Raw genomic sequence first — 57,671 nt, forward strand, 5'->3', positions numbered from 1 at the left:
AAAATATCACCTTTTTTAATGCCTAAATTTTCAAAAGCTTTTATTAAATCAAAATTTGAGTATTTTTTATTATTGTGCTCTAAAAAGTATTTCATATTATAAGTCCATTTTCTTTTAATTTTTCTATTAATTCTTTTATTTCATAAGCTTGTAAATTTAATTTATCAGCTATATCTAAAACATCATTTTTTCCATCACAATAAGCTAAAAAATTACAAGATAATGGTATATCATTTGTAGAATTAGTGTTTATGGTATGATACAACCCTCTTTTTCCTAAATTGGGTTCGCAAATTGTTGTATTTTTATAAGTTGCGTTTATTTCTAAATTCATTATGATTTCTTGCATAGCTTTTAAACCGCCTTGTAAGCCTTTTTCGCTTATGAAATTTAAATCATCTTTACTAGTGTGATATTCTTTATAATCACCAAATCTAGTTCTACATATGCAAACTACTGGTAAATTTACCAAAGGTGAGCAATATTGTCTTTCATCTGATCCTCTATCTACAAAGGAAAAGCTTTTAAAATTTTCTTTATTTTTTAAAGTATAAAGTGCTACTTTATCAGCTAGAGTATTTTCGCTTGGAGAGTGGATCAAAGAATAAGCATTATCATCACCTATGCAAGATAATACAAATCCAGCTTTAATATATTTTTGCAAATGATTTAAATTTTTATTTATATATACTATGGAGCCTATGGTTTCAGGAATTATCACAAAACGATAATTATATTTTCTTTCTTTTTGTTTTAAAAGCCATTTTGCTAAAAATGTAGCTACTATAGGTCCGCTTAATTCATTATTTGCCATTGAAGGATGACAAAGATAAGTAGAGATTAAAATTTCTTCTTTATTATTTTGTGTGCTAGGTATTATAAAATCAGCATAATTTAAAATTCCATCAAAATGTTTTGCATCTATAAAAACTTTGTATTTTCCGTTTTTGAGTTTTGCTCTTTTTTCATGTTCTATGCAAAACCCCCATCTTTTTTTATAATAGCTTGTTGCATAAGGTATAGCATCTGGATAATCTTCTATAGAGTATAAATACTCTTGTAACTCATCTAGTGAAATTTCATCATTTATACCTTCGCTATAATTTAATACATATAAATTATTTTTTTTAAAATCGCAAATTTTTTCTCCATCTGGAGTTATGATGTAAGCATCATTTATTTGCCATTCTTGTGGCACTACCCAATCATATACTTTAGTTCCGCTTTTTATGGAGTGAATTTTTAAAATACCCCCCCCATAGCATCATCAAGTATTTTTAAACTAGCTCTAAAACCAACTCCTGTGATACTTCTACAAATTGGAAAAAGTTTTTTAGCTAGTTCGTACATGCCACACCCCAATTTTTACTAAATTTCATCATTTTAACAATCCTTTTTAGAATCTTCTAAAATTTTAAATAAATTTTCTTTTATAAAATTTGCATCTTGTAAGCTCATTTCTTGATGGCATGGTATGCTAAGTTCAGCTTTATAAAAATTATCAGCATTTTTTAAAAAGATATTTTTGTATAAATTTTTATAAAAACTAAATTCATAAGTAGGTTTATAATGCACTTGCACACCTATACCCAAATCTAATAATTTTTGAAAAATTATTTCTTTTTGGCAATAAAACTCAGGATAAAGTAATATAGGATATAAATGTCTTGAACTTTTTTTGTAATCTTTAATTTTTATAGTAGAAAAATATGGATTTTTTGCAAATTCTTTATCGTAAAAATTTGCTATTTGCTCTCTTTTTTCTAGAATTTGATCGAGTTTTTTGAGTTGATTTATACCTAAAGCACAAGCTACATCGCTTAAACGATAGTTATATCCTAACTCGCACATATCACTATCCCATAGTCTTTTTTTATAAATTCCATGAGATCTTAGTAATTTTATTTTTTCTATCAAATTTTTATTATTACTAACTACAGCACCACCTTCAAAAGTAGTGATGGGTTTTACAGGATGAAAAGAAAAAATGCTTAAATCAGCCTTGCTTCCTACTTTTTCATTTTTATAAATACTTCCTAAAGCATGGCTTGCATCATCTATTAAAGCCATGTTGTATTTTTGACAAAGACTTAAAATTTCATCCATTTCTACGCTGTTGCCAGCATAATCAACAACGCAAATTGCACCTATATTTTTACTATCTTGTTTTAATCTTTGTTCTAATTTTTTTTCATCTATATTTCCATCGCTTTTTACATCTATAAATTCTATTTTTGCACCAGCCATTAAAGCAGCATTTGCAGTAGCAGCAAAAGTTATAGGAGTGGTTAAAACAATTTTTTCTTTAACATCTAAACTTAAATATGCAAGATGTAAAGCTGAAGTGGCTGAATTTAAAACACAAGCGTATTTTACTCCCACATATTCACAAAGTGCTTGTTCGAATTCTTCTGTCTTTTTTCCACCTGTTAAAATTTCATCTTTTAAAGCATTTATAACAGCTTCTATATCGCTTTGATCTATGTTTTGATGAGAGTAGGTTATCATTTTTCAAGCTCTGTGTGATTGATTATATCTAAAAGTTTTTCTTTGCTAACCCATTTTGTGTTATTATCAGAGCTATATGAAAAACCATCTTGGACTTTTTGACCTTTTTCATTTTTTGCATTCATACTAAAATCAATATCTATAGAATTAAATTGAATACTTGGACTAATTGCATAATAATCTTTAAATTCATAAGTTAAATGACTATCATCACTTGAAATCATTATTTCGTGAAGTTTTTCACCTGCTCTTATGCCTATAATTTTATGTTTTAAATTTGGAGCCATAGTTTTAGCTAAATCAACAATTTTCATAGATGGGATTTTAGGCACAAAAACTTCTCCTCCATGCATAATTTCAAAATTATTTAATACAAAATTCACCCCATCTTCTAAAGATATCCAAAATCTAGTCATTCTTTCATCTGTTATAGGAAGCTCTTTTACTCCATTTTCTATCAGCTTTTTAAAAAATGGCACCACTGAACCCCTTGAGCCTACTACATTTCCATATCTTGCTACGCTAAATTTAGTATGAGATGATCCTGTTAAATTATTTGCTGCAACAAATAATTTATCACTTGCTAATTTTGTAGCTCCATACAAATTTATAGGATTGCATGCTTTATCAGTTGAAAGAGCGATACATTTTTGGACATTATTTTCTAAACATGTATCGATTACATTTTGAGCACCATTTATATTGGTTTTTATACATTCCATGGGATTATATTCAGCTATAGGAACATGTTTCATGGCTGCTGCGTGGATTACAAAATCCACATCTTTCATAGCTACACTTAATCTTTCTTTATCTCTAACATCACCTATAAAATAACGCATACAAGAATCGCTATACTCTCTAGCCATTTCAAATTGTTTTAACTCATCTCTTGAATAAATGATGATTTTCTTAGGTTTGTATTTTTTAAGAAGTGTTTTTGTATAAGTTTTTCCAAAACTTCCAGTTCCACCTGTGATTAAAATACTTTTTCCATTAAACATATTTAAAATCCTACATTATTAATTTAATTTATATCGTCAAAAAACATTTATTTTAAAATTCTTGGTAAGGTTATACCTGTTTGATTTTGATATTTTCCTTTTTTGTCAGCATAAGTGATATCGCAAGATTCATCGCCTTGTAAAAATAAAACTTGAGCTATACCTTCATTTGCATAAATTTTTGCAGGAAGTGGAGTGGTGTTTGAAATTTCTATAGTAATATGTCCTTCAAAACCTGGCTCAAAAGGAGTTACATTGACTATAATACCACATCTTGCATAAGTGCTTTTTCCAAGACAAATAGCTAAAACATCTTTTGGCATTTTAAAATACTCTATGGTTCTTGCTAGGGCAAAAGAATTTGCAGGAACTATACAGACATCACCTTCAAAATCCACTACATTTTCTTCTACGAAATTTTTAGGATCTATCACGGTTGAATTTACATTGGTAAAAATTTTAAATTCTCTTCCTACTCTTATATCATAACCATAGCTTGAAAGCCCATAACTAACCATACCTTTACCTATATTTGCTTCGCAAAATGGTTCTATCATTTTGTGTTCTAATGCCATTTTTTTGATCCAATTATCTGCTTTTAAGCCCATGTTTTTCCTTTGAAAAAATTAAAGTAAATTTTTAAATTATATCTTAAAAATATGGTTAAAAATAAATAATTGAAGTTATTTTTAATATTTTTTTATATAATTATAAATTAAGTCTTATAAATCAAGGAGAATATATGACCAAAGAAGAGATAAAAGAGCTTATGGAGCTTTTTGCAAAAGCAAATGTAAGTAAAATTAAAATAAAAGAACAAGATGGATTTGAAATAGAACTTGAAAAAGATTTGTGCTGTGAATTACCAGCTCCAGCCCCAGTAGTTCCAGCACCACAACCAATTAATGTAAATGTTGTAAATGAAACAAAAACTGCTCCATCATCTAATAAACCTACTATAAATAGCCCTATGGTAGGAACATTTTATCAAGCGCCAAGTCCAGGTGCAGCTCCTTTTGCTAAAGTGGGACAAACTATTAAAAAAGGAAGCACTATAGCTATTATTGAAGCAATGAAAATTATGAATGAAATTGAAGCTGAATATGATTGTAGGATAGTTGAAGTGTTAGTAGCTGATGGACAACCTGTAGAATTTGGTATGCCATTGTTTGTGGTGGAGAAATTATAAAATGGAAATTAAAAAAATTTTAATTGCAAATCGTGGAGAGATTGCATTAAGAGCCTTAAGAACCGTCAAAGAGATGGGAAAAAAGGCAATTTGTGTGTATTCAACTGCAGATAAAGATGCCTTGTATTTAAAATATGCTGATGCTAGTATTTGCATAGGAAGCGCAAGAAGCTCAGAAAGTTATTTAAATATACCAGCTATTATAAGCGCGGCGGAGATAAGTGAGGCTGATGCGATTTTTCCAGGGTATGGATTTTTAAGTGAAAATCAAAATTTTGTAGAAATTTGTGCTAAGCATAATATCAAATTTATAGGTCCTTCTGTGGCTGCTATGGCTCTAATGAGCGATAAAAGTAAAGCAAAGCAAGTTATGCAAAGAGCAGGTGTGCCTGTGATACCAGGAAGTGATGGAGCTTTAAATGGAGTTGAAGGAGCTAAAAAACTAGCTAAAGAAATAGGCTATCCTGTGATTTTAAAAGCTGCAGCAGGGGGTGGTGGCCGTGGTATGCGTGTAGTAGAAAAAGAAAGCGATCTTGAAAAAGCATATTGGTCAGCTGAAAGTGAAGCTATGAGTGCATTTGGAGATGGAACTATGTATATGGAAAAATATATACAAAATCCACGTCATATAGAAGTGCAAGTCATAGGAGATAGCTTTGGTAATGTGATTCATATTGGAGAAAGAGATTGCTCTATGCAAAGAAGACATCAAAAACTTATAGAAGAATCTCCTGCAATTTTATTAGATGAAAAAACAAGAACAAGACTTCATGAAACTGCAGTGAAAGCTGCTAAGGCGATTGGCTATGAAGGTGCGGGTACTTTTGAATTTTTAGTAGATAAAAATTTAGATTTTTATTTTATAGAAATGAATACGCGTTTGCAAGTTGAGCATTGTGTAAGTGAAATGGTAAGTGGTATAGATATAATTGAGCTTATGATTAAAGTAGCTGAGGGTTATCCTTTGCCAAAACAAGAAGAGATTAAACTTAAAGGTCATTCTATAGAATGCAGAATTACTGCAGAAGATTCTAAAACTTTTCTACCATGCCCAGGCAAAATTACAAAATATGTAGCCCCAGCAGGAGCTAATGTAAGAATGGAAAGTCATTGTTATCAAGATTATAGTGTGCCTCCTTATTATGATTCTATGATAGGAAAATTAGTTGTATGGGGTAAAGATAGAAATGCAGCAATTGCAAAAATGAAAATAGCCTTACACGAACTTATAGTAGGTGGAATTAAAACTACTAAAGATTTTCATTTAGCGATGATGGATAATGCAGATTTTATAAATAATAACTATGATACAAATTATCTTTCAAGACATTAATTATGCTAAGATAGTTTGTCTATCTTAGCTCTTCTATATGGGCATTAGCTCTAATTTTATCAAGATGATTTTTTAAGGCCTGTTCTTTTTGATGTATAGTGTATGCATTTGTGATTTGATCTTTGATTAAATCAAATTCTATAGGATTTTTACCATATTTTTCTTTGATAAAATAAATAATATAAGTATTTTCTCCATTTAATATAGGAGTGAAATTTCCAACCTTAGTGTTGTTGAGTAAAGCGAGTAATCTTGGATCAATATTAGATGCATTTAAACTGATAGCTTTAGATTTAATTTGTGAGTTTTTATACATTGGATTGTTTAAAAGTTTTTGTAAAAGCTCAGGATTAGTAGAATTATAAACCACTAAATCAACATTAGAAAAAGTACTAAATTTATCAATATTGGTTTCATAAAAATGTTTTAATGTTTCCTCGTCGGTGTTGATTTTTGCATTTTGCATAATGTTTTGGTAAAGTTTTTCTTTTTGAAGATCTTTTCTAACTTGTTTTTTAAAATTTTCAAAATCGAACCCATCTTTTTCTATTTTTACTTGTAAGCCATTTATGTCAGTGTTGTTACTTCTTGCTATTTGATCTAGTTTTTTCTTAAGTTCAAAATTACTCACTTGAATTCCAAATTTTTTTGCTTCACTTGTTTGAATTCTATCATCTACTAAAAAAGTTATAGCTTTTTGTTTATCTTTGGTATTGAGTTGTTTCATAGCTTGATTTATGTCATATATTGTAATAGGTTCATTTTCTACTATCATAGCTATTCCGCCTATATTTTGAGCATATAAAATACTTACAGCGAAAGAGCATGATATTAAAAATTTTTTCATTTTAAAACCTTTATTTAAGTGTAAATATAGCATTATAACAATAAAAATTTAAAAAAGGTAAAAATATGCAAGAAATTTCTACGCGTTTTGCTCCTTCTCCTACTGGATATTTGCACATTGGAGGATTAAGAACAGCTTTGTATAATTATCTTTATGCAAGAAAAAATAATGGTAAATTTTTATTACGCATTGAAGATACTGATTTAAAAAGAAATTCACAAGAAGCAACGCAAGCTATCATAGAAGCATTTAAATGGTGCGGGCTTGATTATGATGGCAAGATAGAATACCAATCTCAAAGATTTGAGATTTATAAAAAATATATTCAAAAATTATTAGATGAGGGTAAGGCTTATTATTGTTATATGAGCAAAGAAGAACTTAATGAATTAAGAGCTAAGCAAGAAGCAAATAAGCAAAGACCAAAATATGATGGAAGATATAGAGATTTTAAAGGAATACCACCAAGTGGTATAGAGCCAGTGGTTCGTATAAAAGCTCCTCAAAGCGGAGAAATCAAATTTATAGATGGCATTAAAGGAGAAGTGAGTTTTCAGGCTGAAGATATTTTGGATGATTTTGTAATTGCAAGAAGTGATGGAAGTCCAATTTATAATTTAACAGTTGTAATTGATGATGCATTAATGGGAGTTAGTGATGTCATAAGAGGTGATGATCATTTATCTAATACTCCAAAACAAATTGTACTTTATGAAGCACTTGGTTTTAAAATTCCAAAATTTTATCATGTTGCTATGATACATGGTGAAGATGGTAAAAAACTTTCTAAGCGTCATGGAGCAACGGATGTGATGGAATATAAAAATATGGGTATTTTACCTCAAGCTTTGTTAAATTTTTTGGTAAGACTTGGTTGGAGTCATGGGGATGATGAAATTTTTGATCTTGAGCAAATGAAAGAATTTTTTGATCCAAACCATATCAATAAAAGTGCATCTTGCTATAATTTTAAAAAGTTAGAATGGCTTAATGCTCATTATATTAAAACTTTATCTTTTGAAGAAATGAATCAACAACTAAAAGATTTAAATTTTGATTTAAGTCAATATGAAAAAGCAGGATTTTTACTTGATATGTTAAGAGAAAGGGCTAAAACTTTACATGATGTTATTAATGGGGCTAAAGTGTTACTAAATGACCCAAAAGAATACGATCAAAAAGCCATAGATAAATTTCTTAATGAAACAAATTTAACTTATTTGGAAAAATACGCTAATGTTTTGGAAAATCAAAAAAAAGCTCATGAATTTGAAGAATTTACCAATAAATTTTTAGAAGAAAATGGGTTGAAATTAAAAGATTTGGCTCAAGCTATACGCATTGCATTAACTGGAAGTTCTGTAAGTCCTAGTATATTTGAAGTATTAGAATTTTTAGGAGTGCAAAAATGTAAGTTTAGGGTTGAAAATTTATTACGATATATGAAGGAAAAACGATGAATTTAAAAGAAGAAGCCTTAAAATACCACATAGGTGGTAAAATTGATGTAATAGCTCGCAAACCTATGGATAGTGCTCATGATTTATCATTAGCTTATTCTCCAGGGGTTGCGCAACCATGCTTAGAGATAGCAAAAGACAAAGAATTGGTTTATCAATATACCAATAAAGCAAACTTGGTAGCTGTGGTAAGTGATGGAAGTGCGGTTTTAGGTCTTGGCGATATAGGTGCAAGTGCTAGTAAGCCTGTCATGGAAGGAAAGGCGTGTTTATTTAAAAAATTTGCTAATGTAAATGCTTATGATTTAGAAATAGATGCACACAGCGTAGATGAAATTGTTACTTTTTGTAAAGCTATAGCTCCTACTTTTGGGGGGATAAATTTAGAAGATATTTCAGCACCAAAATGTTTTGAAATAGAAGCAGCTTTGCAAGATCTTGGAATTCCTGTGATGCACGATGATCAACATGGAACTGCTATTATTTCTACAGCAGGGCTTATAAATGCTATGGAAATTAGTGGTAAAAAATTTGAAGATATTAAGGTTGTAGTTAGTGGAGCAGGTGCAGCAGGTATTGCAAGCGCTAGAATGTATAGAAATTTAGGCGTAAAAAATATTATTCTAGTAGATAGTAAAGGTGTTGTTAATACCCAAAGAGATGATTTAAATAAATATAAATTAGAATTTATTAGTGATACTAAAGTGATGACTTTGAAAGAAGCATTAAAAGATGCAGATGTATTTTTAGGGCTTAGTGCTCCAAAAATTTTAAATGATGAGATGATTTTATCTATGGCAAAAGATCCTGTGATTTTTGCACTAGCTAATCCTATCCCTGAAGTTATGCCTGAAGATGTAAAAAGAGTAAGAGGTGATGCTATAGTAGGAACTGGTAGGAGTGATTATCCAAATCAAATCAACAATGTTTTAGGCTTTCCTTTTATTTTTAGAGGGGCTTTGGATGTTAGAGCTACAAAAATTACAGAAAATATGAAAGTAGCAGCTGCAAAAGCTTTGGCAGATTTGGCTAAGCTTGAAGTTACTGATGAGGTAAAACAAGCTTATAATGTAGAAGAATTAAAATTTGGTAGAGATTATGTTATACCAAAACCTTTTGATACAAGAGTAAAAGCCTTAGTTAGCACAGCGGTTGCTGCTGCTGCATTTAAAGATGGTGTTACAAAAATAAAAGAATTTGATGAGAAAAAGTATTTTGAAAGTTTAAAAAATGAATAATATAAATTTAGTTTCACATCCTTTAATAGAGCATAAATTAGCTATATTAAGGGATAAAAATACTAAACCTTTTCATTTTAGAATGTTAATAGATGAGATAACTTCTTATTTGTTGTATGAATCTACAAAGGATTTAACTTTAAAAGAAGTTAATATCAACACTCCTATAGTTAAAACCAAAGCAAGAAAAATAAATCAAAAAATAATGATTTGTCCTATATTAAGAGCAGCTTTAGGAATGCTTGATAGTGTATTTAAACTTATACCTGATGCTAGTGTAGGTTTTTTAGGTTTTGCTAGAGATGAACAAACTTTAGAAAGTAAGCTTTATTTTCAAAAATTACCAAAAAATGCTAGTTCAAGAGTCGCTATAATCATAGATCCTATGTTTGCAACAGGCTCTACAGCTATAAATGCTTGTGATCTTTTGAAAAAATATGGAGTTAAAGATATAAAATTTATAAGCTTAGTAGCCTCTCCAATAGGACTTGAAAATTTTAATAAGTTTCATAAAGATGTCAAAATTTATGTAGCTAGCATAGATGAGTGTTTAAATGAAAATGGATACATAGTTCCAGGTCTTGGTGATGCTGGTGATAGGGTATTTAATACTTTATGATTTTTGGGAAGATTGATTACTTAAATTTACTTCCTTTGCATATTTATCTTAAAAGAATGCCTTTGCCTACTTATGTAAAAAAAACTACAGAATATAAAAAAGGCGTTCCTGCTAAACTTAATAAATGTTTATATTATAGACACATTGACGCTGCAATTATCTCAAGTATTGAAAGTCGTTTAAAAAAATATAAAACTTTAAATATAGGAATTTGTGCAAATAAAAAGGTTGAAAGTGTTTTGGTAAAAAAAAATACTCAACATAAAGATGATGCAAGTTCAGCCACTTCTAATGCTCTAGCAAAAGTTTTAAGACAAAATGGTGAAGTGATTATCGGAGATAGGGCTTTAAGGCTTTTTTTGCAAAATCCAAATGATTATATTGATTTGTGTAAATTATGGCATGAAAAAACAAATTTACCTTTTGTATTTGCTAGATTTTCTTGTGTGAAAAATTTTTCAAGTTATAAAAAAATAATGAATCAATTTGTTAAAAGTAAAATTTTTATACCCCAATATATTTTGATTCATTATTCTCACTCAAGAAAGCTTTCTCAAAGCGATATTAAGGATTATTTGCGGTTAATTTATTATAAAATTGATACTAAAGAGCAATTAGCGTTGAAGAAATTTTTATTTAGTGTTAAAAATAAAAAAAGCTTATAATTTGCTCGATAATTTTATCTTCTAAGGCTTGTTTAACATCGTTTAAATTTCCAAGATGGGTAGTTCTGGCTAAAAGTGAAGTTTTTTGAGATAAATTATGTGAATTAATTTGTAAATTTACTTGCATAATATAGTAGTTTTCTACTTCCATTTCAAACACATCATCAATTCTATCAAAATTATTAAAAAAGAATTTAGTATTAGAAGAACGCAATCTTTGAGCATAAGAATATTTTTTAAAATCAACTATATTGATAAAAATATCATAATCAGCATTTTTATCTTTTAAATTAAAATTTAAATCTTTGAATTTCTCAATTAGTTTATTTTCCAAATTAGTAGGAATTTTTGAGGGATTGTGAATGTGTAAATTGATACTTTGATTTTTCTTTGCTTGTATAAAAATACCCTCATTATTAGTTTGAATGAGGGCTTTAGTTTTAAATGAACAAGCGTTTAAAAAAAGCGCAAAAAATATGATAAATATACTATTTTTGAGCATCAATTATAGTAGGAACTGCACGAAGACCAAGTTTAGAGTATTTTTCAAAATTATCTCTTACAGCTTTTACTTCAGCTTGACTTGGTTTTGTATAATCTTTAATGTCTTTATCGTAGTATTTTCTCATTATGGCGATTTTTTGTGCATCATCTTTAGCATCTTTGCTTTCTTTATAAATTAAAGCTGATTTTTCAAATGCGCTAGTATCGTGGATTGGAGTAAGTATAAATTTCACTTGATGGGTTTTTAAAGTATCTTCGATTTTAGCTAAATGAATTCTACAATATGGGCACTCTGGATCGCTAAATATATAAAGTAAAGGTTTGTTTTTATCGCCTATCGAGACAAACATATTTTCTTTTTTTAGCTCCACTAAAGCTTTTTTTGAAAATTCAGCTTGTTGTTTTTCCATAAGTTTTGCTTGAAACACTTGAGAATAAAATTCCCCTTTTTTAATATCTACCAATTCAGTGGTAATAAAATTTCCTTGAGTAAAGACTATTTCTTGAAGATTTTTACCTGCAATCTCAAAATTTACAATTACTGCTTCAAAATCACTATTTTGAATTTTTTCTCTTTCTACTATGGTTATTTTTGCATCATTTAAATTTGGATTTTTCTTAAAAAAATTAATTATTTCATCGTTATTTGCTGCAAACAAAGAGCTAGTTAATGCTAATAAAGCTAAAGATTTTTTCATTATTTTCCTTTATTTAAATTTTTATAATTATAAAGAGTTAAATTTAATGTTTAAGCATTCTTTTTTCATCTATTTTTGTTACTTGTTTGAAATTTTTATCTAAATATTCTAAATAAGCAATGGCATATTTTCTTGAAATGTTAAAATGATTTTTTACAAAATTAACATCTAAATTTTGTGTTTTTAAAAGCACTAAAAATTCATCCATTAAAGAATCTAAAGATTCTTTTTCTATGAAGATATTATGAGCTAATCTGATGATTTTATTTTCTTTGCTGAGTTTTTTAAATATCAAATCTCCACTCTTTCTATCTAAACCCAATCTTTCATAAAGATTATAAGGAGCCGTAGGTCTAATGCCTTCTGTTTTTATAATCTCATAAATTTCACAATAATTTGTTTCTTTTAATTTTTCAAAATTTTGCCCTTTTAAAAAATACACTCCTTCTTTAAAATCTAAAATTTCATCCATCTGTTTTAAGATAAATGCGCAAAAATTTTCACTTGCCCAAGTTAATCTTAAAGATATAGAATGAGCTGATATTAAAGCATTGGGATTTTTAGAAAATATAAATTGTATAAATTGTTTGATTTCTTGCTTAGAGTTTAGATTATAAACATTTAAAGCTTGCTCATCTACAAAAACATCACTCAAATTTTTAGCTAATTTTAAAGCTTGTTGGTGAGATACTTTAAAGCGTTGATAGCTTGATAATAAGCCAAAGCCAAATTTGTGAATATCTTTTAAAAATTCAAATACTTGTATGATTTTTTGCTGTTCTAAAAGATGTAAAAATTTAATCTTCATTTCTTTTTTTAAAGGTTCGCTTACAGGATTTAACACTACTCCGCCACTTTTTACACGCCCATTTTGAAGTAAAATAAATTTGTCATTAAAACACAAAGCCAAAGCTTTTTCAAATTCCAAACTAGCATAAATTTTATCTTCAAATTCTTTAATGATATAAATCTTAGCATTGATCTTTTTACTTCCTGTGCAAAATTCTAATTCGCTTTTGTGTTTGATTGATTTAGAAAAAATTACCACATCAATATTTGTAAAACTTTTAAAAAATCCTTTTTTGGTTAAAATATAACCTTTTTTTAATTCATGATGGTTTAAATTTAAACTCAAAGCCACGCGGTTATAAGCACTAATTTCATCTACACTTTCATCATGAATTTGTATGTTTTTGACTATGATGTCTTTTTGCGTTTCAAGACAATGTATTTTTTCGTTTTTGCTAATTTTACCTTCATTTAAGCTGCCAGTTACTATAGTGCCTATACCTTTTAAAGAAAAAATTCTATCGATAAAATATCTAAAGATACAATCTTCATCACTTTTTTTAGGAGTTAAGTTTAAAAGATAAGTTTTTAAAGTATCAATACTTGCTTGTTTATAAATGCTAGTTGAAAAAATTTTTAAAATATTGATTTTGTATTTTTTTAACTCATCTAGGAGTATTTGTTGGTTTTGATTGATATTTTCACATAAATCAATTTTAGTTAAAACAAGTATAAGATCTTTTACTCCTAAAAATTCTAAAATTTTTAAATGCTCTATGCTTTGAGCTTTTAAGCCTTCATTGATATCGACTACAAACATGCATATTCTAAAACCAAAAGCACCGCTAATCATAGTTTTAATCAAATTTTCATGACCAGGAACATCTATAAAAGAAATATTTATGTTATTATTTTTTAAATTTGAAAAACTAAGATTAATTGTTATCTTTTTTTCTTGTTCTTCTTTTAAATTATCTCCATCAAAACCATTTAAAGCTTTAATGAGCGAGGTTTTACCATGATCAATATGTCCAGCAGTTCCTACGATGATACTATGCATGAAAAACCTTTTTTATAATATCAATTAGTTTGTTTAAATCCTTATCTAAAATAGTTCGAAAATCTAAAACAAATTCATCTTTTTCGATGCGTCCAATCACGCCATTTTTTCTAAAATTTTCTTGCAAATTTAAAGCTTTTCCTTTGAAGCTTAAAACCATGCTTTCTAAAGTCTTATCAGGCATAGATCCGCCACCTACTAAGCTTTTTGATTTTTTAAGTTCGCAAGGTATGTGGATATTTTCTTTTACAAATAATGCTTTTTTTTCTATGGTTTTTATATCATCATTTAAAAGTTTTAAGGTAGGAATTTTTTCATATTCTTTTTGCAAATAAGCTTTTGTAGTTTGATTTAACAAAGCTAGGGTAATTTTATCAACTCTTAGCATTCTTAAAAGTTGGTTTTTTTTGAGTTTTTGTATGTATTTTTTCTTTCCAAGGATGATACCAGCTTGGGTTGATCCAAAAAGTTTATCACCGCTAAAACTTAAAATATCACAATGTTTTAGTAAATCTTTCACACAAGGCTCATTTTTAACTAAAGTTTTGTTTAAATTTTCACACCAACCAGAGCCTAAATCATAATAAGAGACTATCTTTTTCTTTTTTGCTAATGTATAAATTTGTTCTAAGCAAACTTCTTCAAAAAAGCCTTTAAAGGCAAAATTAGAACGATGTGTCTTTAAGATGATTTTAGTATTGGTTGAAATAGCATTTTCATAATCTTTCAAGTGGGTTTTATTTGTAGTGCCAACTTCTTTGAGTAAAACTCCTGCTGCATTGATTACTTCAGGTATTCTAAAACTTCCTCCAATCTCTACTAATTCACTTCTTGAAGTGATCACTTCATAATCTTTTGCTAGGGTATTTAAAATCAAAAATACCGCTGAAGCATTATTATTTACCACTAAGCAATCTTCACAAGAAAATAGTATTTTTAAATTTGCACTAATTGCATCATATCTTGAACCTCTTTTTCCATTTTTAAGATTAAATTCTAAATTAGAATAAGAACAAATGATGTTTTTTATCTCATCAAAAGCACTTTCATCTATAATACTGCGTCCTAAATTTGTATGTATGATTACCCCTGTTGCATTGATTAGACCTTTTGGTTGAGAAATCAAAAATTCATCTATTGTTTCTTTAATCTTTAAAATAAGAGTTTCAAAAGAAATTTCTAAATCAGGATCTTTTAATAATTGCTTTTTACAATTTGAAACAACTAATTTGGCAAAATAATTTTTTAAATATAAAGGATATGAATTTAAGTTTTTATCATTAATCAAAGCATTAATTGGAGGGAAATTTATAAATTTGTGCATCTTAAACCTTAAGAAAAAATTGTAAAATTATAACTTTTTTATAATGAGATTTATATAATTATTGAAAAATTTATAGAAAGAAAGTTTGATGAAAGATTTTGTATTTTTAGAAAATGAAGATTTAATTCCTTTAAGTGATTGTATTAGTATAGTTGATGAGTCTTTTCAAGAAGAAGTTTTTATAGGGAATTCTTTGCTTTTAAAACCACAAATTTATGCACCAGAAATTAATTTTTATTTAAAAAATTCTAAAGATAGTGTCTTGCAAAAGGCTAAAACCATAGAAGCTTTATACAAAATACGATCTAAAGTCTATGATATGGGACTTGATTTAGAATACTCTAAAGAAGTGGGTAAAAATGTCATTATTGTTAGTGATGATAATGAAAATAGTTTGATAGAAAATTTAAAAGAAAATGAATATAAAGTTTTAAAACTTTCTAATGATCAGTGTGTAGCGGTATTAGGATCTATAGGTGAGCTTTGTGTAATAGCTTTAAAAGATCAAGAGCAAGTAGAAATAGAGTGCGATTTTTTCTTATACAAAGTAAAAAAAGATAGTTTTGATAAGCAAAGTGGGTGCTATGATATTTCTAATTTTAATTCCAAAGATATTTTAGAGCTTTTAAATTCTAATTCTCCAAAACATAAATTTAAAAATTATATTAGCTATGATGATAGCATTTGTCAATATCATCACAGAAGAAGTCTTCATTGTGGAAAATGTGATGAGATATGTCCAAGCGTTGCGATTTTAAAAGATGATGAAATAAAACAATTAGAATTTTCTCATGTTGATTGTGTTGATTGTGGGGAGTGTGTGAATATTTGTCCAAGTGGAGCGCTTGATTATGCTCCTATGCCTAAAAATTGTTTTTATGAAATTTTAAAATTTTATGAAGATAAAATTATTTTAGTTATTTCAGAAAATGTCAAAATAGAAAATTTAGACATACAACTTAATGAAAACATCATGCCTTTTATGGTAAAAACTAGCCATTTTTTAGACCAAAGACATCTTTTAGCTATGCTTGAAACTAGTGGCGCTAGTATGATTATTTATGACGAAAAATCCAATAATAAAGAAGTTATTGATCTTATCAATGAAATTTTTGAGAGAAAATTTAAACAGCAAGGAGTGTTTTTAACTCATTCTAAAAAAGATCTTGAGCAAGCTTTAAATCAAGTTAGTTTCATACCTAATTTAAAATTTATGGTTGATAATTCTTCTTTATTAAAAAGAGAAGATTTTGCAGTGAGATTAAGAGAATTAATTAAGGATGAAAATTTAGGAAATATTCCAAGCAAAGAATGGATACGCTATGGAAAAATTTCTATTAATACAGATACTTGCACTTTGTGCTTAGCTTGTGTGGGCTCTTGTAATGTGGGAGCGTTGGTGGCTGATACTAAGGATAATTCTTTAAAATTTAATGCAAGTTTGTGCACAACCTGTGGGTATTGTGAAGTAAGCTGTGCCGAAAAAGATACTTTAGTACTTCAAAGGAGTGGCATTGATTTAGAAAAAGATTATTTTTCTTTTGTAATTTTAGCTCAAGATGAGCTTTTTGCCTGTATAGAGTGTGGCAAGGAATTTGCCACTAAAAAAGCTATTGAAAAAATAGCTAGCATTATGAAGCCAAAATTTTTAGGTGATGATGCTAAGATAAAAACTTTATATTGCTGTGCTGAATGTAAAGCTAAAGTGATGATGCAAAGTATGAATGTGCTTTAAGCTAAAGATTTTAAGGTTTTTTATGTTTTGATTAAATTTAACCCGAAAGCTTTTTGACTTATAATTACTTCATCATTTTCTTTTAAATTTTGAGTTTCTAATGGACTAAGAGCAACTTGAGTGATTTGACTTCCTATGCTAAGTGTAGCAACTATAATGCTATCTTGTGATTGGAGTTTTAAAACTCTTGCTTTGATTGCAAATTTTTGCGAGCCTTGAGTTTGTAAAAAAACTTCATTTGGGCTTCCTTGCTTGATGATTTGACCTTGATCTAAAATAATCACTTTATTAGCTAGTTTATACGCTTCACTTACATCGTGGGTAATTAAAATAGTAGTGATATTATAAGTTTTATGAATATTTAAAAGATAATCATGCAAATTAAGCTTAATCTCATTATCTAAAGCGCTAAAAGGTTCATCTAAAAGCAAAAGTTTTGGTTTTCTCATCAAAGCTCTTGCTAGCGCTACGCGTTGTTTTTGACCTCCACTTAGTTCTAAAATATGATTTTTTTTATGAGAGCTTAGATTTAAAAGTTCTAAAAGCTCGTTAGCAAATTTTTGATCGTTTTTTGCAAAAAGTAAATTTTGCTCTACATTCATATTTTCAAATAAGGCATAATCTTGAAATAAAAACCCTATATTTCTTTTTTGTATGCTTAAAAATTGTTTTTGATTGAAAAAAATTTCATTATTAAACTTACAAATTCCTAAAGCCTTTTCAAAACCTGCTATGACCTTTAAAAGTGTGGTTTTTCCACTCCCACTTTTCCCAAAAACAGCTAAAAATTCTCCTTGCTTGATCTCAAATTTAACTTGGAGTTTAAAATCATTATGTTTGTTTGTAAAAATTTTACAAATATCTACTTTTAACATAGGTATTCTTTTATAAATAATGAACTTGGGTTAATATATACATAAATACACTCGTTTGTTGTTAAATTTAAATTATTAAAAGCTTTGGTGCTAATTTGTGCCTCAAAGATGCAAAATTCATTTTTTACTCTTACAATAGTGATAATTTTACCTTGAAAAATAGCTTCTATTTTGACATAAAACTCATTGATAAAAGAAGTATTTAATCGTTCTTTATGGATTAAACATTCTGTGCTTTTAAAAGATAAATTTACCTTTTGGTGAATTTTTATATTCTCATCAAGCTCTAAAGAGAGCATATAAAATTTTTGTATTTCATTTGTAAATTCAATTAAATTTATGCCCTCATGAGAGTTAATAAAGCTAATTTTTGCTTCTATCACAGAACGCTATATCCATAAGCTTTAAATATAGCTTTACCTTTTTCGCTTAAGATAAAATCATAAAATTTTTTAGCTTCCTTGTTATCTTTTGCGCGTTTAGTTATAACTATACCTTGATCAATTGGTGTATAAAGTGAAGGATCGACTAAAATATAATTCACCCCTTCTTTTAAATTGTATTTTTTAAGTCCTTCTTCATATAATGCGCTAGCAGCTATAAAACCTACATCGGTTGCTTTTAGAGTTTGTGTTAATGCTTCCCCTATAGATTTTGCTTCTATGATTTTATTTTTGATGCTTGGATAAATTTGAGCTTTATTTAAAGCTTCTATGCTAGCTTGTCCATAAGGGGCTGTTTTTGGATTTGCAATAGCTATGAGTTTGACTTTATCATCTTTTAATGCATCCAAGCCTTTACTTAAATCAACTACATTGGTTCTTAAAGTTAGTAAAGCAAGGGCTCCTTGGGCATAAACTACAGGTTTTGCAATAGCAAGATTTTCATCGTAAAGATTTTGAGCAAATTTCATATTTGCAGCCATGAAAATATCAAAAGGAGCTCCATTTTTGATTTGAGCCAAAAGATTTCCACTTGCACCTAAAGTAACATTAATAGTTGTATTTGGATTTTCTTTTTTAAATTCACTTTCTAAAGCCTTAAAAGCATAAGTTACATTCGCAGCAGCAGCTATATTGATATCTGCACTATATCCAAATACACATACGAATAATAAAAATAGAATTTTTTTCATTATTTACTCCTAAAAATTGATTATTTGAGTAAAAATTATAACTTAAATTTAAAATTAATTTTAAAAATGATTTTTTTTGCATATTTTATATGACTTATATAATAGAGTTTTAAAAATTTTTATTTATTTTTGTAACATATTAAAAATAATCAAATTTTAATTGATTGTTTCATATAATTTTTGCTTATTTTTTAAAGGATTTAAATTGTTAAAATATTTTATTAGTTTGCTTTTATTGTTTAACACAATACTTCTTGCACAAAGTTTTGAAGAATTTGATCAAGAATACCAAAAACAAGAAATTCAAGATGATTTTTACACTTATAATAAAATGATGTCTCAATTTAATTATAATTTGTATCATTATTTGTTAAGACCTATGACACTTTCATATAAAACTATTATGCCACAAGTAGCAAGAACAGGGATTAAAAATGTATTTGAAACTACAAGATCGCCTTTGAAAATTGTCAATCATCTTTTGACTTTAGAATTTAAAAAAGCAGGGGAGGAATTTGGAAGATTTTGTATCAATGTGCTTTTTGGATTTGGTTTATTAGATAGTGCTAGTAAAACTTCTTTAAAAAGCTATGAAACTGATTTTGGTATTACATTAGGCAAATGGGGTATAAAAAGTGGTCCGCATATTGTTTTGCCACTTATAGGTCCATCTAATGTAAGAGATGCTCTAAGTTTGCCGCTAGATTGGTTTTTAACCCCTGAAGCTTATATAGATAATTTTTGGCTTGGTGTAAGTGTAAATGCTACTTTAAGACTTAATGAGCTTAGTTTTTTACAAGAACAAATTGATGATATTTACCAAAATAGTGTAGATTATTACATTTTCTTTCGTGATGCGTATGAGCAAAGACGCAAAGAATTGATCCAATAGGAGATTTTATGCGTAAGATTATCAGTTTGTTATTTAGTATTTCTTTTATTTTTGCTTTGCAAATAGAAGAAATCTCTAAAATAATGCAAAATAATATTGATCAAAGTATTAAAATTTTAGAGCAAAATAAAAATAATCACACCAAAGCAGCTGAACAAATTTTTGCTTTATTTGATCATATTTTTGATTATCAATTTATGGCTAAATTAAGCTTATCGACTAGATATGAGCAATTAAGCGATGAAGAAAAAAAACAATATAATCAAGCTTTTGAAGCTAATTTAAAAAGAAGTTTCACAGAAAAACTCGCTTTATATGATTCACAAAAATTAAAAGTTGTCAATTTAGAAGAGAAAAATAAAAGAGTATTTTTAAAAACTTCTATGATGGTAGATGGTAAAGAAAATTTTGTGATATTTAAATTTTATAATAAAAATGAAAACTGGTTGATTTATGATGTAGATATTTTTGGAGTAAGTATTATACAAACTTATCGTTCGCAATTTAAAGATGTGCTACAAAATGCTGATTTTGCTACTTTGCTTAGTAAGCTTTCTAATGTTAATTTTAAATAATGCTAAGCAAAACTATCCAATTTTTTTTAAAATTTCCAAAAATTACTTTAAGTTTTAGCTTAGCTTTTTGTTTATTTTTTACTTTTTTTTCAAAAAATTTAAGCGTAGATGCTAGTGCTCAAAGTTTGCTTTTAGAGCATGATGAGGATTTAAAATTTTATAGAGAAATTTCAAGTCGTTATAGTGGTGATGATTTTTTAATGCTTGCTTTTACTCCAAAAGATGCAGATTTATTTTCACAAAAAAATTTAAATTTTATTAAAAATATTAGCAAAGAAATTGCTCAAATTAAAGGTGTAAAACAAGTTTTTTCTATAGCCAATGCTCCTTTACTTCAAAGTTTTAATGATAAAGATTTAAAAGAAATTGTAAAAAATATTCCTAATATTTTTAGTCAAGATATTAATATAACTTTAGCTAAAAAAGAAATTTTAAATCATCCTTTTTATAAAAATAATCTTATTTCTAAAGATGGTAAAACTGCTGGAATTTTGATCTATCTTGAGCCTGATGAAACTTATAATGCTTTGATTCAATCAAGAGATGAAGCAAAAAATGAAAAAGAAAAAGAACATTTTAGAGTTTTGATTAAAGATCATCAAGAGCTTATGAGAGAATTTAGCAAAGCAAGATTGGATAAAATCAATAATATAGTTGATAAATACAGCAAAAATGATGATTTTTTACACCTTGGTGGTGTAGAGATGATTGCTAATGATATGATCTCTTATGTAAAATCTGATCTTGTAGTTTATGGTTTAAGCTTAATAGGGCTTTTATTTATAGTGCTATGGTGGTTTTTTGGTTCTTTGTATTGGGTGTTTTTGGCTTTGGGTATTTGCATTATTTCACTTTTTACTTCTAGCGGAATTTTTGCACTTTTGGGTTTTGATATAACCATTGTTTCGTCTAATTATGTTGCTCTTGTTTTAATCATCACTGTTTCTGTAGTGATACATTTAATCGTTCATTTTATAGAAAATTTACAAAAACATCCAAAATCTAGTGTTTATAAAATATTATTATCGACTTTACTTGCTAAGGCAAATCCTAGTTTTTATGCGATTTTAACAACGATTGTGGGATTTTTAAGTTTTATTTTTTCTGATATTGAGCCTATTATTAAGCTTGGTATTATGATGAGTCTTGGAATTGCACTAAGTTTGATTTTAGCTTATGTATTTTTTGCAAGCGTTGTGGTGCTTTTACCAAGAATGAAAACTAAAAAACTTGATCAAAATTCGCTAAAATTTCTACAATTTTGCGCAAATGCTAGTTTAAATCATAGAAAAATTATTTATTTTATAAGTGCAGTTTGTGTGGTGTTTGCTCTTTTTGGAATTTCCAAAATTCGAGTAGAAAATAGCTTTGTTAATTATTTTAAAGATAGTTCTAGGATTAAACAAGGTTTATTAGTCATTGATAAAGAGCTAGGTGGGACTATGCCTTTGGATGTGATTGTTAAATTTAAAAATACTCAAAATAGCACTACACAAGATGAATTTGAAAAAGAATTTGAAGATTTGGCTCAAGATGATAGGTATTTTTTTAGTAGCGATAAAACAAGAATAGCAGCAAAAGTACATAATTTTTTAGCTTCGCAAAATTTTGTAGGATCAGTTCTTAGTTTGCAAAGTTTATTAGAGCTTGGAAAAAATATCAATGATGGTAAGCCTTTAGATGATTTTGCCTTAGCATTTTTATATGAAAATTTGGAAACTTCTTTTAAAAATCAAATTCTAACTCCATATGTGAGTATTAAAAATGATGAGTTAAGATTTAGTATAAGGGTGTTAGATAGTGATTCTAATTTAAGACGCGATGAATTTATCAAAAAACTTCAGCATGATTTACAAATACTTTTGCAAAATGATAATGTTGAAGTTAAAATCAGCGGTATTATGCTTTTATATAATAATTTACTTCAAAGTCTTTTTGCATCACAATTTGATACTTTGGCTTTTGTTATTTTTGTTATTTTTGCTTTATTTGTGCTAATTTTTAGAAGCTTTTTTTATGCTTTTGTGGCGATTTTGGCAAATATCATTCCTTTGGCTTTAGTATTTGGTTTAATGGGATGGCTTGGAATTTCTTTAGATATTATGAGTATTACTATAGCTGCTATTTGTATAGGAATAGGTGTTGATGATATGATCCATTATATTCATAGATTAAAAGAAGAATTAAAACACAAAAATTTAAAAGAAGCTATAATTGCCTCACATTTGGGTATAGGTAGTGCGATTTATTATACTAGTTTTGCGATTATTTTAGGATTTTTAGTGATGGTAGGTAGTAATTTTATCCCTACTATTTATTTTGGATTACTTACGGTTTTGGCCATGAGTTTGCTTTTATTTAGCTCTTTGTTTTTATTACCTAGTTTAATCATCACTTTTTCTAAAAAAAATAAATCTTAATTTAATTTTTCCAAAAGTCTTAATATATAATTTGCTAACTCCAAAGCTTTTGTGCGATGAGAAATTTGAAGTTTGATTTGTTCATCAAGTTCGCCTAAAGTTTGAGTAAAATTTTTCGGTATAAATAAAGGATCATATCCAAATCCATTGCTTCCTTTTGGAGTATCGATAACTAAGCCGTGCATGTAGCCGTGAGTGCAAAAATTTCCATATTTGTAGCTTATGGCAATTGCTGCTGTGTAAAAAGCTTTGCTTTGAGTGAGGTTTTTTTCGTGTAATTTGCGTATAAGTTTTTGATTATTAGCTATATCATTTGCTTTTTTAGAATATCTTGCTGAAAAAATTCCAGGAGCATTATCTAAAGCTTCTACGCTTATACCACTATCATCGCTTAAAATTATAAAATCATCTTTTTTTAAGGCATTAAAAATAGTGGTTGATTTAATGAGTGCATTTTCTTTAAAACTTTTTCCATCTTCAATGATTTCAAAAGGCTTTATAACTTCATCAAGGGCATAAATTTCATAAGTATTATTTAGAATTTTTTTAATTTCTGCTATTTTATGTAAATTAGAACTAGCAACAACAATTTTTAATTTATTTTTCAAAGATTAGCCTTTTTGTAAATCGCTTTTAAAAAAAGTTTATCAAAATCATAGTAAAATTATCCTTTATTAAGGAGAGTATATGTTAAAAACGGTTTTGCCATTGTCTTTTATAGTTGGAACTAGATTTTTTGGATTATTTATAGTTTTACCGGTGCTAAGTTTATATGCTTTAAAACTTCAAGGTGCTAATGAATTCTTAGTAGGTTTGTTAATTGGTGTTTATGCTTTAATGCAAATGGCCTTGCAAGTTCCTTTTGGGATAATCTCAGATAAAATAGGGCGTAAAAAAACTATGTTAATAGGGCTTATTGTTTTTATAATAGGTTCTTTGATTTGTTCTTATGCTGATGATATTTATACTATGATTTTTGGAAGATTATTACAAGGAGCTGGGGCTATAGGAGCTGTAGCAACAGCTATGATAAGTGATTTTATCAATGAGGAAAATCGTGGTAAAGCTATGGCTATAATGGGTGCATTTATAGGACTTTCATTTGCAGCTTCTTTGGTTCTTTCTCCTTTGTTGAGTGCAAAATTTGGTTTATCGAGTTTATTTGATCTTAGTGCTATTTTGAGTTTTATTTGTATAGTATTGCTTTTTAGTGTTGTGCCAAAAGAACAAGCTATTCATCATGAAAATACAAAAACTCCTTTAAAAATACTTTTAAAAGAAAAAAATTTAGCACTTATGAATTTAACTAATTGTATGCAAAAAATGCTTATGAGCATAGCATTTTTAAGCATTCCTTTGGTTTTGGTGCATGAGTTTAATTATCCAAGTGAGAATTTATGGCATGTTTATGTTAGCTCTATGATATTTGGGTTTTTAGCTATGGGTTTATCAGGATCTTTAGGAGAAAGAAAAGGACTTAGTAAGGAAATTTTACTTTTGGGCGTGGTGTTTTTTATTATAGCTTATGTGATTTTTGCTTTTTCTAGTAATGCTTTGTTTTTTATGGTAGGGGTGGTAATCTTTTTTGTAGGATTTAATTTACATGAGCCTATTATGCAAAGTTGTGCAAGCAAATTTGCTAAAGTAAATGAAAAAGGTGCAGCTTTGGGGGTATTTAATGCTTTTGGTTATTTTGGAAGTTTTTTAGGTGGTATTATTGGAGGATACTTTCTGCATCATTTTAGTTTAACAATGCTTGCTAGTGTGTTGATAGTTTTATCAGTTGTTTGGTTTGTATTATTGCTATTTTTACAAAGTCCTTCTGAATTTAAAAATGTATATTTACCTTTAGATACTCAAAAAGATTTAAGTGCTATTAAAGATTTTAAAGGAGTTTTAGATGTGTATAAAAACTCTAAATTTTTAGTAATAAAATATAATAAAAAACTTACCAGCGAAGAAGAAATTTTAGCGATTATTTAAAATAATCGCTTTATACAAAATGTCTTTCGTTTAAAATCACATACAATTTTAAGGTAGAAATGAAAAAAGTTAATATGGCGGGTCCTAGTATAATTCCCCAAAATCCAAAGCTTGAAATTCCAGCTATCATTGCAAAAAATATTAAAAGTTCATTAATTTGCGTTGGGATTTCTACGAGTTTGTTGTTGATCCATTTGATGATATAAGGTTTTACTAAAGTATCTGCAACAAAAGAAATCATAATCACGCTATATAAAAATATCACTAAGGCTGCATTTAAATTGCCATTTGCAAATTCATAAAGTGATATTGGCACATAAACTAATGCCCCGCCAACTACAGGTATCAAAGAACTAAAGCAAAATAAAATTCCCATTAAAATTGCATCATAGCCATAAAATTTTGTGATGGTTCCAAAAAGTATTCCTTGTAAAATCGCATTTAACACCATAGAGTAAAATACCACAGACATTACATTACTTACTTCGCTTAAAATTCCTTGTGTTTCTTCTTTTTGCATAGGAACTATAGTTTTAATATAGCTAATCAAACTAGCTCCATATAAATTTGCAAAAAAGTAAAAAACACAGATTAAAACCATATCTGTTAAAAATTTTGTTCCAAATTTAGTTATGCTAGAAATATATCCTAAGATATTTTTTGAAATAGAATTAAAATCGATACTTGCTAAAGTTTCTTGTATTTTTGGTTCTATAAAACTTAAAGATTCTGGTAATTCTAAATGGTAGCTTTTAAAATATTGTATGGTATTGTAAATATAATTGATATCAAAATTTTTAGCTGCTTTGGCAAGTTCTATGATAGCATATACAAAAGGTATGAAAAATAAAGCTAGCATAAACAAAGTAGTTGCAAGAGCTGCTACAACTTTTTTGTCTTTAAAAATAGTTAGAAATTTTACATTGACATTGGAAGTAGAAACAGCCATCAAACTAGCTATGGCAATATTCATCAAAAAAGGTTGAAATAAATATAACACCCAAAATAAAACAATTAAAATAAAACTAATTAGAAAAAATTTACTATTTTTCATCAAATAAACCTTTATTATATTTTAGTTTTAAAATATCAAAGCTTTTTAAACTTGCTATGCGTCCTTTAGCAGTTCTTTCTATATAACCATTTGCAAGCAAATAAGGCTCTATGACATCTTCAATAGTGTTTTCATCTTCACTTAATGCTGCAGCTATGCTAGAAAGCCCTATAGGTTTTCTCTTAGCATCTGTTAAAAGTTCAAGATATCTTAAATCCATAGCATCAAAACCAAGTTCATTTACCCCTAGAGAATCAAGTGCTTCTTTAGCTCTTTTTTCACTAATGATATTTTCATCATTTACATCAGCAAAATCTCTTACTCTTTTTAAAAGTCTTAATGCTATTCTTGGGGTAGAACGACTGCGTTTGGCTATTTCTAAAGAAGCTTTTGCCTCACAAGTTTTATTAAGTTTTATAGCAGCTTTTTCTAAAATGATAGCAAGTTCTTCATCTTTATAAAATTCAAGGCGAAATTGCATTCCAAAACGATCTCTTAAAGGATTACTTAGCATACCCGCTCTTGTGGTAGCTCCTATGAGTGTAAATTTTGGCAAATCAATTTTTATAGTTTGAGCAGCAGGCCCACTACCTATGATGATATCAAGTCTAAAATCCTCCATAGCAGGATAAAGCACTTCTTCTATAGCAGGACTTAAACGATGAATTTCATCAATAAATAAAATATCCCCTTCTTGAAGATTTGTCAAAATAGCTGCTAAATCACCGCTTTTTTCTATCATGGGTGCGGCTGTAGTTTTAATATTTGCACTCATTTCATAAGAAATGATATTAGCTAAAGTAGTTTTACCAAGTCCTGCAGGACCGCTAAAAAGTATATGATCTAAACACTCATTGCGTTTTTTCGCTGCTTTTATAAAGATTTGTAAATTTTTTTTGATATTTTCTTGACCTATGTAGCCATCAAAATTTGAAGGTCTTAAGCTTGTTTCATAAGTTTCATCTGGGGAAAATTTTTCAATTTCTACTATTCTATCCATTTTTTTCCAAAAATTAATTTTTGCTATGAAATTTTAATTTTATCTAAAATTTGCTAAAATAAACATTTAAACTTTAAATAATAGAAGTTTTTATGGGGATTTTAGAGCAATTAGAGATAGATTATGAGCTTGAAGAAATCGAGCGTTTTTTGTATTTTTTTAGAAGTCTTTGTGATATTTTAGAACCTTTGATTGTGAAATTAAGCAGTGATAGTGAAAAATACAAAGAAGCTTTAAAAGATTTAGAGCAAAATATCCATAATGTTGTATGGGCAGCTAAGAGATTAAATTTAGATGAGCTTGTAAATTTTTGCACTTTTTGTGAAGAGATTGTAAATGAAGCTTTGAAATTTGATGGTCCAGCCAGTGATGAATTTGTCGATTGGATGTTTTTAGTAGCTGAACAACTTGAAAAATATTGTGCTGATTATGAAAAAAATGCTTCGTTTTTAAGCGTGTTTAATCCTCAAATTGCAAATGTACCTGATAAAATTTCTAAATAATGGGGACGACTTGGCTTCGACAGGAGTAGAGTGGCCTTGGTGGCATGTCGCTTTGAGCAAAGCGTAAAAAGCTCAAATTAAAATTAAACGCAAACAACGTTAAATTCGCTCCTGCTTACGCTAAAGCTGCGTAAGTTCAGTTGAGCCTGAATTTTAAGCGATACTATCTAGCTTAGAATTTGGTCATTTTTGATAGTGTAGATTAGAATTTGACAAATTTTAATTGAAATTAAAGTCTTAGTCTAGCTTGAAATTTTGGAAGGTGAGTTTGGCTAGATGAATTTTTCACCTTTGCTAAACATGTAGATGCCGTGGTTGTTTTATTTTTGGACAGGGGTTCAATTCCCCTCGTCTCCACCAAATTCAATGTTTTAATAATAAAATTTTATCAAAGGTTCCTTGCTATTGAAAGATTTCAAGGAAGACTTCTTTTAGATTAGGTAGTAAAGTCTTTATCAATTCCAATTTAAATTACAATATAAGGCCCAATAAGCATTTTCTTAGCATTTTAAAAAGTTCTTTTTGTTATTATTTTGAAAAAATACTAAGGTATTCTATGAATTTTTATGAAGAAATTAAAAAATATTTAAATAATAATCTTTTCACAAATTATACTTTAGAAGTAGATTTTCCTAGTATCTATAAATTTATAGAAAATGAAAAGATTTATGAAGAAGTTTTAGACAAGATTATTAATTTATATGATATAGAAAAATTTAAAAAACAAAACGAACATCAATTTGAAGATGATTTTATATCAAAAGTATTAGAAATTTTAGGGTGGAAATTTGTAAGACAAGATATAAAAATCATACAAGGTAAAGAAGAAAAACCTGACTTTTTATTATTTTGTGATGAAAATACAAAAGCAAAATACGAAAATTTAAATAAAGATGTAAAAAAATCAAGTAATGACTTTACTATCATAGTGGAGTCAAAAGCTTATGAAGTAGAAATAGACAATAAAAAAGTAAAAGAAAATCCCCATTTTCAAATTTTAAGATATCTTAGTAATTTAAAGAAAAATTATGGCTTTTTAACAAATGGAAGATCTTGGCGTTTTTATGATAATTCTATACTTAGTTCAAATAAAGTATTTTATGAGATAAATTTAGAGCAAATTATAAAAGATAAAAATTACCAAGCTTTTGCGTATTTTTATAGTGTTTTTAGTCTTATAAATTACACTCAAGAAAATCATATAGAAAAATCTTTACAAGTTAATAAAGAATCTAAAATCAAAATAGAAGATGATTTAAAATCTATCATCTATGGAACAAATGGCAATGAATCTTTATTTGAATTTATAGGTTCTAAAATTTATAACAAAACCAAAGCTGATTTAAAGCTAATCTATGAAAATTCTTTATATTTTGTATTTAGGCTTTTATTTATTGCTTATTTTGAAGATAAATTTGAAAATATCTTAGAAAAGCATAAATATTTTAAAAGTAAAATTAGCATAAAAACTTTATTGCAAAATTTAAGCGATGATGAAAGCTCAAGTGCTGGCTTTGGTGATTTAGAAACTATTTTTCAAATTTATAATGAAGGCAAAGGCAATTTTGACATGCCTGTTTTCAATGGCGGGTTGTTTGATGAGAGCAAAACCACTCTTTTAAGCACACCAAAGATTTTCAGCGATAAAGATTTAAAGAAAATTTTAGAAAAATTATTATACTACAAAGATAAAAATTTAACTTTTAAAAGAGATTATAAAACCTTAAGCATAGAGCATTTAGGCACGATTTATGAAGGCTTGCTTTCTTACTTTTTTGAAGTAGCAAATGAAGATATTTACTATGTAAGCTATAAAGAAAAGTCAAAAGAAATAGAGTGTTATTTTGACAATTATGATTTTAAAATTTTAGAAAAATCAAAAAAAGTAGAAAAATGCACCTTTTATGAAAAAGGACAAATTTATCTAAAAAATACTAGTAACTCAAGAAAAGCAAGCGCAAGCTTTTACACACCTCAATCCATAGCTAATTTTTTAATCCAAAGTGCCTTAAAAGACAAACTAAACAATGAAAATATTTTGAAATTTAAAATACTAGACAATGCTTGCGGTAGCGGACATTTTTTAGTCGGAGTTTTAAATGCTATTACGCATATTGTTTTAAATGATTTTGAGCATTTTACAAATCTAAAACAACTCCATGAACAAGAAAAAGAAAATATCACAAATCATATAAAAGATTTCGCGCAAGATTATGAGTTAGATGAAAGTGATGTTTTAAAACGACTTTTGCTAAAACGCATTATTTATGGAGTGGATTTAAATCCTTTTAGTATAGAGCTTACAAAACTTAGTCTTTGGATAGATAGTTTTATCTTTGGAACTCCACTTTCTTTTATAGAACATCACATAAAATGCGGCAATGCTTTGCTAGGCTCAAGTATAAGGGATTTTGAAAATTTAATAAAGCAAAATAAAGAAAATATTTTCACAAATTCCATTACTCAAGAATTTGAAATTTTACAAGAAGTATTTGAAAAGCTTGATAATCTACAAGATACCAACGAAGAACAAATCAAACAATCCAAACAAATTTATCAAAATGAAATCACACCAAAGCTTGATAAGTTAAATTTATATCTAAACTATATCAACACGCTATATTTTGCTAACAAAGAAGAATTGCAAACTCTAAAAGCCCTAAGTCAAGATGATATGCAAAATTTAAGCCAAAATAAACAAGCAAAAACTATCATTAGCAAATATCAAAAAGAATTTAACTTCTTTAACTACGAGTTAGAATTTCCTGAAATCATAGAAAATCAAAATTTTAAAGGTTTTGATGTTATCGTAGGCAATCCGCCTTGGGATAAAACTAAATTTAGTGATGATGATTTTTTTCCACAATATAAAAGCGATTATAGAAGCTTAATTGCTAGTAAGAAAAAAGAAATTCAAAACAATTTACTAGCTAAAGATTATATAAAACAAAATTATGAAAAACAAAAAGCATATATAAATGATTTAAGCGAGTATTATCAAAAAACTTATCCTTTAAACAAAGGTAGTGGAGATGGAAATTTATTTCGTCTTTTTGTGGAAAAAAATCTTTCTCTTTTAAAACAAGAAGGAAATTTAGCTTATGTTTTGCCTAGTGCTTTGATGTTTGAAGATGGAAGTTTAACTTTAAGAAAAGAAATTTTAGAAAATAAAACTTTAGAATATTTTTATAGTTTTGAAAACAGACAAGCTATATTTGCTGATGTAGATTCAAGATATAAATTTGCCCTTATGCTTATAAAAAATACACAAGCAAATAATACTCATAAAATCAAAACGATGTTTTATAAAACAGATATGAACTCACTAAAAAACAAAGATGAAATTTTAACTTTAAATTTAAAAGATATTAAAAAGCTAAGCCCAACTCACCTAGCCTTAATGGAGTTAAAAGACAAGCAATCTTTAGAAATTCTAAGAAAATCTTATAAAGCTTTTTTAACCTTATCTTTTGATTATATAGATTTTAGAAATGAACTTCATATGACAAATGATAAAGATTTGTTTATAGAAGAGTTTAAGGAAGGACTTTTGCCTTTATATGAAGGTAAGATGATACACCAATTTGACCCAAATTTTAGCCAAGCTACTTATTTTTTAGAAAAGACTAAATTTGATGAGCGTTTAAAAAGCAAAGAACTTTTAAGAGCTAAAAAGGCCACCGGCAAAGAACTAAAGCCTGAATTGATAAAATATGATAGAGAATTTTTCAGACTTGCTTATAGAGCTGTTGCAAGGGACACAGATGAAAGGACTTTGATAGCTTCCTTGCTACCAAAAAATTGTGGATGCGGAAATAGTGTTTATTCTAGTATTCCAAAACAATATATTTTAAAAGATGATGAAATTTGTATCAATGCTATGTCTCATAAAAGAATTTTATTTGTTTTAGCTTTGTTTAATTCTTTAGTGGTTGATTTTATCATAAGAAATATGGTGCAAATCAATGCAAATAAAACTTACCTAGAAAGAATTCCTCTACCTCAACCAAGTGATGAAGAATTACAAAATAATGAAATTTATAAAGCTCTAGCTAAAAATGCTTTGCTTTTAGAACTTTATAATGATAAAAATCATTATTTTGATGAACTAAAACAAGAATTTAACATAAAAGATGAAGAAATTCCAAAAACTAAAAAAGCTTATGATATCTTAAGAGCAAAAAATGATTTATTAGTTAAAAAACTTTATGGTTTAAGTGATGATGAATTTTCTTACATCATAAGCACTTTCAAAGTCTTAAATCAAAAACAAAGTGAATATATAGCGTTGTTAAGGAGTTAGGGTGGAAGAATATATTTATTATTTACCTGATGAAAATGGAGATAAAAAAGAATTTAAAACAAATGCAAATTCTATCATAATCGTAGGTGCTAATGGCTCAGGTAAAAGTAGGCTTGGGGCTTGGATGGAAAAAGAATGCGGAAATTTATATAGAATTCCAGCTCAAAGAGACACGACTATATCAAAACACATAACAAGATATAGCTATAAAGAGGCTAAAAATGATTTGTTTTATGGAAATATTAATCCATATAATGATATATGGCAATTAAAATTTAATGGATTTGAAAATGCAACAATAAAACTTCATAGCGATTATGATAAGCTTTTAAGCTATGTCTTAGTTTATGAACACGAGCAATTAAGACAAGAGCATAAAAGTGGCATAAAAACTGAAAATATCATAGATAAAGCTAAAAACATTTGGAAAGAAATTTTTACTCACAGAGAAATAGAACTTAAAGAAGATGAATTTTTATGCGTTATGAATAATCAGCACGAATATGAAGCAAGAATGATGAGTGATGGAGAAAGAGCTGTATTATACTTGATAATGTATGTTTTGTGTATTGAGAAAAAAATTATCTTAATTGATGAGCCAGAATTACACTTGCATCCATCTTTAACTAATAAACTTTGGAGTGTTTTAGAAAGACATAGGCAAGATTGTTTATTTATATACATAACGCATGATTTAAATTTTGCCGCAAATCATATAGAAGCGGATAAATTTTGGATTAAATTTTACAATGGACAAAAATGGGAAATAGAAAAAATAGAAGAAAATGATATACCGCAAGAATTATTTTTAAAACTTTTAGGTGCTAGAAGAAATATTTTATTTGTAGAAGGAAAAAGTGAAAGTTTAGACACTAAAATTTATAGCATACTATACCCACAATATCAAATCATACCATGTGATGGTTGTGAAAATGTTTTAAGCTATACAAAAACTTTCAACGAACAAAATGCCTTGCATGGTTTTAATGCTTATGGAATTATAGATAGAGATTTTAGAACACAAGAGGAAATAGATAGTGCAAATAAAAATAAAGTGAAAGTTTTAGAGGTAGCTGAAGTAGAAAATTTGTTTTTGCTAGAATGTGTTATTTTGGCTATTTTAGAACAATCAGACGAAAAAGAAAAATTTGAAGAAGTAAAAAATTATATTTTTGAAACAAAATATAAAAATGTTCTACAAAATCAAATTTCAGAAAAATTAGAAAAAGAAGTAAAATATAAATTAAAATCTATATTTAAAGAATCAAAAACACCCGAGCAAATACAAGAAAAGATTAGTTCTTTGGAGCAGCTAATAGGTTTTGAAAACTTACATAAAGATATTGAAAATAAATTTAATTCTGTATATGAAAGTAAAGACTATGATGAATTATTAAAAATATTTAATCAAAAAGGAATTTTTGAAGATGGTGGGTTTTTAAATAGAGTTGGTAAAACAAAGCAAACTTATATAAAATCGGTTTTAAAATTATTAAGAGAAGATGAAGAGCTTAGAAAAAAAGTCTTAAAATATATTCCAAACTTTACAGAATAATTCTTTGCAAGGATTACCTTACAAAGAATTTATACAAATAAAGAATTCACGCTTTCATTGTGATAAACTCTGCGTATTACCTCACCAAAAATTGGTGCTACGCTTAAGACTTTGATTTTATCCATTTGTTGTTTTAAAGGTATAGTATCAGTTACTACTAGCTCATCTAATGCATCTTTGGCTATTCTTTCATAAGCTATGCCACTAAGCACAGGGTGAGTACAGCAAGCTATAACAGATTTTGCACCTTTGTTTTTAAACACTTCAGCTGCTTTGACTATGGTTCCTGCTGTATCGATAATGTCATCTACTAAAATAACTTCTCTATCCTTTACATCACCGATGACATTCATCACTTCACTTTCATTGGCTTTTTCGCGTCTTTTATCAACTATAACTATATCAAGTCCCAAAGCTTTTGCTACGCTTCTAGCTCTTGCTATACCACCTATATCAGGACTTGCGATAATAGGATTTTTATAATTTTTATTTTTAATATAATCATTAAAAATAATACTTCCATAAAGATTATCTACAGGTATATCAAAAAATCCTTGAATTTGTCCAGCATGTAAGTCTATAGTGGCTACTCTATCAACGCCAGCTGATTCTATGAGATTTGCTACTAATTTTGCAGTGATTGGTACTCTAGGACTTGCTTTTCTATCTTGTCTTGCATAGCCAAAATAAGGTATGATAGCAGTAATAGAGCTTGCACTTGATCGACGCAAAGCATCAGTCATGATTAAAAGTTCCATTAAATTATCATTGGTTGGTACGCAAGTACTTTGTATGATAAAAACATCTTTTCCGCGCACACTTTCGTCTATTTGGATGCTAATTTCACCATCACTAAAGCGTTTGATGCCAGCATCGCTTAAAGGCAAAGAAAGATACTTAGAAATTTTTTTTGCAAATTCTTCATTTGCAGAGCCAGAAAATATTTTATATCCACGCATATATAGCCTTAGAAGTTTTTTTGTGATGATATAGAAAGTTTTTTAAAAATACAATAAAATTTATTCTAAAAGCCGTGTATTCTTTTTAAATCAGCATCAATTGGCAATTTATCCCCATTTTTATCAACACTAACATAAGTAGCAGTGGCAGAATTAGTATGTATGCAATATACATTGCCATTTTCATTGGCTCTTTGAGCAACTACTTTGATTTTTACGGTTATTGAAGTATTTCCGGCTTTTATGATTTTTGCATAGCAAGACACTAAATCTCCTACAAATATAGGTTCTTTAAAGCTAACTTCATCCATAGCAATAGTTACTACTCTTTGAGGAGATAATTCTCTAGCTGCAATGCCACCAGCTAAATCCATTTGGGATAAAATCCATCCACCAAATATATTACCTGCAGGATTTGTATCGCTTGGCATAGCTATCATTTTTAATTTTGCTTCACCCATATCTTTCATACAATTTCTCCTTGTATTTTCAAAAAAATATTATAATTAAGAATGAAAAAAAAAGAAAGGTTAATATGAATGATTTTAAACAAATTGCACAAATTGTAAAAAATAGAAAACAAAATATCAATTATCTTTATAAAATTTTACAAAACAATCAAATTCATCCTTTGATCGATAGGGCTTTAGAATTGGCTGAACTTGATAATGAAAAAAGTAATGTTTTGGCTATTTTGCGTCGTTTGGTGGATTTAAAAGAAGAAAATTTAATTCAAGAGCTTGAAAAAAAAGGATTAAGTGAAGAAGAAATTTCACAGATTAAATACAAAGTCCATTCTTTAGTAAGGGCTTTTTATGAAGTAGAACATCAAGATTTAATCGATGAAATTAAAACTAAAAATTTACTTGATGAATTTTATCTAGCTTTGATTCAAGGTGTGCATAATATAGGCGTTGTAATGAATTCTTTTGATATTGTTTGGAGTAAGCAAATTTTAGATACTAATAATAAAATTTTAAAAGAACAATTTCCAAATTTAAGCGATGCATTAGAATTTTTAAAACAAAATAAATTGTATCAGTTAAATCAAGATGGACAAATTTGTGAAAGAAGTTATGGGGCTTTAGTAAAGATAGGAACCATTTGGAGGTTTTTACCTTATGCTAAGGCGTTTGAAAATGAAGTTTTAAAGCTTGAGTATGAATTTGACAAACTTTTGGAAAAATTAAAAAAATATGATTTAGATGATGGTAAAAAAGCTTATATAAACTATCTAGAAAAATTAAAATTTGCATTTTGTGAAAAAAATAACGATGAGGTAATTAAAAAATGGCAAGAAGCTGAACTTGCATGGATGGAAGTAAAATCTCCTTTGCAAATAGGCCATCCATTAGAATATTACGAAGACTCTTATACGCATGCAGTTGCTTTAGAATGGGATATACGCTTAGAAGATGTGAGCGATTTTAACACTGATATTTTCAAGCAAAATATTAAAGAAAGTTTTTCTATGATTTATGAAAATTTAGAAGAAAAAGATGAAAAACTTTTTGAAGAAGTAAATTTTAATCTAAATAAAACTCAACTTTATATTTGTATGCCTATGATTTTTTATGGAGCAGAACTTAAAGGACTTTTTTCCGCTCAAGTAGTGCCAAATGATGAATATGTAAGTAATATTGCTGGTAAAAAGATTTTTGCATTTTTAAATTATGTGTATGAAAATGCTAAAACAAAACCTTTTATGAAACTTCCATCTATGGTTTTTGAAAAAGAATTTTTAGATTATGGGCGACAAATTTTATTTTTTAATGAAAAACTTTGGAAAAAAATATATGAAGTTTCCACTATAGGTCATGAATTTGGACATATTTTCTTTGTGGCAAATGATAGTGAAAAGAAAATGAATGAAAGTGGGGTGTTTAAAAATATTGAAGAATTTAAAGCTACTGCAGGCGGGCTTGTGAATTTCTTTTTACATGAAGAAGAGGAGCTAAAATTACCTGTATTTTATGAGCTTATAAAAAGGGCTGTAGGTCTTATAGCTTGGCAAAAAGTTGAAGAGGTAAAACCTTATTATACTGAAGGTTTGATACATCTATCATTACTTTTTAAAGCTGAAGTTTTAAAATTTGAAGATGAAAAATTAAATATAGATTTTAGCATTGAAGCGTATGAAAGATTTAAAAAAGTATTCTTAGAAAATTATTATGAGCTTGCAAGACATTATGTATTAAAAGAAGATGCAAAAAAATATTTAGATAAATTTTGTACCTTAGAAGATGAGATATTTTTACCACTTGATGAAGAGTGCAAGGAATTTGTAAAATATTATTATGAACTTTATCAATTATATGGAAATGATATTGATGAAAGTGGGGAATTTGAAAAATACATAAACGCTATTGAAAGTGGCGGACAGAGAGGGATTTGAACCCTCGAGACCCGTTAAGATCTGCACCCTTAGCAGGGGTGTGGTTTCAACCACTCACCCATCTGTCCTTAAAAATCATAAGTATATCTTACATTTTATAAGATATACCTTAAATATTATACGCTAAAATAAGCAATTGTTAGTGTAACAATAAAGCCTAAAATCAATACTCCAATTTGTTTTCCTCTGTCTTTACGGATAGCAACTAAAGTTATTAAAAGTCCAGAAAAATAAAGAATAATCATAGCCAAAGCAAAGGCTAAACCTAGTATGGAAAAATACCACATACCTTTATCTTTATGCAATAAAATCATATCTCCAAGCAAACTTCTAGTTTTTGTGCTAATTTTATATTCATTTTCATTGATTTTTTCTATACTTGCGCTATAGTGTAATTTTCCAATTTCAATTATATTGTGATTTTTTTTGTTAAATTTTGATTCTAAAGAAGATGGCAGGGCAAGATTGTTTTGCTTTAAAAAATCTATTAAAAATTCTGCTTCAGCACCTTTTTGTATCACAGCTTGAACTTTGTATTCTTGAATTTTAGATCCAATATCTCCATCAAGACCAGCAAGAAAAGAAAAGCCTGTGATAGCATATAAAAAAGCTAATGGCAAAAAAAACAAACTAATATAAATATGAATTTGTCTAAAAATTTTATTTTTATTCAAATTTTACTCCTTGTTTTGAAATCTTAATTAAGTTAGTACTCTAAAATGAAGTAAAAATGAATTTAATCTTTTTTAAAAGTTTTTGTTAGAGTATATACACTTCTGAATAAGCCATATAAAACATAAGAACTAGCAAGTATTAAAGTACTTTCTAAAAAATATAAATAAAGCATGGAAAATAAAACAACCAAAGCGATTAAAACTTTTAATACATTGGCTCTTTTAAGATCAATTTTTTTAAAACTTGGGTATCTAATATTGCTTACCATTAAAAACGCAAGTAAAATTTGAATACCTAAAACCAATAAAGAATAATCTTTGAAAATATCATAATACAAGTAAGCACTTACCCATAAAGCACTTACTACAGCAGCAGTTGGTATAGGCAAACCTATAAATACAGATGGCTCATAAGTACCAGTGGTAACATTAAACCTTGCTAAGCGTATGGCACCAAAAACCACAAATAAACCCGCAACAAAAGAGCCAAATTTACCATACTCATATCCTATGCTCATGTAAAATAAGATTGCAGGTGCAACACCAAAAGCAATTAAATCAGCTAAAGAATCAAATTCTATACCGAATTTAGATGTTGAATTTGTAGCTCTTGCAACGCGTCCATCTAGTCCATCGCAAATTAAAGAAAGCATGATATAAATAAGCGCTTTATCAAAATGCTGATTAATAGAGGCTATAATGGAAATAATCCCTAAAAAAATTGAAGCTGCTGTAAAAAGATTTGGTAAGATATAAATTAATTTAAAATTCATGAATTTACATATCCTATTAATCCACCAATACGAACTCTATCATTTTCATTGACGCAGATTTTACTATCTTTTGGTAAAAATAAACTCACGCTTCCATCCAACATAAAACCTATTTCTTGTCCGTGATTTAAGTAATGGCCAAATTCATAAATGCAAGTTTTTCTATTTAATGCGCCAAATATAATTTTCATTGCTAGATTTTTGTTTTTAGATTTTGCTAAAAATAAAATTCTCTCTCCTAGCAAAATAGAGCTTTTCATAAAAGGACACAAAAAAAGACCATGTTTGATTTTTGTTTCTTTTATTTCCATAGCAAGTGGCGCGATAATATTTCCTTGAGAAAAAATTGAGTTTATAATTTGAATTTCAACACATTCTCCAAATTCTGCATAAGTGGTAGATTGAATTTTTTTTACTTTTCCTTCTACAGGAGAAATAATAGTGTTTACATCAGCAACATTTTCAATTTTGCTTGCCCTAAAAATAAATACAAAAAAAGCAAAAATTAAACACAATATCCAAGAAAATCCCCAAACAATTTGAATTATTGCAAAAATTATGGCAAGAGATATCAAAAACCCCCAGCCAGATTTTGCAATAAAATTAGTTTTCATTTATTTTTCCTTGGTAGCTTCTTGGTCTTTTTCTTCTAAGCGTGTAGGAAGATTATTCTCTTCTTCGTAGTTTTTAATAATCTCTCTAACTTTTGCACCATCTATAGTTTCTTCTTCATATAAAGCTTGAACCATAATTTCTATAGCTCCACTATAAGTTTTAAGTATTTCTTTTACTCCACTATAGCGTTCATCTAAAGTTTTTTTGACATACTCGTCTAAATCTTGTGCCATTTTATCAGAATAATCTTTTATAGTTTGACCACCGCTTAAAAAGGTGTTTCTTTGTTTTTCAAGAACCATAAGCCCAGCTATCTCACTCATTCCATACATAGAAATCATAGCTTTAATGATATCAGTAGCTCTTTCAAGATCATTACTTGCTCCGGTTGAAATTTCTTTTATGAAAATTTCTTCAGCTGCTCTTCCTCCAAGCAATACATCTACTTCAGCTAAAAGTTCATGTTTTTGCATTAAAAATTTGTTTTCTTCAGGTGTATTTAGTGTATATCCTAAAGCGGCTAAACCTCTTGGTATGACAGAAACTTTACTAACTTTTTTAGCACCTTTTGTAGTTTCAGCTATTAAAGCATGACCGCATTCATGATAAGTAACAATTTTTTTCTCTTTATCATTGATTCTACGAGATTTTTTCTCAAGTCCTGCTATGGCTCTTTCAACAGCTTCTACTAAATCTTTTTGTTCCACGTGTTTTTTAGAATCTCTACCTGCTAGCAAAGCTGCCTCATTTATAATATTTGCCAAATCAGCACCGGCAAGTCCAGCGGTAAGTCTTGCTATATCTTCTACTTTAACTTCAGGCGAAATTTTAACATCTTTCATATGAACTTTTAAAATATCACATCTTCCTTTAAAATCAGGCTTATCTACTAAAACTTGTCTGTCAAAACGACCTGGTCTAAGTAAGGCTGCATCTAAAATTTCTGGACGATTTGTAGCTGCTAAAACTATAACAGGAGAACTTTCTGTTCCAAAGCCATCCATCTCAGCTAAAAGTTGATTTAAGGTTTGTTCTCTTTCGTCATTTCCACCCATCATTCCACTAGCTGCACGAGACTTACCTATAGCATCAATCTCATCTATGAAAACTATAGCTGGAGCTTCTTTTTTAGCATTTTCAAATAAATCTCTTACTCTAGAGGCGCCAACTCCTACAAACATTTCTATAAAAGATGATCCAGATACGCTAAAAAAAGGTACATCAGCTTCACCTGCTACTGCTTTTGCAAGTAAGGTCTTTCCAGTTCCTGGAGGACCAACAAGTAAGAGTCCTTTTGGAATTTTTGCCCCTAAACTGATATATCTTTCAGGATATTTTAAAAAATCAACTATTTCTTTTACTTCTTCTTTGGCTTCTTCAACACCTGCTACATCGTTGAATTTGACTTTTGGTTTTTCTGAATTTACAAGTTTTTTAGAGCTGCCAATGCCAAGTATTGATCCGCCCATATTTTTTTGCATACGAGATGCCAAAAACATCCAAATTCCAAAGAAAATAAATACGGGTAATACCCAAGAAAGTAAAATATCTATAAACCAATTGCTTTCATTGAAAGCACCATATGCAACACCTTTGGAATCAAGTAAAGGAACAAAAGTAGTATCATTTGTTACTTTTTTAGCAATATAAATCATATTTCCAGCTTTAGAAGTAGCTTTTATGGTGGTTTGGCCTATATTTACTTGAGCTATTTGGTTATTTTCTATAAGAGTTTTAAGTTCAGAATATGTAATTTTTTTAGTATTTTCACCACCTGTGATTCCCATACTAGGATCATCTGAAAATCCTTTAAATAAGAAAATCATCACTATAGCAAAAACAGCAAAAATAAAAATAGGATTTTTGTTAAAAAAATTATTATTATTTTGATTGTCTTTTGGGTTATTTGTCTTTTTGTCCATTCTTTTCCTTTTTATAAACTAAACTCAACCAATCTCCCTTATTTTTAGATTCTAATAAGGTAAGATCTTTGAATTTTTCTTTAATTTTATGTTCATATTTATTTAAAATTCCAGATAATATTAAAATTCCATTATCTTTAATCTTTTCTTTTAAATCTTTTTCTAATATCATTATCACATCTGCAATGATATTAGCTACAACTATATCATATTTTTGTAAGCTTTTATTAACTGAACCAACCCATATATCATCAAACATAACATTGTTTAACTTAGCATTTTCTTTACTTGCTATGATTGCTAATTCATCAGTATCACACGCTTGTACTTTAGCATCTAATTTGGCCATAATGATGCTTAAAATTCCACTTCCACACCCTACATCAAGGCAAAATTTTTCTTTATTGGTGTATTTTTGTATAAATTCTATACAAGTATAAGTACTTTCATGATGACCAGAGCCAAAGGCTAAAGCAGGATCGATAACAATATTAATTTTATCTTCTACAGGATTTTGCCAAGTTGTATGGATATGGATATTTTCTATCGTTAAGGCTTGTATGCCTTTTTTATACTCTTCTATCCAATTTTTGTTTTCTTTTTTTTCTAAACTAGAATGAAATAAAATTTGTAAATTAAATTTTTTACAAAGTTTTTGATGAAAATTCGTTAAAGCTAAATGGATAAGTTCCAAATTTTCTTCAGATCTTATATATATACCATTGTTTTTTTCTTCAATTGCGTCTATATCAAAAGAAAAAATCAGATCAAGGAAGAAATTCAAATACTCCTTGTCTGTTTGAAAAAAAAGTTCATAATAGTATTTTTGCATAGAAAGAGTAGATTAGCCTTCGTTGGTTCCTAAGACATCTTCAAGTTTTTCTTTTAAAACTTGAGGGGTAAAAGGTTTTACTATGTAGTTATTAACTCCAGCTTTTAAAGCTGTGATAACTTCAGCCTTACCTCCTTCTGTTGTGACCATAATGATAGGCATGTCAGCGTATTTTTCTTCAGCTCTTACTTTTTTGACTAATTCTAATCCATTCATTTCAGGCATATTCCAATCAGTGATTAAAACTTTAATATCATCATTTTGTGAAAGCAAATCCCAAGCTTCAACTCCATGCTCAGCCTCTAAAACATCTTTATGTCCTAATCTTACAAGAGTATTTTTAATTATCCTTCTCATTGTAGAACTATCATCAACAACCAATAATTTCACTTTTTTTCCTTTATTTGATGTCAATTACATTTTAAAAATGCAATTTTATCGTTTTTATTTATATTAATCAAGTAAAATCAAATTATATTATTTAAAACAAAATAATACTTTAATCATTCTCCATTTTTATTGTGATTAAATTCTGGCACTATTTCTTTTAAAATTTGCACAGGATTTTGAGCACAAATTAATCTTTGAATATCTTGATTTAATTCATCTAAATTTTTAATTTCACTAGTGGTTACAAAAATACTTTCATATTGAGTTTTTAAATCATTTTCATGAATTAAAAGTTCTTCGTATAATTTTTCACCTTTTCTAAGTCCTGTGATTTTAATTTCTAACTTTTTATTGGATAGTAATAACATTTTTTTTGCTAAATCCATGATTTTAACAGGTTTGCCCATGTCTAGTACAAATAATTCTCCACCTTTTGCAATAGCTGCTGCTTGCAATACAAGTTGCACTGCTTCATCTACTAGCATGAAATAACGCACTATATCAGGATGAGTTAAAGTTAAAGGCTCATTAGCGGCAATTTGAGCTTTAAATTTAGGTATAACACTACCACTTGATCCTAAAACATTACCAAAACGAACACAAGCTACTTCAAAATTATCTTTACTTGAGCTTAGAGCATAAAGCTCACAAATTCTTTTTGTACATCCCATGATATTTGTAGGACGAACAGCTTTATCGGTGCTTATCATAACAAATTTATTTACTTTATATTTTTTAGCAAGATCGATTAAATTTTTAGTTCCTATAATGTTGTTTAAAATTGCTGAGTGAGGATTTTGCTCACATAAAGGGACATGCTTATAAGCTGCAGCGTGTAAAATAAGATCTATTTTTTTAATGCTTAGTAATTTTTCAAGAGCTTCTTTATCTAAAATACTTGTCATAATAGCTTCTATTTTTTCTTTATGAGCGCTTAAGTCTTCACTGATTTTATAAAGATTGTATTCACTATGATCAAGCATTATAAGATGTTTAGCGCCAAATTTTATACATTGTTTGCAAAGCTCACTTCCTATGGTTCCACCAGCCCCACTTACTAAGATGGTTTTGTCTTTGATAAAATCAATGACACAAGCATTGTCTAAATCTTTAGGTTTTCTAGCAAGTAAATCTTCTATGCTAATATCTCTTGCTTCATTTTGAGTAAAAGAAAAAAGTTTAATATCATTTATACCATAAGAAATAAGTTCATCAAATAAAGCTTTTAACTCATCTTGTTCTAATTTTAAAGCAATAATAGCTGTGTGAATGCCTTCTTGAGTGTATTTTTTGATTGCTTCTTTGTTTTCGACTATAAATTTATCACAATAAGCGCCTATTAAATTTTTACGCTCATCAACTACAGCCACAGGGAATAATCCAAGACTACCTTCTTTGGCTCCTTTTAATAAATGCAAGGCTTTAGAAGTTGCTCCAACTACTATACAAGGATGTTCTTCATTGTATTTTGGTTTTCTAAAATCTACAACCATTCTTTTGCTAATTCTTAAACTTCCAACAAGCATACAAGAAAGTACAAAGTCTATACCAATTACGCTTCTTGGAAAAGGATTAAAAAAATCATCATATAAAAAATAAATTCCTAAAAATGCAAGTTCGGCTAAAGCTAGTGCTAATACTAATTTTCTTGCTTCATTAAGAGAAAAAAACCTCCAAGCAACCTGATAAATTCTAAATAAAGCTAAAAATATAATCTTTAAAAAGATTAAAACTACAGCACTTTTAAACATTCCTTCATAAAATTCATTAGGTATATCTGCACTAAAACGCAAAGAAAAAGACAAAAATATGCTAATAACAAATAATAAAATATCAGTACCTAAGAAAAATCCTAGGCGTTTGCTTTTATAATCCATTTTAATCCTTTAAAGTTTTTAAAATAAGCATAGAAACTTCTTCTATATCATTTTTTTCCATGGTTGTTGCACTTGGAAGACAAATACCATTGCTAAAGAAAAATTCGCTATTGCCGTTTAAATATGCATCATAACCTTTGTATAATGGCTGTAAATGCATAGGCTTCCAAAGAGGACGACTTTCTATTTGATTGTCTTTTAAAATCTGGATTATTTTTAAAATTTTATTTTGAATTGATACATTTTCATTAGCACATATATGGTGTTTTTCATAAGTATTAAGTTTATCAAAGCTAAAATCAAGTAAAGCAGTGCTAAGCCAACGATTTGATTTAGAATTTTCTAACTCATCTAAAAAAGTAAAAGTTTGCCCTAAAAATTCTTTATACCAATTATAAATTTGGCGTTTTTTTTCTACTCTTTGATCTAAAACTTCCATTTGGGCTGTACCAATTGCACCTAAGATATTGCTCATTCTATAATTATAGCCATATTCTTTATGCTCATAGTGCAAGCAATCTTCTCTTGCTTGAGTGCTATAAAATCTTGCTTTTTCAAGATTGGCTTTATTTTCACTTACTAGCATACCACCGCCACCTGTGGTGATGATTTTATTACCATTAAAAGAATATACTCCAAAATCTCCAAATGTTCCTAAAGCTTTGTTTTTATAAAAACTTCCTAAAGCTTCTGCAGCATCTTCGATTAGATAAATTTCATTTTCTTTGCAAATTTGGACTATTTCATCCATTTTAGAAGCATTTCCATAAAGATGAGTAAGAATGAGAGCTTTTGGCTTTTTAGGGCTTTCTTTAATAGCTTTTTTTAATAAATTTACATCTAAATTATAAGTTTCATCACAATCAATAAACACAGCACGCGCACCCATATAAGAAATAGGAGCAACTGAAGCTATAAAAGTAAAACTTGAAGCAAGAACTATGTCATCTTGTTTGATTCCTAAAACTCTAAGAGCTAAATGTATCGCTGCTGTGGCGGCATTTAAAGCTAATGCATTAGAACTTTTTGTGTAATCTTTTATGCTTTGCTCTAAAGCATTTACAAATTCTCCCAAAGGCGCTATATAGTTGCTTTCAAAAGCTTTGTGTATGTACTCTAATTCTTTTTTGCTCATATGAGGTGCTGATAGAAAAAATCTCATTTTTAATCCTTTATGCAAATGATGTTAATTATATTCTATCTAAAATAGATTATCATTTGATATTTTTTACAATTTTATTATAGATATTGTGATATCAAAAAAATAGTAGAAAATGGATTATTTTTGAAGCTTTTTAGCAGGAATTCCTATATAAATTCCTTTGCAATTTATATTTTTTACAATTACTCCACCAGCTCCTAAAGTGATATCATCACTTAAATTAATACAAGGTATAATGCTTGAATTTACTCCTAAAAAACAACGCTTTCCTATTTTTACATTTCCTGCTATTTTAGCTCCTATACTTATATGGGAAAATTCATCCACAAAACATTCATGCTCTACAACACTAGCTGTATTTAAAATTACTCCTTTTTTTATGCTAGCGTTAGCATTTACTACCACATTTGGCATGATTAAAATTCCCTCATCATCTAAAGATGCACTAGGACTAATGATGGCACTTTTGTGGATTAAATTTACTATTTTAAAGCCATCTTGCTTGACTTGATTAAAAACTTTTTCTCTAATAGCATTGGCACCTATGGCTATAAATATATCATGTTTTTCTAATTTGGATGAGTATTTTAAGCCTTTATTATCATCTAAAAAAATGATATTAGTATAACCCACATTTATAGCCACATCAGCACAAACTAAACCATGTCCGCTAGCTCCATATATATAAATACTTTTAGTTGTGTCCATTGAATTTATCCGTTGTGGTATTGCCTTGTTTATTTACTCCGCTTCTTTTGATGACTTTAATAATTGTCATAAAAAATATTTTTAGATCAAACAAAAAAGAACATTTTTGCACATATTCTACATCAAATTTAAATTTTTGCTCCCAAGATATAGCATTTCTTCCATTAATTTGAGCCCATCCTGTGATGCCAGGTCTTACATTATGGCGTTTTTTTTGCTCTTGATTATATAATGGTAAATATTCTACAAGCAAAGGTCTTGGACCAATAAAACTCATATCGCCTTTAAGCACATTAAAAAGTTGAGGTAATTCATCTAAACTTAGGCTTCTTATCAATTTACCAAAAGGTTTTAAACGCAATTCATCGCTTAATAAATTGCCATTTTCATCTTTCTCATCACTCATAGTTTTAAATTTATAAATATAAAAAACTTTTTCATTGAGCCCTGGTCTTGCTTGTTTAAAAATAGCACTTCCTTGAACTAATTTTAAAATCAAAGCAATTAGTAAAATAAATGGTAAAAAAATACAAATTAAAATCAAAGCAAGAAAAAAATCAAATATTCTTTTTAAACCATTTTTATACATCAACAAATCCTTTATAAAATTCAATATATTCTAAAGCGATATGATTTTCATCATAATTTTGAGCTTTGATAAATGCATTTTTAGCTAAAGTATTTTTAAATTTTTCATCTTCTAATAAAATTTGAATTTTTTCTGCTAAGTCTTTAGCGTCTTTACTTTTGCAAATTAAACCATCAATAGCATTTTCCACTGCTTCAATACAACCTTCGCAATCACTTACCACGCAAGCTTTTTTACATGCCATAGCTTCTAAAACCGTTCTAGGATAACCTTCTTTATAGCTTGGCAATACAAAAACATCACATAAATTTAATAATCTTGCGATATCTTTTCTAGCTCCTAAATAAAAAACATTACCTGAATTTAAAAATTCAATTGGCGCACAAGATTTATTATCATCTCTTCCACCTACTAAAACAAAATTTGCTTGATCTTTTAAAAGGTTTGCAGCTTCGTAAAATTCTTTTATGCCTTTGTGCCAAAGGGCTCTAGCTATCATTAAAACTATAGGTTTATCAGGCATATTAAATTCTTGCAAAAAACATTCTTTTTCTTCTTTAGAAATTTGAAGTGGTAAAAATTGTTTTAAATTCACACCTACTGATTTGATGATTTTAATTTTTTCATCTTTTAAGCCTAAATTTTTCATAAATAAAGCATTGCTTTCATTGACAAAAATAAAACCATTAGCAAGTTTAAAAACGATTTTGTATAAAAAATTAATACTAGTTTTTACTAGTTTGCTTTTAAAATCTTCATCTATATAAAAACTTCCCAAGCCCTCAACTAAACCAAAAGTATATTTTATACCAGCTAATTTTGCTGCTATGATGCCAGTTGTATTGCTTTTGTGTGCGCTAGTTTGCAAAAGGTCTAAATTTAAATTTTTTAGTGTATTTTTTAAGCTTAAAAGATTTTTTAAAACCACTAAAGGATTTACACTAGCTCTTGAAAGCTCATAATGACAAACATTAAAACCTTGTTTAGCTAGTTCTAAGGAAAATTTATCCTTTGGAGTGATGATGATAACTTCGTGATTATTTTTTATTAAAGCCTTAATAAGTGCTAATCTAAAATAATAAGCACTCATAGCACTATGGGTTAAAATTCCTATTCTCATTTTTTTAACCTATAAATTTTAACTCTAATGTCATTGGTAACTTGCTCATATAAATCTGTGTTGTATTGATTGAGCAAAAACATCTGTATATAAGCGCTATTGTAAAGATTTTCATCTAAGATAATAAAACTTTTATATTCTCGTAAAAATAATAAATAAATTTGAGATTTTGGATCAATTTCATTGTAATAATATTTACCATTGACAATGGATTCAACATCAATAAAAGCTTTTAAAGGCAAGGTCGATCCTTCAAGTTTTAAAGCTCTAAAATCATTTACAATTTCAACTCCATTATCAAGTATCACTGATCTTGTTGTAGGATCTTGAGCTATAGCATTTGCTTGGGAGAAAAATAAACTTTTTTCTTGAGCTCCTGTGTCTGGGCTTGTGTTTGCAAATTGAGCCACGACAGGCATAATGCGTAGCATTCTATAAGGCATATAAATATAAACATCTCTAGTTTTATTAGCATCTAGTATGAAATTTTTATCGCTTAATAAATTTAAAAAATCTTTAGCATTGCTTGCATTATAGTCTTTTACCATTGCTTTTAAAATATCTGGATAATTTTCTTTAAAAGATTTTTCAGTATATTCTACGCTAAGTCTTGCCATATTTGCAGCAGAAATAAGATCTTTACTTAAGATAAAAGAAGAGAAAAAATTATCTTTTCCTAGATGCTTACCACCATCAATTAAAGTTTTTACATCACTAAAATAGCGGATAGGATAACCATAATCCCACCAAGCAACCACATAATCTTCTCTTTGAGTTTTATTTTTCAAATCATCTAAAATATTAGCTTCATAAGAAGTAAAAACCGTAGATGACTTATAATAATATATATGCAAAATAGCAGGTGTTAAAGCTAAAATAGTGGCAAAAAATAAGAAAATATTGATATTTTTAAGCGAAGTAAGTATTTTTTTTCTTTGTAAGAAATTGATTAAAATATATAAAAAATATCCAAACCCCAAAGCCATTACAGGAATAGCATAAATGGTAAATCTAAGCCCAGCAATTAAAGCTACAAAACCCAAAGCTAACATCGGTAAAGCTAAAAGCATACTTTTATGATCTTTACATAAAAAAATTAAACCTACAAAAGAACAAATAAAAACGAGCACACTTGAGCTAATTCTTTGCATAAATACTTCAAGATTGATAGTATTTACTTCCATAATAGTTTCATTAACATTAAAATACAAAAATGCGGCTTCTTTTAAATTTTGCACATCATCAGCTTTAAAAACATAAAATTTAAGTTGATATAACACAGGATCTAATCCGCCACTTAAAAATAAAACTAAAATGCTTCCAAAAACTAAAGCCCAAATGGTGTAAAAATTAATTTTTTCTTCTTTTAATGCAAAAACAGCAAATAATAAAACAATTAATGCTAATTTTACATACCATGCTAACACACTTAAAGCTAAGATCATAACGATTATAGCAAGATAAAAAATCTTTTCTTTTTTATGAAAAGCTAAAGTATAAAGTGCAAAAAGTCCTATCATAGCAAAATTTAAAGAATAGCTTGATGGATACCACCATAAATAAATCATTATAAAAATAGGACTTAAAAGTAGGGTAAAGACATCTTTGGTTATGGTTAATCGTATAAAAGAAAGTAAAATCATCATAGGTAAAACAAGCACTAGCATATCAGTATCATAATACCCGCTCATAGTGCGATTATAATAACTATTTGCAATTGAAGCAATTAATGCAGCTATAAATCCATAAGTTGTAAGTTTATATTCTCTCGCTATTAAAATAAGTGGTATCACAATCAATGATGAAAAAAAAGTACTCATATATACCATAATACTTTCAAGGCTAAAGGGTAAAAAATGATATAGCCAATAAGTTAGGGTAGAAAGTGAGCTACCAAAATAAGACAAATCATTTGCTTGGTGAAAACCAGCTATCATATCTCTAGCACCTTCTGCAAAAGCATAGCCATCATTAGTTGTAATCATAAGTTGATCATTAAAGAAAAATTCATGAAATTCGCTTGCCCAAACAACCCAATAAAGCCTGCAAATCACGCTAAAACTAAAGGCAATTAAAATTAAAATACAAGTATAAATAATAGAATTATTCTCAATATAATTTTGTTTTAATTTCATCCATGAGCCTTATTAAAAAATTCAAAAAGTTTTTTAGCGATTTGAACTTTATCAAATTCTTGTGCTCTTGTAAAAGCTTTTTGTCTGTATTGTTGTTTTAAATTTTCATTAAAGCACATTTTCTCTAAACCCTTTTGCATAGCATCTTGATCATCTACTTTTACTAAAAGTCCAAATTCATCATCTAAAAATAATTCTCTTGCTCCGCTTTTATGATCAGTACAAAGCACAGCACAATTACAAGCCAAGCATTCAATCAAAACATTAGAAAAGCCTTCAAAACTAGAAGCAAAAGCAAAAAAATCACATTTGCTCATGTATTTATAAGGATTATTATCAAATCCAAGTAAGAAAACCTTATCTTTTAAATTTAGTTCTTCAATTAAATTTAAAAGCTCATTTTTTAAGATACCTTCGCCTAAAATGACAAGTTTTAAATTAGTTTGCACTTTTGCATAAGCTCTAATGAGCATGGTATGATTTTTCCCATTATCTAATCTACCTACACTTAATATAAAAGGATCTTTAAAAGGTATTGGCTCTTTTGATTTTTCGCTAATGCTTTCTAAGTCTATAGCATTATACAAGATATCGCATTTATCAGCTTGGATGTTAAAATTTTGCAAAAGATCTTCTTTGTTTCCTAAAGAATTTGCCAAAATTAAATCTGCTTTATTGTATAAATTTTTAATCAAAAATTTATTGATAAAAGAGTTAAGATTATTATGTTTATATATCACGCTAGGAGTGGTGCATTCGTTGATTATCAAAGTAGATTTTAAACCAAGCATTTTAGCCATCAAGGCTATGTAGTTTGGTCTATTTAATAAAACAAATTGCAAATTGATGTCTAAATTTTCACATAATTTTTTATATTTTAAAGCAAGTAGGGGAAGTTTTAAAAATTTAGCCAAATTGCTTTCGTTTGGTGATGATTTTTCAAGATAGTGTATGGAAACTTGTGGTATATCATAAGAAATTTTATCATTCATTAAAATCAAATGCACTTCATATTTTAAATTTAACATAGGAAGTAAAGTAGAAACAACTCTTTCAGCTCCACCACTACCTAAAGAGTATATAAAAATTGCAAGTTTTTTCATGATTTAGCCTTTACTTCGTTGATTAATTTTATCCATTTATTTACTACATTGCTTACTTCATAGTCTTGACATCTTTGTAAAGCATTTAGGGTAATTTGCTTTCTTAATTTTTCATCTTGCATTAGTAAAGTTAGTTTTTCACTTAAAGCTTTATCATCATTAGTATCAATTAAAATTCCATCTTTTTCATTGTTTATTAAATCTTTATAACCACTTGTGTATTTAGTACTAATGCGAGCAACTTGAAAGTATAAACTTTCTAATAAAACAGTAGGTAAACCTTCAATATAAGAACAAAGACAAATGATTTTTGCTTTTTCGTATAAATCTTGCATATTAGAAACTTTTCCTAAAAATTCAACCTTTATAGCTGAATCATTTGCTTGATTGATTAAAGTTTGTTTTAATTCTCCATCTCCTGCGATTAAAAATTTGTATTGGTTTTGTAAATTTTTATCTAGTCTTGCTATGGCTTTTAAAAACATTGAAGGATTTTTATTATGATCTAATCTTCCAACAAATAAAACAATATTTTCTTTTTCTAAATTGCCAGTATTTGGAGTAAAATGACAAGGGTTTGGCATATTGATGACTTTTTTTACAAATTTTTCATAATAGCTTTTATCATCATTGCTAAGCACGGTTAATGCATCAGCATAAGGAAAACTAAAATCACGCAAAAATTTCCAAATTTTTGATTTTAAATAAGCATGTGAGCTATGCTCACTAATAATCAAAGGAGTATTTAGTCCTTTTTTTGCCCAAATACAAGCAATATTAGTCGTATCTAAAAAAGATATAAAAACATCACAGTTGTGTTCTTTTAAGGCTTGTTTTAAAGCTTTAAATTTTTTAATGCGTGAGGCGATTTTATTATAAAGAGTAGAAAAGTCAAATTGCTCTAAAGTAAAAAGTTTTATTTTAGGATTTAGTTTATAAAAAGATTCTTCTTTGTGAAATTTGATGATATTAACTTCATGATTTTTACAAAGTTCATTTGCTAAAGTTACTAAAACTCTTTCAGCTCCACCTGAATTTAAAGTAGCGATGATAAAAGTTATTTTCATCTTTTTTCCTTTAAAATACCCCGTTCGACTTCAAACACTCTATCGCATCCTTGTATGGTAGAGAGTCTATGAGCAATGATAATTAAAGTTTTATTTTTTGAAATTTTATAAATTTCTTCCATGATTTTTGCTTCACTTTCTTGATCAAGAGCACTGGTAGCTTCATCTAAAACTAAAATTTCAGGTTTTTGATAAAGCGCTCTTGCTATAGCAATTCTTTGTCTTTGACCTCCGCTTAAAAATGAGCCTGAATCTCCTACCTTAGTATGCACTCCATGTTTTAAAGATTTTACAAAACTTTCAAGATTAGCTTGTTTGATTACTTGGTTTAAAAGCTCTTCATCGATATCTTCGCCAAAGCTGATATTTTTTGCAATAGAATCATTAAAAAGGTAAATTTGTTGAGGTATATAGCCAATTTTACTTCTAAAACTTTTGATATTACTCTCATCTAATTTGACTCCATCTATAAAAATAGCTCCATCATTGGGTTTTAAAAGTCCTATTATAAGATCAACTAAAGTGCTTTTTCCACTACCACTTTTACCTATAAAAGCAATTTTTTCATTTTTTTTGAGTGTGAAATTCAAGCCTTTGAATAAATTTCTTTTGCTTTGATAAGCAAAAAAGAGTTTTTTTAATTCTATTTTATCTTGAAAAGTTATTTTTTCATCGCCTAATTTTTCTTCTTTTTCATTTAGGATGTTATAGATGATATCTAAAGAATTTTTATAATAGATTATTTCATTATAGCTAGTGATGATACGGTTTGCACTAGGCATTAAACGATAAAGTGCCACAACAAATATAGTAATCGTTGCTAAAATAGAAGAAATATCGCTTTCATATTTTAACACTAAATAAACTATGATCAAACAAAGCATGCAAAAACCTATACCTTCAAGGTAAATTCTAGGTATGCTTGACATGCTTTCGTTGCTAATATTTGCTTTGGCAAAAAGTTTGCTTTGGGCTTCATATAATTTTTGAGTACTTTGCTCTTTTGTTTTTAGTTTGATAATTTTAAAGTTATTTAAATTTGTATTTAAAATTTCAAAATAATTTTTCATCGCTTCTTCTCTAGCAATGGAAGCTTTTTTTACTAAAGGAGAAAGAATTTTAATCAAAATAAATGCATTTAAAAGCAAAAAAACACTCAAAGCTAAAGTAATTTTATAATTTATGACTAATAAAAGTGTATAAAGTAAAAATACTACAAAACTTTCACTTAGCATTAGCAAAAATGCACTAATTAGCGTGCTTAAATGAAAAACTTCTTGAGTGATGGTTTTTAAAAGTTCAGATTGGTTTTTATTAGTAAAATTTTCATACTCAAGGTGTAAATATTTGTTAAAAATTCTACAAGCAAAAGTATGGTATCGTCCTTTAGAAAACCTTGCTAAAAGGTGAAAATAAAAAGCATTTAAAAAAGCTCTAAATATATAAAAAACCATTAAAATACAGCCAAAATAGGCTATAAGTTTGTATGATGGTAAATTTAAATACTCATAAATTGGTTTAAAATATGAGCTTTTTTCTAAAAGCTCGAAGTTACTTGCCACTGAGACAAAAGGCATGATTAACGATATGGCAAAACTTTCGATAAATCCTATAAAAATAGAAAATATTAGTAAGCCAAATAAAAATCTTTTATCTTGAGTATTGAGGATAAAAAACAGCTTTTTTAACACTGCTTTTCCCACTCATAAGCACTTTTACAAATTAATTTTAAATCATCATATTTTGGTTTCCATGAAGTTAAAGTTTTAATTTTATTCGCATTAGATATTAACACCGATGGATCCCCAGCTCTTTTTGGAGCAACTTCAACTTCAAAATCAACCCCGCTAACTTCTTTCATAGTTTGTACTACTTCTTTTACGCTAAATCCATGCCCATATCCAACATTAAAAGTATTGCTTGGATTATTTTGTAAATAATCAAGTGCAACCAAATGAGCATTAGATAAATCATCTACATGGATATAATCTCTAATGCAAGTGCCATCTTTGGTGTTATAATCTGTTCCAAAAATGTATAATTTATCTCTTTTTCCGCAAGCTACTTCAGCAGCTACTTTAATAAGTAATGTAGCTTTTGGATAGCGTTGCCCTATAGGATAATCCATACAAGCTCCAGCTACATTAAAATACCTTAATATGCAGTATTTAAATTCAGGATTAGCCATATTAGCATCATGCAAAACTTGCTCACTCATTAATTTACTATTGCCATAAGGATTGATAGGATTTAGAGGGCTTTGCTCATCTACTATAGGGGTTTGTGGCTCTCCATAAGTAGCAGCTGTTGAAGAAAAGATGAATTTATTTACACCATTTTCAAGACAAGTTTGGATCAAATTGCTTGTGTTTGCGGTATTATTCATATAATATTTCAAAGGGTTTTGCATACTTTCAGGCACTTCAATACTAGCTGCAAAATGTACTACCGCATCAAATTTTTCTTCTTGAAAAAGCTTTTTTATACTAGCAAAATCGCTTAAATCTTGATGAAAAAATTTAAAATCTCTTATTTTTTTAAGCTCATCAAGACTTATCTTACTTCCTTTAGAAAGATTATCCAAAACACAAATTTTATGATTGGTTTGTAAAAATTGTCTTAAAGTGTGAGAGCCTATATAGCCAGCACCGCCAGTGATTAATATCTTCATGCTTTTCCTTTTTGTAAAAATTTAGAGATTATTGTAATATACATTTATTAATTAATTCAAAATTATCGCTTTTTCTTTTTCTATGGCCTGTATAAATGGCATTTGATAGCTCTTTTGTGAATGTTTTTGCACCAATTCTTCTTTGAAATGCTCTAAAATGTTTATATAATCTTCTTTGGTGATATTTGCTTTGATTAGTTCGTATTTTAAAAAAAGCATATAAGTATTTAAGGTATCGCTTTCGCAGTATTCGTGAATTTTATTTAGTTGATTATTATAAAAAAGTTCTAAAACTTGATTCCCGCTTACATCGTATTTGCCGGGTAAATTTGCCATAGAGCAAAGTATATCTAGTTTTAATCCTTTTTGTCCAAAACTGCCTAAAGATTCTAACAAATCGCAATGTTTATTTTCTGCGTATTTGCTTTTGTAATTATTCCATTTATCAGTGGTATCTAAATATGCACTTGCATTGACATTGTATTTTAAAGCTCTAATTACAAGTAATGGCATATCATAGTTTTTGCCATTAAAGCTTATTAGGCGTGGTTGGTATTTTTCTATAAAATTAAAAAATTCTTCTAGCATTTGCTTTTCATTTTCGCCTTGTATTTTATTAACTTTTATGAAATTTCCAAATTTATCTGCAATCACTGCGCAAATGCTAACTATTTGATGAAAAGGCAAAGGCAAAAATTCACTCCCGATTTCTTCTTTTTGCTGATTTAAAGCTTGCTTGCTGATACTTAAATCATCTCCATCAAATTTATAAATTTGTCTTATTAATTCTACATCAGGAATGCTTTCACAATCAAAAACACAAATATATTCTTGCATTATCAACCTTTTTTTAAATAATATTTGATAAAATCATAACAAAAATAGATTAGGTTTGTTTAAATAATGAAGAAAATAGCCATAGTAAGATTATCTGCTTTAGGTGATATTATTCAATCTGCTATTGTATTGCAATTTATAAAAAATATTAAAAAAAATATAGAAATTCATTGGTTTGTTGATAGAAGATTTGCAGGATTGTTGCAAGATCATCCATTGATTGATGAGCTTTATGTACTTCCATTGAAAGAAAAAAAAATCAAAGAATGTTTTTCTATACTTTTAGAAGCTCGGCAAAATAAATACGATGCTGTAATTGATTTACAAGGATTGATTAAATCAGCTTTGGTAAGTAGAATTTTATCTTCTAATACTTTTGGTTTTGATAAAAGTGGTTTAAGAGAAACTTTTGCAAGCAATTTTTATAATCAAAAATTAGATATAAGTTATAATGAAAATGTTTATATTCGCTATTTGTCATTGATATATTTTGTATTTAACGAAGAATTTAATTATAAAGAAATTTATCATAAACAGCCAGTTTTTATAGTCGATGAAGAAATAAAAGAAGAATTAAGTCAAAGAATAGACATAGATATTACTAAGAAGAATGTATTAATCCATATAGGTTCTGCTGAAAATAATAAAATTTATTCTATAACAAAAATGGCCTTGCTTTGTAAGATGTTGATTGATTTTTTTGAAGATGTGCGAATTTATCTTTGTTGGGGAAATTATAAGGAATATCATTTATGTGAAGAGCTTATTCAACTAGGTGAATTTAAAAAGCAAATTTTTAAACTTCCAAAATTATCCTTGCAAGAATTAATTTGTATGACTAAGATAGTAAATTTAGTTATAGGAAATGATAGTGGTCCTACTCATCTTGCTTTTGCATTAAATAAACCTTCAATCACCATTTTCGGTGCTACTTGGGATACTAGAGTGTGTATAGAAACTTTAGTAAATAAAACTATAAGTGCAGGAAAGAAATTTGATACAAAAATAAAATTTAAATTTGATCGTAGTGATTTTTGCATACAAAATATCGATGAAAAAGATGTTTTTAATTTAGCTTGTAAGCTTTTAGAAAAAAAATGAATTATATTTATCTAACTGCTTTTTATATTTTGAATTTTTTAGTAAAAATTTTACCTAAAAATATACTTTATGCATTTGCAAATTTGATAGCTTATATAAGCTATAAATTAAACACAAAACATAGAAAAATCATCGATATAAATTTGCAAATTTGCTTTCCTGATAAAGATAAAATTTGGCGTAATCAAACTAGTCTTAATATCTATAAGAACTATGCTAAATTTGGCATAGATTTTATTAAAAATCAAAATGCAAATAAAGAAGCAATCATTAATAAAATTTATTTTGATGATGAGGAAAAAATAACTACTATTTTAAAAAACAAAACCCCTTTGATAGTCACCACAGCTCATTATGGAAATTGGGAACTTTTAGCACTTTGGTTTGGGGCCAAATTTGAAGGGATTTCTATAGTGGGAAGAGCTTTAGATAGCAAGATTATGGATAAAATTTTAAGTAAAAATCGCACTCAATTTAATATAGAGCTTATAGAAAAAAAAGGCGGTGTTAAAAAAATGCTAAGGGCTTTAAAAGAAGGAAGAATTTTGGGGATATTAACCGATCAATATGCAAGCGATAATGAAAGTATAAAAATCACATATTTTAATCAAGAAGTAAATTTTATTTTAGGAGCTAGCGTGCTTGCAAAAAAAGTAAAAGGGGTGATTTTGCCTTGTTTTGTGTATCAAAAAGATGATAAATTTTTTATCAAAACTTTTGAGCCTATGGACGCAAATAAACACTCTATAGAAGAACTCACAAAATATCAAGCAAAAACTTGCGAAGAAATGATAAAATTCAAACCTGATGAGTATTTTTTCTTTCATAAAAGGTTTAAACAATTAAATGTATATTAAGGTATAAAATGGATATAAAAAAAATAAGTGTGGTGATAATAGTCAAAAATGCTCAAAATACTATATTAAAATGCTTAAATTCCATAAAAGATTTTGGCGAGATAATATTGCTTGATAATAAAAGCACAGATGATACTTTAAAAATTGCTAAAAAATTTCAAGAAAATCATACTAATTTAAAAATTTATGAAAGCGAATTTATAGGTTTTGGTCCTTTAAAAAATCTAGCAATTTCTTATGCTAGCAATGATTTGATTTTCAACATAGACTCTGATGAAATTTTAGAAAAAGAAGCCTTAGAAGAATTAAAAACTATAAAAATCAATCAAAATAACATTTTAAGTTTTCCTAGAAAAAATTTATATAATGATACTTGGATCAAAGCTTGTGGATGGTGGCCTGATAGAGTTTTTAGAATTTTTAATAAAAATCATACTTTATTTAATGAAAATTTAGTTCATGAAAGTTTGATAATAAAAGATGATACAAAAAAAATTAGCCTAAATAATGCTATTTTACATTATGCATTTAAGGATATTTCTTCTTTATTAGATAAACTTCAAAGATATTCTAGTCTTTGGGCTGAGCAAAATTTACAAAAAGAAAGTGGAATTTT

The 57,671-nt window shown here is 28.1% G+C and carries 51 protein-coding genes, 1 tRNA gene, 1 other RNA gene and 2 pseudogenes (1 of these 55 running past the window's edge); 19 read left to right on the top strand and 36 right to left on the bottom strand.

Features of this window, described 5'->3' with window-relative positions:
- The 5 genes and pseudogenes from FPD38_RS02975 to dcd all read right to left on the bottom strand — a co-directional run.
- Positions 1-95: pseudogene (locus FPD38_RS02975) on the bottom strand (acetyltransferase); the annotation flags it as partial.
- A pseudogene (locus tag FPD38_RS02980) lies at positions 92-1,350 on the bottom strand (DUF4910 domain-containing protein). The pseudogenes FPD38_RS02980 and FPD38_RS02975, both read right to left, overlap by 4 nt.
- A 33-nt stretch (positions 1,351-1,383) precedes the next feature.
- A complete protein-coding gene (gene pseC, locus FPD38_RS02985; protein WP_147555308.1) occupies positions 1,384-2,508 on the bottom strand; it encodes a UDP-4-amino-4,6-dideoxy-N-acetyl-beta-L-altrosamine transaminase in 1,125 nt (374 codons plus the stop codon).
- On the bottom strand, positions 2,505-3,512 hold the full coding sequence (gene pseB, locus FPD38_RS02990) for a UDP-N-acetylglucosamine 4,6-dehydratase (inverting) (protein WP_147555309.1): 1,008 nt from the start codon (positions 3,510-3,512) through the stop codon (positions 2,505-2,507). The genes pseC and pseB overlap by 4 nt, the downstream gene beginning before the upstream one ends.
- A gap of 47 nt (positions 3,513-3,559) precedes the next feature.
- Positions 3,560-4,120 carry a dCTP deaminase gene (gene dcd, locus FPD38_RS02995; protein WP_147555310.1) on the bottom strand — a complete coding sequence of 187 codons (561 nt, stop codon included), beginning with the start codon at positions 4,118-4,120 and terminating at the stop codon, positions 3,560-3,562.
- Positions 4,121-4,254: 134 nt separating this feature from the next.
- Here dcd and accB point away from each other — a divergent pair, with 134 nt between their 5' ends.
- Positions 4,255-4,701: an acetyl-CoA carboxylase biotin carboxyl carrier protein gene (gene accB / locus FPD38_RS03000; RefSeq protein ID WP_147555311.1), complete on the top strand. Its 447-nt coding sequence runs from the start codon at positions 4,255-4,257 to the stop codon at positions 4,699-4,701.
- A gap of 1 nt (position 4,702) precedes the next feature.
- Positions 4,703-6,034 (top strand): acetyl-CoA carboxylase biotin carboxylase subunit, encoded by a 1,332-nt coding sequence (locus tag FPD38_RS03005; protein ID WP_147555312.1) that lies wholly within the window; start codon positions 4,703-4,705, stop codon positions 6,032-6,034.
- A gap of 19 nt (positions 6,035-6,053) precedes the next feature.
- Here the strand turns inward: FPD38_RS03005 and FPD38_RS03010 are convergent, their stop codons facing one another.
- On the bottom strand, positions 6,054-6,881 hold the full coding sequence (locus FPD38_RS03010; RefSeq protein WP_187153089.1) for a peptidylprolyl isomerase: 828 nt from the start codon (positions 6,879-6,881) through the stop codon (positions 6,054-6,056).
- Between the two features lie 65 nt (positions 6,882-6,946).
- Here FPD38_RS03010 and gltX point away from each other — a divergent pair, with 65 nt between their 5' ends.
- From gltX to FPD38_RS03030, 4 genes are read left to right on the top strand one after another with little or no spacing between them, the layout of a single operon-like run.
- Positions 6,947-8,341, top strand: a complete 1,395-nt coding sequence (gene gltX, locus FPD38_RS03015) for a glutamate--tRNA ligase (RefSeq protein WP_147555314.1) — start codon at positions 6,947-6,949, stop codon at positions 8,339-8,341.
- Positions 8,338-9,579, top strand: a complete 1,242-nt coding sequence (locus FPD38_RS03020) for a malic enzyme-like NAD(P)-binding protein (protein ID WP_147555315.1) — start codon at positions 8,338-8,340, stop codon at positions 9,577-9,579. The genes gltX and FPD38_RS03020 overlap by 4 nt, the downstream gene beginning before the upstream one ends.
- On the top strand, positions 9,572-10,198 hold the full coding sequence (gene upp / locus FPD38_RS03025; protein WP_147555316.1) for a uracil phosphoribosyltransferase: 627 nt from the start codon (positions 9,572-9,574) through the stop codon (positions 10,196-10,198). Before FPD38_RS03020 ends, upp begins: the two co-directional genes overlap by 8 nt.
- Complete coding sequence (locus tag FPD38_RS03030; RefSeq protein ID WP_147555317.1) at positions 10,195-10,863, top strand: MqnA/MqnD/SBP family protein; 669 nt, start codon at positions 10,195-10,197, stop codon at positions 10,861-10,863. The genes upp and FPD38_RS03030 overlap by 4 nt, the downstream gene beginning before the upstream one ends.
- On the opposite strand, the gene FPD38_RS03035 is transcribed toward FPD38_RS03030, so the two are convergent.
- From FPD38_RS03035 to selA, 4 genes are read right to left on the bottom strand one after another with little or no spacing between them, the layout of a single operon-like run.
- Positions 10,841-11,365, bottom strand: coding sequence for a hypothetical protein (locus FPD38_RS03035; RefSeq protein ID WP_147555318.1), 525 nt, complete (start codon positions 11,363-11,365; stop codon positions 10,841-10,843). The two genes, FPD38_RS03030 and FPD38_RS03035, sit on opposite strands and share 23 nt — an antisense overlap.
- The gene (locus FPD38_RS03040) at positions 11,352-12,065 is read right to left on the bottom strand and encodes a thioredoxin fold domain-containing protein (protein WP_147555319.1); all 714 of its coding nucleotides are present in this window, start codon (positions 12,063-12,065) and stop codon (positions 11,352-11,354) included. Before FPD38_RS03040 ends, FPD38_RS03035 begins: the two co-directional genes overlap by 14 nt.
- Before the next feature lie 43 nt (positions 12,066-12,108).
- Positions 12,109-13,914, bottom strand: coding sequence for a selenocysteine-specific translation elongation factor (gene selB, locus FPD38_RS03045; RefSeq protein ID WP_147555320.1), 1,806 nt, complete (start codon positions 13,912-13,914; stop codon positions 12,109-12,111).
- The gene (selA, locus tag FPD38_RS03050; RefSeq protein WP_147555321.1) at positions 13,907-15,238 is read right to left on the bottom strand and encodes an L-seryl-tRNA(Sec) selenium transferase; all 1,332 of its coding nucleotides are present in this window, start codon (positions 15,236-15,238) and stop codon (positions 13,907-13,909) included. Before selA ends, selB begins: the two co-directional genes overlap by 8 nt.
- Positions 15,239-15,326: 88 nt before the next feature.
- On the opposite strand from selA, the gene FPD38_RS03055 reads away from it, so the two are divergent.
- Entirely contained in the window at positions 15,327-16,973 is a 1,647-nt protein-coding gene (locus FPD38_RS03055; protein WP_147555322.1) for a 4Fe-4S dicluster domain-containing protein, read from the top strand.
- 20 nt (positions 16,974-16,993) lie between these two features.
- Here FPD38_RS03055 and FPD38_RS03060 read toward each other — a convergent pair whose 3' ends face one another.
- The 3 genes from FPD38_RS03060 to modA are packed head-to-tail and all read right to left on the bottom strand — an operon-like array spanning position 16,994 to position 18,983.
- Positions 16,994-17,848, bottom strand: coding sequence for a sulfate/molybdate ABC transporter ATP-binding protein (locus FPD38_RS03060; protein WP_147555323.1), 855 nt, complete (start codon positions 17,846-17,848; stop codon positions 16,994-16,996).
- Positions 17,842-18,231, bottom strand: a complete 390-nt coding sequence (locus FPD38_RS03065) for a hypothetical protein (RefSeq protein ID WP_147555324.1) — start codon at positions 18,229-18,231, stop codon at positions 17,842-17,844. The genes FPD38_RS03060 and FPD38_RS03065 overlap by 7 nt, the downstream gene beginning before the upstream one ends.
- On the bottom strand, positions 18,228-18,983 hold the full coding sequence (gene modA / locus FPD38_RS03070; protein ID WP_147555325.1) for a molybdate ABC transporter substrate-binding protein: 756 nt from the start codon (positions 18,981-18,983) through the stop codon (positions 18,228-18,230). The genes FPD38_RS03065 and modA overlap by 4 nt, the downstream gene beginning before the upstream one ends.
- Positions 18,984-19,188: 205 nt before the next feature.
- On the opposite strand from modA, the gene FPD38_RS03075 reads away from it, so the two are divergent.
- Genes FPD38_RS03075 through FPD38_RS03085 form a run of 3 tightly spaced genes read left to right on the top strand, consistent with a single transcriptional unit; the run spans position 19,189 to position 22,870 of the window.
- On the top strand, positions 19,189-19,875 hold the full coding sequence (locus FPD38_RS03075; protein ID WP_147555326.1) for an MlaA family lipoprotein: 687 nt from the start codon (positions 19,189-19,191) through the stop codon (positions 19,873-19,875).
- 8 nt (positions 19,876-19,883) lie between these two features.
- The gene (locus FPD38_RS03080) at positions 19,884-20,450 is read left to right on the top strand and encodes a Tgt2/MlaC family protein (protein WP_147555327.1); all 567 of its coding nucleotides are present in this window, start codon (positions 19,884-19,886) and stop codon (positions 20,448-20,450) included.
- Complete coding sequence (locus FPD38_RS03085; protein ID WP_147555328.1) at positions 20,450-22,870, top strand: efflux RND transporter permease subunit; 2,421 nt, start codon at positions 20,450-20,452, stop codon at positions 22,868-22,870. The genes FPD38_RS03080 and FPD38_RS03085 overlap by 1 nt, the downstream gene beginning before the upstream one ends.
- Here the strand turns inward: FPD38_RS03085 and FPD38_RS03090 are convergent.
- Positions 22,867-23,478 (bottom strand): non-canonical purine NTP pyrophosphatase, encoded by a 612-nt coding sequence (locus FPD38_RS03090; protein WP_147555329.1) that lies wholly within the window; start codon positions 23,476-23,478, stop codon positions 22,867-22,869. The two genes, FPD38_RS03085 and FPD38_RS03090, sit on opposite strands and share 4 nt — an antisense overlap.
- A gap of 79 nt (positions 23,479-23,557) precedes the next feature.
- Here FPD38_RS03090 and FPD38_RS03095 point away from each other — a divergent pair, with 79 nt between their 5' ends.
- Positions 23,558-24,853: an MFS transporter gene (locus FPD38_RS03095; protein WP_147555330.1), complete on the top strand. Its 1,296-nt coding sequence runs from the start codon at positions 23,558-23,560 to the stop codon at positions 24,851-24,853.
- A gap of 10 nt (positions 24,854-24,863) precedes the next feature.
- Here the strand turns inward: FPD38_RS03095 and FPD38_RS03100 are convergent, their stop codons facing one another.
- Positions 24,864-25,907, bottom strand: coding sequence for an AI-2E family transporter (locus FPD38_RS03100; protein WP_147555331.1), 1,044 nt, complete (start codon positions 25,905-25,907; stop codon positions 24,864-24,866).
- Entirely contained in the window at positions 25,897-26,907 is a 1,011-nt protein-coding gene (gene ruvB, locus FPD38_RS03105) for a Holliday junction branch migration DNA helicase RuvB (protein ID WP_147555332.1), read from the bottom strand. Before ruvB ends, FPD38_RS03100 begins: the two co-directional genes overlap by 11 nt.
- A 92-nt stretch (positions 26,908-26,999) precedes the next feature.
- Between ruvB and FPD38_RS03110 the strand changes: the two genes are divergently transcribed.
- The 4 genes from FPD38_RS03110 to FPD38_RS03125 all read left to right on the top strand — a co-directional run bounded on the left by FPD38_RS03110 (position 27,000) and on the right by FPD38_RS03125 (position 33,268).
- The gene (locus FPD38_RS03110; RefSeq protein ID WP_147555333.1) at positions 27,000-27,410 is read left to right on the top strand and encodes a histidine phosphotransferase; all 411 of its coding nucleotides are present in this window, start codon (positions 27,000-27,002) and stop codon (positions 27,408-27,410) included.
- 1 nt (position 27,411) lies between these two features.
- Positions 27,412-27,770, top strand: a transfer-messenger RNA (tmRNA) gene (ssrA, locus tag FPD38_RS03115).
- A gap of 196 nt (positions 27,771-27,966) precedes the next feature.
- Positions 27,967-31,713 (top strand): class I SAM-dependent DNA methyltransferase, encoded by a 3,747-nt coding sequence (locus FPD38_RS03120; RefSeq protein WP_147555334.1) that lies wholly within the window; start codon positions 27,967-27,969, stop codon positions 31,711-31,713.
- A gap of 1 nt (position 31,714) precedes the next feature.
- A complete protein-coding gene (locus FPD38_RS03125) occupies positions 31,715-33,268 on the top strand; it encodes a DUF4435 domain-containing protein (protein WP_147555335.1) in 1,554 nt (517 codons plus the stop codon).
- Between the two features lie 29 nt (positions 33,269-33,297).
- On the opposite strand, the gene FPD38_RS03130 is transcribed toward FPD38_RS03125, so the two are convergent.
- Together FPD38_RS03130 and FPD38_RS03135 are read right to left on the bottom strand one after the other, a co-directional pair.
- A complete protein-coding gene (locus tag FPD38_RS03130) occupies positions 33,298-34,227 on the bottom strand; it encodes a ribose-phosphate pyrophosphokinase (RefSeq protein ID WP_147555336.1) in 930 nt (309 codons plus the stop codon).
- A 65-nt stretch (positions 34,228-34,292) separates the two neighbouring features.
- Positions 34,293-34,697: an acyl-CoA thioesterase gene (locus FPD38_RS03135; RefSeq protein WP_147555337.1), complete on the bottom strand. Its 405-nt coding sequence runs from the start codon at positions 34,695-34,697 to the stop codon at positions 34,293-34,295.
- 65 nt (positions 34,698-34,762) lie between these two features.
- Here FPD38_RS03135 and ciaB point away from each other — a divergent pair, with 65 nt between their 5' ends.
- Positions 34,763-36,622 carry an invasion protein CiaB gene (gene ciaB / locus FPD38_RS03140; protein WP_147555338.1) on the top strand — a complete coding sequence of 620 codons (1,860 nt, stop codon included), beginning with the start codon at positions 34,763-34,765 and terminating at the stop codon, positions 36,620-36,622.
- On the opposite strand, the gene FPD38_RS03145 is transcribed toward ciaB, so the two are convergent.
- From FPD38_RS03145 to FPD38_RS03230, 18 genes are all read right to left on the bottom strand, one after another.
- Positions 36,601-36,690: transfer RNA gene (locus FPD38_RS03145), tRNA-Ser, on the bottom strand. The genes ciaB and FPD38_RS03145 overlap by 22 nt on opposite strands.
- A 48-nt stretch (positions 36,691-36,738) precedes the next feature.
- A complete protein-coding gene (locus FPD38_RS03150) occupies positions 36,739-37,296 on the bottom strand; it encodes a hypothetical protein (RefSeq protein ID WP_147555339.1) in 558 nt (185 codons plus the stop codon).
- A gap of 62 nt (positions 37,297-37,358) precedes the next feature.
- On the bottom strand, positions 37,359-38,069 hold the full coding sequence (pssA, locus tag FPD38_RS03155) for a CDP-diacylglycerol--serine O-phosphatidyltransferase (protein WP_147555340.1): 711 nt from the start codon (positions 38,067-38,069) through the stop codon (positions 37,359-37,361).
- Entirely contained in the window at positions 38,066-38,683 is a 618-nt protein-coding gene (locus FPD38_RS03160) for a phosphatidylserine decarboxylase (RefSeq protein WP_147555341.1), read from the bottom strand. The genes pssA and FPD38_RS03160 overlap by 4 nt, the downstream gene beginning before the upstream one ends.
- Positions 38,684-40,606, bottom strand: a complete 1,923-nt coding sequence (gene ftsH / locus FPD38_RS03165; protein ID WP_147555342.1) for an ATP-dependent zinc metalloprotease FtsH — start codon at positions 40,604-40,606, stop codon at positions 38,684-38,686. It lies immediately after the preceding gene.
- Positions 40,587-41,438 (bottom strand): 50S ribosomal protein L11 methyltransferase, encoded by an 852-nt coding sequence (locus FPD38_RS03170; protein ID WP_147555343.1) that lies wholly within the window; start codon positions 41,436-41,438, stop codon positions 40,587-40,589. The genes ftsH and FPD38_RS03170 overlap by 20 nt, the downstream gene beginning before the upstream one ends.
- 12 nt (positions 41,439-41,450) lie before the next feature.
- Positions 41,451-41,828, bottom strand: coding sequence for a chemotaxis response regulator CheY (locus tag FPD38_RS03175; protein ID WP_012661962.1), 378 nt, complete (start codon positions 41,826-41,828; stop codon positions 41,451-41,453).
- Between the two features lie 113 nt (positions 41,829-41,941).
- Positions 41,942-43,705, bottom strand: a complete 1,764-nt coding sequence (gene pglF, locus FPD38_RS03180; protein ID WP_147555344.1) for a UDP-N-acetylglucosamine 4,6-dehydratase (configuration-retaining) — start codon at positions 43,703-43,705, stop codon at positions 41,942-41,944.
- A 1-nt stretch (position 43,706) separates the two neighbouring features.
- Positions 43,707-44,867, bottom strand: a complete 1,161-nt coding sequence (pglE, locus tag FPD38_RS03185; RefSeq protein ID WP_147555345.1) for a UDP-N-acetylbacillosamine transaminase — start codon at positions 44,865-44,867, stop codon at positions 43,707-43,709.
- A 117-nt stretch (positions 44,868-44,984) separates the two neighbouring features.
- Complete coding sequence (pglD, locus tag FPD38_RS03190) at positions 44,985-45,575, bottom strand: UDP-N-acetylbacillosamine N-acetyltransferase (RefSeq protein ID WP_147555346.1); 591 nt, start codon at positions 45,573-45,575, stop codon at positions 44,985-44,987.
- Positions 45,562-46,164, bottom strand: coding sequence for an undecaprenyl phosphate N,N'-diacetylbacillosamine 1-phosphate transferase (gene pglC / locus FPD38_RS03195; RefSeq protein WP_147555347.1), 603 nt, complete (start codon positions 46,162-46,164; stop codon positions 45,562-45,564). The genes pglD and pglC overlap by 14 nt, the downstream gene beginning before the upstream one ends.
- Positions 46,157-47,284: a N,N'-diacetylbacillosaminyl-diphospho-undecaprenol alpha-1,3-N-acetylgalactosaminyltransferase gene (gene pglA / locus FPD38_RS03200; RefSeq protein WP_147555348.1), complete on the bottom strand. Its 1,128-nt coding sequence runs from the start codon at positions 47,282-47,284 to the stop codon at positions 46,157-46,159. Before pglA ends, pglC begins: the two co-directional genes overlap by 8 nt.
- Positions 47,281-49,419: an STT3 domain-containing protein gene (locus tag FPD38_RS03205; RefSeq protein WP_147555349.1), complete on the bottom strand. Its 2,139-nt coding sequence runs from the start codon at positions 49,417-49,419 to the stop codon at positions 47,281-47,283. The genes pglA and FPD38_RS03205 overlap by 4 nt, the downstream gene beginning before the upstream one ends.
- Positions 49,416-50,522, bottom strand: coding sequence for an N-acetylgalactosamine-N,N'-diacetylbacillosaminyl-diphospho-undecaprenol 4-alpha-N-acetylgalactosaminyltransferase (gene pglJ / locus FPD38_RS03210; protein ID WP_147555350.1), 1,107 nt, complete (start codon positions 50,520-50,522; stop codon positions 49,416-49,418). Before pglJ ends, FPD38_RS03205 begins: the two co-directional genes overlap by 4 nt.
- Positions 50,519-51,589, bottom strand: coding sequence for a GalNAc-alpha-(1->4)-GalNAc-alpha-(1->3)-diNAcBac-PP-undecaprenol alpha-1,4-N-acetyl-D-galactosaminyltransferase (gene pglH / locus FPD38_RS03215; RefSeq protein ID WP_147555351.1), 1,071 nt, complete (start codon positions 51,587-51,589; stop codon positions 50,519-50,521). The genes pglJ and pglH overlap by 4 nt, the downstream gene beginning before the upstream one ends.
- On the bottom strand, positions 51,586-53,280 hold the full coding sequence (pglK, locus tag FPD38_RS03220; RefSeq protein WP_147555352.1) for a BC-type lipopolysaccharide transporter PglK: 1,695 nt from the start codon (positions 53,278-53,280) through the stop codon (positions 51,586-51,588). The genes pglH and pglK overlap by 4 nt, the downstream gene beginning before the upstream one ends.
- On the bottom strand, positions 53,274-54,260 hold the full coding sequence (gene galE, locus FPD38_RS03225) for a UDP-glucose 4-epimerase GalE (RefSeq protein ID WP_147555353.1): 987 nt from the start codon (positions 54,258-54,260) through the stop codon (positions 53,274-53,276). The genes pglK and galE overlap by 7 nt, the downstream gene beginning before the upstream one ends.
- A 51-nt stretch (positions 54,261-54,311) precedes the next feature.
- Entirely contained in the window at positions 54,312-55,097 is a 786-nt protein-coding gene (locus FPD38_RS03230; protein WP_147555354.1) for a 3'-5' exonuclease, read from the bottom strand.
- Positions 55,098-55,163: 66 nt separating this feature from the next.
- Here FPD38_RS03230 and waaC point away from each other — a divergent pair, with 66 nt between their 5' ends.
- The 3 genes in view from waaC to FPD38_RS03245 are tightly spaced (at most 8 nt apart) and all read left to right on the top strand, a layout consistent with a single transcriptional unit that may run on beyond the window.
- Positions 55,164-56,198: a lipopolysaccharide heptosyltransferase I gene (waaC, locus tag FPD38_RS03235; RefSeq protein WP_147555355.1), complete on the top strand. Its 1,035-nt coding sequence runs from the start codon at positions 55,164-55,166 to the stop codon at positions 56,196-56,198.
- A complete protein-coding gene (locus tag FPD38_RS03240) occupies positions 56,195-57,055 on the top strand; it encodes a lipid A biosynthesis lauroyl acyltransferase (protein ID WP_147555356.1) in 861 nt (286 codons plus the stop codon). Before waaC ends, FPD38_RS03240 begins: the two co-directional genes overlap by 4 nt.
- An 8-nt stretch (positions 57,056-57,063) precedes the next feature.
- A protein-coding gene (locus tag FPD38_RS03245) for a glycosyltransferase family 2 protein (protein WP_147555357.1) crosses the window boundary here: on the top strand, positions 57,064-57,671 show its beginning. The gene runs 946 nt beyond the window's last position; only the first 608 of its 1,554 coding nucleotides appear in the window; the start codon lies at positions 57,064-57,066; the stop codon falls past the right edge of the window.

Source organism: Campylobacter volucris (assembly GCF_008011665.1).
GTDB lineage: Bacteria > Campylobacterota > Campylobacteria > Campylobacterales > Campylobacteraceae > Campylobacter_D > Campylobacter_D volucris_A.

Coding starts and splice junctions, on each gene's coding strand:
- pglJ (WP_147555350.1), bottom strand. CDS start 50,522: ATGAAAAAACTTGCAATTTTTATATACTCTTTAGGTAGTGGTGGAGCT.
- FPD38_RS03035 (WP_147555318.1), bottom strand. CDS start 11,365: ATGCTCAAAAATAGTATATTTATCATATTTTTTGCGCTTTTTTTAAAC.
- pglC (WP_147555347.1), bottom strand. CDS start 46,164: ATGTATAAAAATGGTTTAAAAAGAATATTTGATTTTTTTCTTGCTTTG.
- FPD38_RS03040 (WP_147555319.1), bottom strand. CDS start 12,065: ATGAAAAAATCTTTAGCTTTATTAGCATTAACTAGCTCTTTGTTTGCA.
- FPD38_RS03085 (WP_147555328.1), top strand. CDS start 20,450: ATGCTAAGCAAAACTATCCAATTTTTTTTAAAATTTCCAAAAATTACT.
- pglF (WP_147555344.1), bottom strand. CDS start 43,705: ATGGATTATAAAAGCAAACGCCTAGGATTTTTCTTAGGTACTGATATT.
- pglD (WP_147555346.1), bottom strand. CDS start 45,575: ATGGACACAACTAAAAGTATTTATATATATGGAGCTAGCGGACATGGT.
- pglE (WP_147555345.1), bottom strand. CDS start 44,867: ATGAGATTTTTTCTATCAGCACCTCATATGAGCAAAAAAGAATTAGAG.
- FPD38_RS03005 (WP_147555312.1), top strand. CDS start 4,703: ATGGAAATTAAAAAAATTTTAATTGCAAATCGTGGAGAGATTGCATTA.
- pssA (WP_147555340.1), bottom strand. CDS start 38,069: ATGAATTTTAAATTAATTTATATCTTACCAAATCTTTTTACAGCAGCT.
- FPD38_RS03205 (WP_147555349.1), bottom strand. CDS start 49,419: ATGAAATTAAAACAAAATTATATTGAGAATAATTCTATTATTTATACT.
- FPD38_RS03080 (WP_147555327.1), top strand. CDS start 19,884: ATGCGTAAGATTATCAGTTTGTTATTTAGTATTTCTTTTATTTTTGCT.
- pseB (WP_147555309.1), bottom strand. CDS start 3,512: ATGTTTAATGGAAAAAGTATTTTAATCACAGGTGGAACTGGAAGTTTT.
- accB (WP_147555311.1), top strand. CDS start 4,255: ATGACCAAAGAAGAGATAAAAGAGCTTATGGAGCTTTTTGCAAAAGCA.
- FPD38_RS03160 (WP_147555341.1), bottom strand. CDS start 38,683: ATGAAAACTAATTTTATTGCAAAATCTGGCTGGGGGTTTTTGATATCT.
- FPD38_RS03110 (WP_147555333.1), top strand. CDS start 27,000: ATGGGGATTTTAGAGCAATTAGAGATAGATTATGAGCTTGAAGAAATC.
- FPD38_RS03130 (WP_147555336.1), bottom strand. CDS start 34,227: ATGCGTGGATATAAAATATTTTCTGGCTCTGCAAATGAAGAATTTGCA.
- selB (WP_147555320.1), bottom strand. CDS start 13,914: ATGCATAGTATCATCGTAGGAACTGCTGGACATATTGATCATGGTAAA.
- FPD38_RS03240 (WP_147555356.1), top strand. CDS start 56,195: ATGAATTATATTTATCTAACTGCTTTTTATATTTTGAATTTTTTAGTA.
- dcd (WP_147555310.1), bottom strand. CDS start 4,120: ATGGGCTTAAAAGCAGATAATTGGATCAAAAAAATGGCATTAGAACAC.
- FPD38_RS03230 (WP_147555354.1), bottom strand. CDS start 55,097: ATGCAAGAATATATTTGTGTTTTTGATTGTGAAAGCATTCCTGATGTA.
- FPD38_RS03020 (WP_147555315.1), top strand. CDS start 8,338: ATGAATTTAAAAGAAGAAGCCTTAAAATACCACATAGGTGGTAAAATT.
- FPD38_RS03120 (WP_147555334.1), top strand. CDS start 27,967: ATGAATTTTTATGAAGAAATTAAAAAATATTTAAATAATAATCTTTTC.
- selA (WP_147555321.1), bottom strand. CDS start 15,238: ATGCACAAATTTATAAATTTCCCTCCAATTAATGCTTTGATTAATGAT.
- FPD38_RS03010 (WP_187153089.1), bottom strand. CDS start 6,881: ATGAAAAAATTTTTAATATCATGCTCTTTCGCTGTAAGTATTTTATAT.
- FPD38_RS03170 (WP_147555343.1), bottom strand. CDS start 41,438: ATGCAAAAATACTATTATGAACTTTTTTTTCAAACAGACAAGGAGTAT.
- FPD38_RS03100 (WP_147555331.1), bottom strand. CDS start 25,907: ATGAAAAATAGTAAATTTTTTCTAATTAGTTTTATTTTAATTGTTTTA.
- galE (WP_147555353.1), bottom strand. CDS start 54,260: ATGAAGATATTAATCACTGGCGGTGCTGGCTATATAGGCTCTCACACT.
- pglA (WP_147555348.1), bottom strand. CDS start 47,284: ATGAGAATAGGAATTTTAACCCATAGTGCTATGAGTGCTTATTATTTT.
- ruvB (WP_147555332.1), bottom strand. CDS start 26,907: ATGGATAGAATAGTAGAAATTGAAAAATTTTCCCCAGATGAAACTTAT.
- FPD38_RS03060 (WP_147555323.1), bottom strand. CDS start 17,848: ATGTTAAAAGTAGATATTTGTAAAATTTTTACAAACAAACATAATGAT.
- gltX (WP_147555314.1), top strand. CDS start 6,947: ATGCAAGAAATTTCTACGCGTTTTGCTCCTTCTCCTACTGGATATTTG.
- upp (WP_147555316.1), top strand. CDS start 9,572: ATGAATAATATAAATTTAGTTTCACATCCTTTAATAGAGCATAAATTA.
- modA (WP_147555325.1), bottom strand. CDS start 18,983: ATGAAAAAAATTCTATTTTTATTATTCGTATGTGTATTTGGATATAGT.
- ftsH (WP_147555342.1), bottom strand. CDS start 40,606: ATGGACAAAAAGACAAATAACCCAAAAGACAATCAAAATAATAATAAT.
- FPD38_RS03055 (WP_147555322.1), top strand. CDS start 15,327: ATGAAAGATTTTGTATTTTTAGAAAATGAAGATTTAATTCCTTTAAGT.
- FPD38_RS03030 (WP_147555317.1), top strand. CDS start 10,195: ATGATTTTTGGGAAGATTGATTACTTAAATTTACTTCCTTTGCATATT.
- waaC (WP_147555355.1), top strand. CDS start 55,164: ATGAAGAAAATAGCCATAGTAAGATTATCTGCTTTAGGTGATATTATT.
- FPD38_RS03095 (WP_147555330.1), top strand. CDS start 23,558: ATGTTAAAAACGGTTTTGCCATTGTCTTTTATAGTTGGAACTAGATTT.
- ciaB (WP_147555338.1), top strand. CDS start 34,763: ATGAATGATTTTAAACAAATTGCACAAATTGTAAAAAATAGAAAACAA.
- FPD38_RS03135 (WP_147555337.1), bottom strand. CDS start 34,697: ATGAAAGATATGGGTGAAGCAAAATTAAAAATGATAGCTATGCCAAGC.
- pglH (WP_147555351.1), bottom strand. CDS start 51,589: ATGAAAATAACTTTTATCATCGCTACTTTAAATTCAGGTGGAGCTGAA.
- pseC (WP_147555308.1), bottom strand. CDS start 2,508: ATGATAACCTACTCTCATCAAAACATAGATCAAAGCGATATAGAAGCT.